A 56,306-nucleotide genomic window follows, 5' to 3' on the forward strand; every position below is an offset into this window, starting at 1 on the left:
AGACACCGGGGTTGCCGCGCAGCTGCCGCATGACCTGTCGCCCTGGGGCATGTTCATGGCGGCGGACTGGGTGGTGAAGGGGGTGATGATCGGCCTCGCCTTCGCCTCGGTCGTCACCTGGACGGTGTGGCTCGCCAAGTCGCTCGAACTTCTCGTCGCCAAGGGACGCCTCAAGCGTGCCCTGAAGGGCTATCTCGCCAGCGCCTCGCTGGACGAGGCCCGCCGTGTGGGCACCGCCGGTCCCGCCGGCGCCATGCTCAAGGCGACCGATCTCGAATTGCAGCGCTCCGGCGACCTGCCGGCCGAGGGCATCAAGGAGCGCGTATCGATCTCGCTCGGCCGCATCGAGGTGGCGGCGGGGCGTGCCATTACGCGCGGCACCGGCCTGCTCGCGACCATCGGCGCCACCGCGCCCTTCGTCGGCCTGTTCGGCACGGTGTGGGGCATCATGAACTCGTTCATCGGCATCTCGAAGGCGCAGACCACCAATCTCGCTGTCGTCGCGCCGGGCATCGCCGAGGCGCTGCTCGCCACCGCTATCGGCCTCGTCGCCGCCATTCCCGCCGTGGTCATCTACAACCACTTCACACGGCTGGTATCGGGCTATCGCGTGCTGATGGGCGATGCCTCCGCCGAAGTGCTGCGCCTGCTTTCGCGCGATCTCGACCGGCGTGATATGGCCGCCAAACGCGGTGTCCAGCTCGGCCATGGTGCGGCCGCGGCCGCTCGGCTGCGTGCGGCGGCGGAGTAGGCGCGATGGCGGCCAAGCTGCAGAGTTCGGACAGCGACGAACTCGCCGAGAACCACGAGATCAACGTCACCCCGTTCATCGACGTGATCCTGGTGCTCTTGATCATCTTCATGGTCGCGGCGCCGCTCTCGACGGTGGATGTCGCGGTGGACCTGCCGGCCTCCAACGCCGCCGTGCAGCCGCGCCCCGACAAGCCTGTCTATCTCACGGTAAAGGGCGATCTCGGCCTCGCGCTCGGCAATGACGACGTGCCGCGCGAGGCGCTGGGTTCCACGCTGGACCGCGCCACCGAGAATAAGAGGGAAACCCGCATCTTCCTGCGCGCCGACAAGACGGTCGCCTATGGCGAGCTGATGGAGGTGATGAACCTGCTGCGGGCAGCCGGATACCTCAAGATCGCGTTGGTCGGGCTCGAAATGGCCGGCCAGCCGGCGGCGCCCGGCACCGTTCCGCCGGGGACACAGCCAGGCGCATCTGGGGCATTGCCGGGAGCGCCGGCGGGGGCGGCGGGGACACCTGCCCCATGAGCCTGATGCTCCTGAAAGGGGGCCGTCGCCAGCGTGTGGTGGAGGCCGCCGGCTGGGTCGGCTGCGGCGTGCTGGTGCTGGCCGTCCACGGCGCGGCGTTGGGCTACATGCTGTCCGAGCCGCCCATCGTGGCGGCGGACGAGCCGGCCGCGATCATGATCGAGCTGGCCGAGCTGCCGGTCGCGCCCGAGGCCGAGCCGAGCGAGGCACCGCCCGGCCCGCAGATGATGGAGGCTCCCGAGGAGATCGAGCAGGAAGTGCCGCCCGATCCGCTCGCCGAGGCCGAGGACGTGCCGCCGCCCGAGCCGGAGCTCGAGCAGGAGCCGGTGCCGGACGTCGCCGAGAGCCCGGCGCCCGACATCGAGGTGCCGCTGCCCCCCCCGCCGCCGCTTGCGGCCGAGCTGACGCCGCCGGAGAAGAAGCCGGATCCGCCGAAGGAGCGCCCGAAGCCGAAGCCCAAGCCGAAGGAGCGCGAGAAGAGCGAGAAGCCGCCGGCGCCGCGGACCTCGGCCGCGCCTTCGCTTGACGCCGAACGTGCTGACCGCGTGGCGGCGCCGAGTGCCGGCGCGTCCTCGGCCAACAGCCGGGCGCCGGCGAACTGGCGCTCGCGGCTGATGGCCCATCTCAACCGCCACAAGCGCTTCCCCGCCAGCGAGACCGGCAGCGGCCGGGCGCGCGTGTCCTTCGTGATCGACCGTTCCGGCCGCGTGCTTGGCGCCAGCCTGGTGGGGAGTTCGGGCAATCCCACCTTCGACGGCGAGGCGGTGGCGATGGTGCGGCGCGCCTCGCCGGTGCCGCCGCCGCCGCCCGAGGTCGGCGGAGGAACCATCTCCTTCACCGTGCCGGTGGACTTCACCCGCCGGTGAAGGACGCCTTTGCGCGGCCTATTCGAAGCGGCCTGTGGAGTCGCGATCGCGCGCATAGCGGTGCGCGAGCGGGAAGGGCGGCAGCCAGGATTCGCGGCGGATGATCCAGCTCTCATACGTCGGCATCAGCTGGTCCGGGGTGTCCAGCGATCCGAGGTTCACCTCGATCTCGTCGCCGGTGCGCGCAAAGACCGAGGAGCCGCAGCGCGGGCAGAAGAACCGCCCGGCATAGTCGCGCGTCTCGCCCTCGATCGTCACCGCCGCCTCGGGGAAGATGGCCGAGGCGTGAAACAGCGCCCCGTGATGCTTGCGGCAGTCGAGGCAGTGGCAAAGGCCGACCCGGTAGGGACGACCGGACGCCACGATTCTCACATTGCCACACAGGCAGCCGCCGGTGAAACGGTCCATCCCGCGCCTCCTATGAAACCAAGCGGTCGGAATGGTTAGAACGAAGCCGTGCGGGCGTCCATGCCCGATGCGGCTGGCGCCGACGCCGTCGGCCTCGTGCTAGCCCAGATCGGCGAAAGCGGGGGCGTGACGGATCGCGCCCCGCAGCACCGGCAGATCGCCGCCGAGCGGCAGCGCCATGAAATGCGCGCCCGCATAGGGCGAGGCGAAGCCCGCCGCATGTTCGGCCGCGAAGCCGAAGCGTTGGTAGTAGGCGGGGTCGCCGAGCACGAAGATCGCCCGCCAGCCCATCGCCGCGGCGCGGGCGACGGCCGCGCGCACCAGTGCATCGCCGATGCCCTGCCGCCGGTAGCCTTCCGCCACGCCGAGCGGGGCGAGCGCCAGCGCGGGAAAGGGCGCGGCGAGCGGCGAGAGCAGCACATGACCGACGATCGCGTCGTCCTCTTCCGCAATAAGCGAGACCAGCGCGTCGCCGGCGGCGCGCAGATGGTCGACGAGATCGGCCTCATCGGGACCGCCGAAGCAGTCGCGCAACAGCGCGCGGATCGCGGCTTCGTCGCCGGGAGCTTCATCGCGGAGGAACATTCGGTTGCCTAGTCCGCCAGCCGCCGCAGCGCACCTGCGAGCTCGTCCCAAAGCTCGTCGGCGTCCTCCAAGCCCAGGCTCACCCGCAGCAGCGGCCCTTCATGGGGCCAGGGCGTACCGGTGCGGATCCCGGCGATTTCCATCGGTGCCAGCAGGCTGTGGGTGCCGCCCCATGACGCGCCGATGGAAAACAGCTTCAGGTCGCTGAGAGCCGTCGCCATACGTGCGCGGGCGGCGGGCGCCAGCACAAGGCTGAACACGCCGGACGAGCCCTTGAAGTCGCGCTTCCAGTTCTCGTGGCCGGGGCAGGAGGGCAGGGCGGGATGCAGCACCGTCTCGACGCCGGGAGTGCCCACCAGGCGGCGGGCGAAGTCTTCCGACAGCCGACCGACATGGGCGAGGCGCAGCGCCATGGTCTGCATGCCGCGCAGCGCGAGCGAGCACTCGTCCGGCGACACGCCGATGCCGAGTTCCGACAGCGTCTTGCGCAGCCGCTGGTGCAGCGCCGTGTCCGCCACGGTAATCGAGCCCAGCAGCAGGTCGGAATGGCCGCCGACATATTTCGTCAGCGCCTCGCAGGCGAAGTCGGCGCCATGGGCGAGCGGCTTGAACAGCAGCGGAGTCGCCCAGGTGTTGTCGCAGCCTACCAGCACGCCGCGCTGCCGGGCGGCGGCGATGATGGCCGGCACGTCCGGCGTCTCCATGGTGCCGGAACCGGGCGTTTCGATCCACACCAGCTTCGTGCGTTCGTCGATCAGCGCGGCGATGCCCGCCCCGATCATCGGGTCATAGACCGTGTGGTCGATGCCGCGCGCCGCAAGATGGTCCATGCACAGCGTGCGCACCGGCGGATAGGCGTTGTCGGGGATCAGCACGCGGTCGCCGGGAAGCAACACCGACAACATCACCATGGAGATCGCCGCCTGTCCCGAGGGGACGATGATCGTGCGCGCGCCGCCATGCAGATGCGTCAGCTGCGCTTCCAGCGTGCGCGTCGTCGGCGTGCCGTTGAGGCCGTAGGTATAGCCGTCGACGCCGCGCTCCGCCCGGTTCAGAAAGGCGTCCGCGTCGGGATAGACGATGGTCGAGGCGCGGTGCACCGGCACGCCGAGGCCGGCGTAACCTTCCTCGGAAACAACGGGATGATGCACGCACAGCGTCGCGTCGCGCATGGGGGCTCCTCGGCTCGGCGGGTGGAGGCTACTGCGCTACCCAGCATGCCACCAGTTGTTCGCCCTTGCGCTCGGCCGGCGGCATCTCCTGCCGGCAGCGCTCGATCGCCAGCGGGCAGCGCGGGTTGAACGGGCAGCCCCTGGGCGGGTTGAAGGGCGAGGGCAACTCGCCCTCCAGCACGATGCGCTCCTTCTTCGCCTCCGGGTCGGCGACCGGCGTCGCGGAGAGCAAGGCGCGCGTATAGGGGTGCTTGGGCGCATCGAAGATGGCGTCGCGCGGCCCATGCTCGACGGCGCGGCCGAGATACATCACCAGCACCTCGTCGGCCATGTGCCGCACCACACCGAGATCGTGGGAGACGAACACATAGGCGACGCCGAGCTGCTCCTGCAACTCCACCAGCAGGTTCAGCACCTGCGCACGCACCGACACGTCGAGCGCGGAGACCGGCTCGTCCAGCACAAGGATCTTCGGCCGCAGCACCAGCGCGCGGGCAATGGCGATGCGCTGGCGCTGGCCACCGGAGAACATGTGCGGGTAGCGCCCGTGATGCTCGGGCCGCAGGCCGACGCGCTTCATCATGTCGAGCGCCCGCTCGCGCCGCTCCGTGGCGGAGAGGCTGGTGTTGACGAGCAACGGCTCCTCGATCGCCTTGCCGACGGTCTGGCGCGGGTTGAGCGAGCCGTAGGGGTTCTGGAACACCATCTGCACCTCGCCGCGATAGCGGCGGAGCGTGGCCTTGTCGGCATCGGCGACATCGACATCGTCGAGCAGCAGCGAGCCGGTACCCGGCCGCTCGATCATGGTGAGCATGCGCGCCAGCGTCGACTTGCCCGAGCCGGATTCGCCGACGACGGCGAGGGTCGAGCGCGGCGCGAGGCGGAAGCTGATGCCGGACACTGCCTTGACGGTGGCCGGCTTGGCGAACATGCCGCGCGCCACGTCGTAGCTCTGCGCCAGGTTCACGGCTTCCATAACGGCGTCGGACGCCTTCGGTTCAAACGGGGCGATCTGGTTCATGCGGCGATTTCCCTACCCTGCGGCACGCCATTGACCAGCGGCGTGTGGCAGAGGGCGAGGCCAAGTTCCGCGCCGGCGCGGGGCGGCGGCACGTTGCGGCAAATGTCAGTGGCGAAGCGGCAGCGCGGCGAGAACAGGCAGCCTTTCGGCCGGTCCGCCAGCCCCGGCACCACGCCGGGAATGGAGGGCAGGATACGGCCATGCGCCCGCTCCGGCAGCGCCGCCAGCAGCGCGTGGGTGTAAGGGTGGTGCGGATCGCGGAACAGGCCGCGGGTCGACTGCATCTCGATCTGCTGGCCGGCATACTGCACGCAGACCCGCTGCGAAGTTTCCGCCACCACGCCCATGTCATGGGTGATGAGCACGAGGCCGACGCCGCTGTCCTTCTGCAGGCGGAGCAGAAGGTCGAGGATCTGCGCCTGTATGGTGACGTCGAGCGCGGTGGTGGGCTCATCGGCGATGATCAGCTTGGGCTTGCAGGCCAGCGCCATGGCGATCATCACGCGCTGGCTCATGCCGCCGGAGAGCTGGTGCGGGAAGGCCTTGAGCCGCCGCTCCGGCTCGGGGATGCCGACGAGCTCCAGCAGTTCCACCGCACGGGCCTGCCGACCGGCGCGGTCGAGGTCGAGATGGGTCTTCATCGCCTCGCGGATCTGGAAGCCGACGGTGAAGCACGGGTTCAGGCTCGACATCGGCTCCTGGAAGATCATGGCGAGATCGCGCCCGACGATCCTGCGCCGCTCGCGCGGGGAGAGCGTCAGCAGGTCCTGGCCGTCGAAGGTCAGGCGGTCGGCGGTCACCTTGGCGGTCCAGGGCAAGAGGCCCATGACCGCGAGCATGGCGACCGATTTGCCGGAGCCGGATTCGCCGACGATGGCGACCAGCTCGCCCGCATCCACGTCGAGATCGACGCCGTCGACCGCCCTGAACGGCCCTCGGCCGGTGGCGAAGGTGACGGAGAGATTGCGGATGGAGAGCAGGGGATTGGAGGCCATGGCTCAGCTCCTCCTCAGCTTGGGATCGAGCGCGTCGCGCAGGCCGTCGCCCATCAGGTTGATGGCGACGACGGTGACGAGGATGGCGAGGCCGGGCAGCGTCACGATCCACGGCGCCGAGCGGATGAACTCGCGCGAATCCGCCAGCATGGCGCCCCATTCCGGGGTCGGGGGCTGCGCGCCGAGGCCGAGGAAGCCGAGCGCCGCTGCCTCCAGGATGGCGTCGGAAATGCCGAGCGCGGCCTGCACGATGAGCGGGGCGAGGCAGTTCGGCAGCACGGTGACGAACATCAGCCGCAGCTTGCCGACGCCGGCGACCTGCGCGGCGATGACATATTCCTTCGACAGTTCGGCCATGGCGGCCGCGCGCACGAGGCGGACATAGCGCGGCAGATAGACCACGGTGACGGCGACGATGGTGTTGGTGAGGCTCGGGCCCAGCACCGCGACCACGAGAATGGCGAGCACCAGGCTCGGGATCGCCACCACGAGGTCCATGACGCGCATCACCGCCACCTCGACGATGCCGCGCATGAAGGCGCTGGCGAGGCCGAGCACGATGCCGACGGCGACCGAGACCAGCATCACCGACAGGCCGATGCCGAGCGAGATGCGTGCGCCATAGATGAGGCGCGAGAGCACGTCGCGGCCGACCGCATCGGTGCCGAACGGGAAGCTCCAGTTGCCGCCCGCCCAGACCGGCGGCAGCAGCACGCTCTGGCGGAACTGCTCGATCGGCGAATGCGGCGCGACGAACGGCGCGAAGATGGCGAGCAGGGCGATGAAGACCACCACGGCGAGGCCGGCCACCGCGCCGCGGTTCTCGCTGAAGGCGGACCAGAAGGCGGCCAGCGGCGAGACTTCCGGCGGCACCGTCTCGATCAGCGGATCGGCGGGCGTGGTGTCGAGGACCTGATTATCCGCCATTGCGAATCCTCGGATTGATCGCGACGTAGAGCAGGTCGACGATGAGATTGACGAGGATGACGATGCCCGAGATCAGCATGATGCCGCCCTGCAGCGCGGGATAATCGCGGCGCGAGATCGACTCGATCAGCCATTTGCCGACACCGGGCCAGGCGAAGATGGTCTCGGTCAGCACCGCGCCGGCGAGCAGCGTGCCGGTCTGCAGGCCGATGACGGTGACCACCGGGATCAGCGCGTTGCGTAGCGCATGCAGGCCGACCACGCGCAGCGGCGAGAGGCCCTTGGCGCGGGCGGTGCGCACATAATCCTCGCCAAGCACTTCCAGCATGGAGGAGCGCGTCATGCGCGCGATCACCGCAAGCGGGATGGTGCCGAGCACGATGGAAGGGAGGATGAGGTGGGACACCGCCGCGCCGAACGCGCCTTCCTGGTCCGACAGCAGGCTGTCGATCAGCATGAAGCCGGTGACGGGCTCGAAATAGTAGTTGATCAGGTCCATCCGGCCGGACACCGGGGTGAGCCCCAGATATTCCGACATGAACATGATCAGCAGCAGGCCCCACCAGAAGATCGGCATGGAATAGCCGGCCAGCGCGACGGTCATCACCGAATGATCGAAGAAGCTGCCGCGCTTGACCGCCGCGATGACACCGGCGGGAATGCCGAGCACGATGGCGAAGATCAGCCCGCAGAAGGCGAGCTCCAGCGTCGCCGGGAACAGGATGGCGAATTCCTGCAACACCGGTGTCTTGGTGACGATGGACACGCCGAAATCGCCATGCAGGACGCCGTTGGCGTAATGGAGGAACTGCTGCCACACCGGCTGGTCGAGGCCGAGCTCGTGGCGCAGCATGGCGAGGCGCTCGGGCGCGATGCCGCGCTCGCCGGTGCGGGCCTCGATCGGGTCGCCGGGGACGAGGCGCACGGCGACGAAGGTGACGAACATCAACGCCACGAAAGTCGGCAGCGTCAGCGCGACGCGGCGAAGGAAAAATCGGAACATTGATATCCCGGGCTCTGAATGCCCCGCGTCGGGCGTCGCAACGGACGACGGAACGCCTGCGCGCGTTCACGGCGGGGGGAAAATTGCGTCGCAAGGGACGCGGCACGTGCCGTGGCATTTCCTGCGGCACGAGCCGCCGCCCTTGTAAAGGCGGCGGCTCGCCGGCGGTTTCGAGAATGCACGGCGCAGGCGGGGCGCTCCTGCCCCCTGCGCCGGCATCAGGTCACTTCAGGTCGACGCCGTAGAACTCGTGGCGGCCAAGCGGGCTGACCTTGTAGCCTTCCACTTCCTTGCGGGTCGGCTCATAGACCACAGAGTGGGCGATGGTGAACCAGGGCGCCTCTTCCTTCACGATGACCTGCGCCTGCTCATAGAGCTTGGTGCGCTCGGCGACGTCCGAAATGGTCTTCGCCTTGTTGATCAGGTCGTCGAACTCCTTGTTGCACCACTTGGCGAGGTTCTGGCCGCCGGGACGGGCGGCAGCGCAGCCGAGCAGGAAGAAGAAGTTGTCCGGATCGCCATTGTCGCCGGTCCAGCCGAGCTGGCCGGTCATGTGCTCGCCCTGCTGCAGGCGCTTGCGGTACTCACCCCACTCATAGGAGACGAGCTTGGCGTTGACGCCGATCTTGGCGAGGTCCGACTGCATCATCTCGGCGATGCGCTTGGCGTTCGGGTTGTAGGGGCGCTGCACCGGCATCCACCACAGGTCGATGTCGAGCGGGGTCTTCACGCCCGCCGCCGCCAGCATCTCCTTGGCCTTGGCCGGATCGAACGGATAATCCTTGATCGTGGTGTTGTAGGACCAGATGGTCGGCGGGATCGGGTTGATCGCGCCCTGGCCGGCGCCCTGATAGACGTCCTTGATGATGGCGGCCTTGTCGATCGCCATGTTGAACGCCTGGCGGACTTCCTTCTTGTCGAAGGGCGGCTTCTGCGTGTTGAAGCTGAGATAGCCGATGTTCAGGCCCGGCTGCGAGATCAGGTTGACCACCGGGTCGGTCTTCAGGCCGGCGATGTCGGCCGGGTTCGGCGCGATCATCACGTGGCACTCGCCCTTCTTCAGCTTGGCGTAGCGCGCGGTCGCGTCGGGCGTGATGGCGTAGACGAGATTGTCGACCTTGGCCGGGCCGGCGAAATAGGCCGGGTTGGCCTTGTAGCGGATCACCGCGTCCTTCTGGTAGTTCACGAAGGAGAACGGGCCGGTGCCGACCGGAATCTGGTCGAACTGCTCGGGTGTGCCCTTCTTCAGCAGGAAGTCGGCATATTCCTTCGACTGGATGGTGGCGAAGTCCATGGCGAGGTTCGCCAGCATCGGCGCATTCGGCTCGGTGAGCGTGAACTTCACCGTGTAGTCGTCAACCTTGTCGATCGACTTGAGCAGCTCGGGCATGCTCATGTCGTTGAAGTAGTCGTAAGCACCACCGGTGACCTTGTGGTACGGATTTTCCGGCTTCCACATGCGGTCGAACGAGAAGATCACGTCATCGGCATTGAAGTCGCGCGTCGGCGTGAAGCCGTTGATACCCGAGTGGAATTTCACCCCCTTGCGGAGCTTGAAGGTGATTTCCTTGCCATCGGGGCTGATCGTCCAGCTCTCGGCGAGGCCGGGCACCACCTTGGTGGAGCCACGCTCAAACTCGACGAGCTGATTGTACACAGGGCGCGCCGCGTCGAAGCTGGTGCCGGTGGTATTGAGCGCCGGGGTGAAATTCTCCGGGCTGCCTTCCGAGCAGTAGACGAGCGTCTTGGCCGCGAAGGCCGGCGCGGAAAGCACGGTAAGCATCGCGGCCGCGATGACCGCTTTGGTCTTGATGGACGACATATGAGATCCCCTCTCGTGGACGTACGGCGCTGGCATGCCTAATACACCGGCGCGCCTATTGTTTCGTCACCGTCGTCCCTGCGCTACTCAAGCATGGGTCCGTACATTGCGCAATCTCGCCCTGTACTTAGACGAAAGGCTAATACTGTGATGTTGGTCTCGCGCCGACAGCATCTTTCCGGCGCGCGCCGCGTGCACGCGGCCGTGCGAAGTTGTAAGAGCATGCAGCCGGTCTGCTCGGGCCGGTGAAAGGCCAGGAGAAACGATGAAATGAGTGCCGCGCCGTCCTCCGCTCCCGCCGCCTCGATCCCCTCCGCCAAATCGTCGAAGCGGGTCGCCTTCGATTGGGCCGATCCCCTCGATCTCGATGGACAGCTGACGGAAGAGGAGCGGCTGGTACGCGACACCGCGCGCGATTATGCACAGGAAAAGCTGCTTCCGCGCATAAGCTCAGCCTATGTCGACGAGCGCTTCGACCGCGACATCATGAATGAAATGGGCGAGCTTGGACTGCTCGGTCCGACGATTCCGGAGGAATTCGGCGGCGCCGGCCTCGGCTATGTCTCCTACGGCCTGGTCGCGCGCGAGGTGGAGCGGGTCGACTCGGGTTACCGTTCGGCGATGAGCGTGCAGTCCTCGCTGGTCATGCACCCGATCAATGCCTATGGCAGCGAGGCGCAGAAGCGCAAATTCCTGCCGAAACTCGCCACTGGCGAATGGATCGGCTGCTTCGGCCTGACCGAGCCGGACGCGGGCTCGGATCCCGCCGGCATGCGCACCCGCGCCGAGAAGATCGATGGCGGCTACCGCCTCTCCGGCACCAAGATGTGGATCACCAACTCGCCCATCGCCGATGTCGCGGTGGTGTGGGGCAAGTCAGCGGCGCACGACAACGAGATCTGCGGCTTCCTGGTCGAGCGCGGCATGAAGGGCTTCTCGACGCCGAAGATCGAGGGAAAGCTCTCGCTTCGCGCCTCCATCACCGGCGAGATCGTGCTGGACGGCGTGGAGATCCCCGAGGAGAACCTGCTGAACGTGTCGGGCCTGAAGGGGCCGTTCGGCTGCCTCAACCGCGCGCGCTTCGGCATCGGCTGGGGAACAATGGGCGCGGCCGAGGCCTGCTTCGCGGCGGCGCGCAACTACACGCTGGAGCGCAAGCAGTTCGGCAAGCCGCTGGCGGCGACGCAGCTGATCCAGAAGAAGCTCGCCGACATGGAGACCGAGATTACGCTCGGGCTTCAGCTCGCGCTGCGCGTCGGGCGCCTGTTCGACGCGGGCGAACTGCCGGTCGAGGCGATCTCCATGCTCAAGCGCAACAATTGCGGCAAGGCGCTCGACATTGCCCGTCTCGCCCGCGACATGCATGGCGGCAACGGCATCTCGTCGGAATATCCGGTGATGCGCCACATGGTGAACCTCGAGACGGTGAACACCTACGAGGGCACGCACGACATCCACGCGCTGATCCTCGGCCGCGCGATCACCGGCCATCAGGCGTTTTTCTGAGCCGCGGGGAGTGATGGTTCGGCCGCCTTGCGCGGCCGGACCGGACCTCAGATGTTGTACATGAGGTCGGCGTTCGGGGCTTCGGCGAAGACGATCATGTCCTGCAGCGACATGCCGTCGAGAATGTCCGACATGGCGTCGCGCACCTTGCTCATGGTGATGCGCACCGCGCAGGTCTTCAGGTCCTCGCAGTCCTGGCACGGGACATAGGCGCTCTTGCTGGCGCAGTTGATCGGCGCGAGCGGGCCGTCCAGCGTGCGGATGATATGGCCGATGCGGATGTCGCGCGGCGACTTGGCCAGCGCATAGCCTCCGCCCGGCCCCTTCTTCGAGCGCAGCATGCCGGCGTTGCGCAGTTCCAGCAGGATGGCGTCGAGAAACTTCTTCGGGATATTGTTGGCCGAGGCGATCTCCTGGCCCATGGCGCTGGAGCCCGGTTCGAGCCTGGCTAGAAACAGCATGGCCTTGAGGCCGTACTTGCCCTTGTTCGTCAGCATGCCCGTCTCGAATCCCACGGATGGCCGCGGAGAATCCACGCCCGCAACACGCTATATAGATGATAGACGGGCCGGATTTTTACCAGTGCGAATTCACCGCACGGTTTCAGTGGCGTTGGCAACACTCTGCGCGGGCACATCCTGCTTGAACGGGTGCGCGAAGAGCACGGCACCGATCACCGCGCCATAGGCGAGCGCGAACAGGAACTTGTCGCGATAGCGGCGAAGGCTGGTCGGGCTCATGGGTTTCCTCTCACGGTCGCCCATAATCTATCAAGAATATCGATTAAGTAAAGCCGCTATGAAATATCCCGGAAGGGCAGGGCGGTATCGGCCTCGAAGGCGTTGTTGAACTCGGCCACCCGCCGACTGATCCGGATATCCGAGGTGCGCAGCGCGCGGACGAGCGACAGTCCCGCCAGCGAGCGCGCGCGCGACAGCGCGACATAGGCCTGGCCGGCGGCGAAGGTGCCGGTGTCGAAGTCGATGCGCACATCCTCCAGGGTCAGTCCCTGCGCCTTGTGCACCGTCACCGCCCAGGCGGGCACCAGCGGCAGCTGGTTGTAGGTGCCGACCACCTTGGCGGCGACCTGCCCTGTGGTCTCGTCCCAGTCGTAGCGGATGCGCTCCCAGCTGGTGCGCTCGATATCCACCACGCCGCCCGAATCGAGCCGGACGAAGGCACGATCATGCGCCAGCCCGATGATGGTACCGACCGAGCCGTTGACCCACTGCTTCTCGGGATCGTTGCGCACCATCATGACGCGGGCGCCGACCTTCAGCACCAGCGTCTCGGGCACCGGCAGGCGATCATTGGCGAGGTCGAACTCGCCCTCGCTCTTGCCCTCATAGGCGCGTCCGTTATCGGTGAGTGCCTCGAGCCCGCGTCGGTTATAGGCGTCGACACGGCTGTTGGTCGGGGCGAGCACCACCGGAATGCGGCCCTGCCGGTGCTCGCGGAACGAAGCCTCGTTGATGGCGGCGACGGCGTGCGGTACCTCCCGACCGGCGCGCAGATTGGCGAGATGGGTGACGAATTCCTCGTCGGTCTGGCGATAGACCTGCGTGAACGGCAGGCGCGCCACCTCCACCTCGCGCAGCACACGGGCATCGAAGGCGAACGGACCCTCATAGCCGAGATGACCGAGTATCTCGCGCTCGGCCTGCGGCACGACGGGCGGCAGCTGCAGGAAATCGCCGACCAGCACCACCTGCACGCCGCCGAACGGCTGCGGGTTGCCGCGCGCGATGCGCAGGCAGCGGTCCACGGAATCCAGCACGTCGGCGCGCACCATCGACACTTCGTCGATGACGAGGCGCTCCAGCTTCTTCATCAGCGTGCGCTTGGGGCTGCGCGGCTTGACCTGGTCGGGGTCGACGAGGCGCGGCGGCAGGCCGAAGAAGGAATGCACCGTCTGTCCGCCGAGCTGGAGCGCGGCGACGCCAGTCGGCGCGAGAAAGGCCTGCCGGCCGCCGCCGAGCCTTCGCAGGGCGTGCAGGAAGGTGGTCTTGCCGGTACCGGCGCCGCCGAGCACCATGATGACCGGCGCGCCCTCGCGCACCGTGGCGAGGGCGTCGGCGAAGGCTTCTTCCGGCAGGACCGGGCGAATCGTGAGGCTGGACGTCGCGTTCATCGGCGCAATGGAGCACAGCCGCTCGCCGAGGGCGAATTCAGTGCAGCTTGATCAGCGCGAGGCCGGCGACGATGAGCACGGCGGCGAAAAGGCGCTGGGGGCGCAGGGGCTCGCGCAGCACCACCACCGCGATGATCGTCGCGAACAGCACGCTGGATTCGCGCACCGCGGCGACGAGCCCGATGGGCGCCTTGGTCATCGCCCAGATGGTGATCCAGTAAGCCGAGAGCGACATTGCCCCGCCCGCGGCGCCAGGCCCGAGAAAGCCGAGCATCGGCCGCAGCCCCCGCGCGCCGAAGCGCAGTAGGGCAACGGCGAAGACGACAGGGCCTTCCAGCAGGAACAGCCACGCGGAATAAAGATGCGGGCTGCCCGCGCTGCGCGCTCCCAGACCATCGATCACCGAATAGACCGCGATGCTGGCGGCGCAGCCCAGAGCGAGCGCCAGAGCGCGGCCGTCGAAGCCGTTGCCGCGCGGGCGCCAGGCGATGGCCAGCACGCCCGCCGCCAGCACCATCACGCCGAGCACTCCCTGTGCGTCGATCGGCTCGCCAAGCAGCAGCAGCGAGAACAGCGTGGTGATGAGCGGTGAGCTGCCGCGCGCCACGGGATAGACGAACCCCATGTCGGCGCGGCGATAGGCGCCGGTCAGTGTGAGGTAGTAGACGAGGTGGACGGAAATCGAGCCGCCGATCCATGCCCAGATGTGGGGCGGCGGCAGGCCGTACCAGATGGCGGCGGGAAGCGCGATGACGCTGCAGGCGCCGGTGACGAGCGTCACCGCAATGAACGGGTCGAGCCGGATCTTGAGGATGGCGTTCCAGCCCGCGTGCATCGCGGCGGCGGCGATGACCGCCATGAACACGCTGGGTTCCATTGGTGCGAAGGCGCCTGAGCTGCGACCTGCAACCTGCTCATCGTCCTTCGGACTCGGTCCGGAAAACCGGTCTGGACGGTGCGGCAGGCGGAGGTATGGATGGCCGGGTCACGCCCGGCCATGAGGGGAGGTGCGGTCGTCCGGCGGAGGCGTTCAGAGCCCGAGCTGGGTGACGAACTTGGTGTTCACATAGGCCTCGATGGCCTCGATGCCGCCTTCCGAGCCATAGCCGGAATCCTTGATGCCGCCGAACGGCGTCTCCGGCAGGGCAAGGCCGTGATGGTTGATCGACACCATGCCGCTCTCCACCCGGCGGGCGAACTCGTCGGCGCGCTTGGCCGAGGTTGTGTAGGCATAGGCGGCGAGGCCGTAGGGCAGGCGGTTGGCTTCCGCGATCACCGCCTCGGTCGAGGTGAAGGGCTGGATCGGCACGACGGGGCCGAAGGGCTCCTCGTTGAGGATGCGGGCGTCCGGCGACAGGTCGGTCAGCACGGTCGGCTGGAAGAAGTAGCCCTTGTTGCCGAGCCGGGCGCCGCCGGTGCGCAGGGTCGCGCCCTTGGCGAGCGCGTCGGCGGTGAGCGCTTCCATCGCCTCGACGCGGCGGGAATTGGCGAGCGGCCCCATGCGCACGTCGGCGTCGAGGCCGTTGCCGACCTTCACGCCCTGCACCGCTTCGGTGAAGCCATCGACGAAGCGGGCATAGATGTCCTCATGCACGAGGAAGCGGGTCGGCGAGACGCAGACCTGGCCCGCATTGCGGAACTTGGCGCCGGACAGCAGCTTCACCGCGTGGTCGACATCGGCATCCTCGAACACCACAGCCGGGGCGTGGCCGCCCAGCTCCATGGTGACGCGCTTCATGTGCGCGCCGGCGAGCGCGGCCAGCTGCTTGCCGACCACGGTCGAGCCAGTGAAGGTGATCTTCCGCACGATGGGGTGCGGAATGAGGTAGGCGGAGATTTCCGAGGGCACGCCGAAGACGAGGTTGATCACGCCCTTGGGCAGGCCGGCATCCTCATACGCCTTGACCAGCGCGGCGCAGCTCGCCGGGGTCTCCTCCGGGCCCTTGAGGATGATCGAGCAGCCGGCGGCCAGCGCGGCGGAAATCTTGCGCACCGCCTGGTTGATCGGGAAGTTCCACGGCGTGAAGGCGGCAACGACGCCGACCGGCTCCTTGTGCACGACCTGCTCGACGCCGGCCGCACGCGGGGCGATGACGCGGCCATAGATGCGGCGGGCTTCCTCGGCGAACCAGTCGATGATGTCGGCGGCGGCCAGCGTCTCGACGCGCGCCTCGAACAGCGGCTTGCCCTGTTCCATCGTCATGATGGTGGAGATTTCCTCCGCGCGCTCGCGCAGGATCTCGGCCGCCTTGCGCATCAGCTTGTAGCGTTCATGCGGGGCGACGTGGCGCCAGGTGGCGAAACCTCCTTCGGCCGAGATCAGCGCGGCGTCGAGATCGGCGCGGCTCGCATGCGCCAGTGTGCCGATGACTTCTTCCGTTGCGGGATTGATGATGGGCTCGCTCACCGGCTTGCCGTCCTGTCCCGTGCCTTCGCGCCACTGACCGTCGATGAACAGGAGAACGTCGGGATAGCTGACAGTGGCGGTATTCACGGCGGACATGGCGAACCTCGGGAAAGGGGCGCGGGCAGGCGCCAGCGGGGGAGTGGCACACACCTAATCCTCCTCGCGTCGCGGCGAAAGAGGCGCGGCTGCATGATCGATGTGCATCAGAACGCAAGACGGGCGGGACCGATGGCCCCGCCCGCAAGGTAAGATGCTGCGAATGTACCGTCCGGCCGGCGGATCAGCGCGTGTCGCGCAAGATCTCGCGCTTGCCGGCATGGTTGGCCGGGCCGACGAAGCCCTCATTCTCCATGCGCTCCATGATGGAGGCGGCGCGGTTGTAGCCGATCTGCAGGCGGCGCTGGATGTAGGAGGTCGACGCCTTCTTGTCGCGCATGACGACGGAGACCGCCTGGTCGTAGAGATCGCCCGGCTCGGCACCCATCTCGCTCTTGTCGAAGACGGCGGTGTCGTCCGCGATCGTCTCTTCCTCTTCCTCGGCCGTGACCTCGTCGAGATATTCCGGCCGCGCCTGGCTCTTCAGGTGCTCGACGACGCGCTCGACCTCCTGGTCGGAGACGAAGGGGCCGTGCACGCGGGAGATGCGCCCGCCGCCGGCCATATAGAGCATGTCGCCCTGACCGAGCAGCTGCTCGGCGCCCATCTCGCCGAGGATGGTGCGGCTGTCGATCTTCGAAGTGACCTGGAAGGAGATGCGGGTGGGGAAGTTCGCCTTGATGGTGCCGGTGATGACGTCGACGCTCGGGCGCTGGGTGGCCATGATCAGGTGGATGCCGGCGGCGCGGGCCATCTGCGCGAGGCGCTGGATGGCGCCCTCGATGTCCTTGCCAGCGACCATCATCAGGTCCGCCATCTCATCCACCACGATGACGATGTAGGGCAGGGGAGCGAGATCCATGATCTCCTCCTCCTCGACGATCTCGCCGGTCTCCTTGTCGAAACCCTTCTGCACGCTGCGGGTGATGATCTCGCCCTTGGCAGCCGCTTCCGCCACGCGGGCGTTGAAGCCGTCAATGTTGCGTACGCCGAGGCGGCTCATCTTCTTGTAGCGGTCCTCCATCTCCCGCACCGCCCATTTCAGCGCGACGATCGCCTTCTTCGGGTCGGTGACGACGGGGGTGAGGAGGTGCGGGATGCCCTCATAGACCGAGAGTTCCAGCATCTTCGGGTCGATCATGATCAGCCGGCACTGGTCCGGGCGGTGCCGGTAGAGCAGGCTCAGGATCATGGTGTTGATGGCGACCGACTTGCCCGAGCCGGTGGTGCCGGCGACCAGCAGGTGCGGCATGCGGGCAAGGTCGACGATGACCGGCTCGCCGCCGATGGTCTTGCCCAGCCCGATGCCGAGCTTGGCCTTGGCCGCCTCGAATTCGTGGCTCGCCAGCATTTCGCGCAGCCACACCGTCTCGCGGCGCTGGTTGGGCAGCTCTATGCCGATGACGTTGCGCCCTTCCACCACGGCGACGCGGGCGGAGATGGCGCTCATCGAGCGGGCGATGTCGGCGGACAGGCCGATGACGCGGCTGGACTTGATGCCCGGTGCCGGCTCCAGCTCGTAGAGCGTGACGACCGGGCCGGGATTGGCGTCGATGATCTCGCCGCGCACGCCAAAATCATGCAGCACCTGCTGCAACTTGACCGAGTTGCGGTCGAGGAATTCCTCGGAGAGTTCGTAGTCCGGCTCGTTGGCCGGCGGCTCGGTGAGGAGGTCGAGCGGGGGCAGTTCGTAATCCTCGCCTTCGACGGCTGCCGGGCGCGGGGCCGGGCGAGCGGCCGCCACGGGGGCAATGACGGGGGCCGGCGTGGGCGTTGCCGGGCGGGCGGCGACCGGCGCCGTCGGCTCGGGCGCTGCGGCCGGGCTGGCGACCATGCCGAACACCGACCAGGAGAAGGATATCGCCGACGATGCGGTGCTGTAGCCGCCGAGTTCCGCCGCCGTGACCGCAGGCGCGGGCTCGCCCGTCACCGCCTCGGCGTCAAGGTGCGCGGCGCGGACGATCTCGTCTTCGGACGTGTCGACCTCGAATTCGTCGACCTCGTCGTCGGTGTCTTCCTCCGCAACCTCCTCCTCGAAGGCTTCCGCAACCAGCAGATCATCCTCGTAGCTGGCCCCGTCGAACGCCGCGCCGGTGTCGTTGGCGGCCTCGATGGTCTCGTCCAGCAGCCATTCGGCAGCGCCGTCCTGCGGTGCGGGGGCGACCGGGGGCACGTTCCAGCCGAGCTGGATCACGCCAGCGATCTGACGGATGGCGTTCGGCGGGTTGATCGAAGTCGCCTGCGGCGCCGGCTCCGGCTCGGGGGCGGACGGTGCGGACAGGGCAGGTGCCTCGGGCGGCACGGCGGCAGGTGCCGTCGCAACAGGCGTCGCCACGGTGGGCGCGGCGATCGCTTCCTTCAGCGCTTCGGACTGGGCGGCGAGGGCGCGGCGGGCATCGGCGGCGATGAAGGGGCCGGCGGCGCTGCCGAGCGGCGGCTTGCGCGGCGGCACGCGCAGCACCGGGGTCTGCGAGGGGCGCGGCGGCACCCGCGCGGTGGTGGACTGCACCGGCGCGGCATCGGGCGTCACCGGCGCCACTTCCTCGACCGGCGGCTTGCGCAGGAGGTAGTCCGGCGTGCGGGTGAAGCGCGTGTTCGACGGCATGGTGAAGGGCTGCAGCCAGCTCGGGATCAGCTCGCGGCCCGCTGGCGCACCACTCATCGGGACGCGGCCGGCCTTGTTGCCGAGCGAGCCGCCGACGGTCCGGGGCGCCGGCTCGTTTTTCGCCGGGAGTGCGGTCCTGCCGACCTGCGCAGGCTTGGCTACCTGCGCGGGCTTCGCCTTCGGCACCGGCGGCGCGAAGACGGGCTTGGGATTGGCGCGCGAGAACAGGCGCGGCGGGCTCTCCGGCACCGCATCTGAGGACTTCGCTTCACTCGGATCGGACGGACGCGCCGGAATACGCATGGGACGCTGGAACCTTTGCCGCTGCTACCGTTCAGGCATGGCGACCGGGAGCACGGAAGCGCCCCCGATCGACGGTTCCCATGGTTAGGAGCACAGCGTTAACGAACGGTGTGACGCGGCAGCTTTTCCCCGCACTGTGGCGCGCAGCACGCAGGATGAACCTCGTGCCAGAGGCGGCGCCGGGCACGAGAAGCCTGTGGACAGGTTCCGGTGTCAGACCGGCAGGCCGAGCGTGGCGCGGATCTCCGGCGCCATCAGCCCGTGGGTCTCCGGGTGCTTCATCATGTAGCGGCCGAACACCGAGCAGCGCGGTATGACGGACAGGCCGCGCTCTCGGGCGCTGGCGAGACCCGCTTCCACCAGCCGGGTGGCGAGGCCGCGGCCGCCGAGCTCGGGGGGAACCTCGGTGTGGGTGAAGATGATGTGATCGGGCGCGAGGATGTACTGCGCAACGGCGAGATGGCCGTCCTGCTCGATTTCGAAGCGGTCGGCCGCGCGATTGTCGCGGACCGGAACTTCGCCGTTGATGCTCATGTCTTGCTCCTTGGGGATCGCGCCCGTTTATAGCTGTCGTCGAGTCGATCGGGCGGCATGGGATATTGTCGACCAAAACGGTGGGTGTGTCGCCCTCCCGCCCGGTCGAAAGGTGGATTTCATGTCGGTGCGTCCTTCCATGTAGGGCCGCCCGGCGGTGGTGGAAGGTCTTCAATGCCGCAAAAGCCCGGTGACGCTTCGCAGGAAATCATGCGGGAAACCCTCATCGAGGCGCTGGAGGCTCGCCGCTCGGTGCCTGCCGCCGCCTTGAGCGAGCCGGGGCCGACGCCGTCCGAACTGGCGCGACTGCTCACCATCGCCGCGCGGGTGCCCGACCACGCCATGCTGGTGCCATGGCGCTTCATCGTCATCGAGGGTGCGGCGCGGCGCGCGCTCGGGGCGCTTCTCGCCGAGGCCTATCGCGCCGGCAACCCGCAGATGGCGCCGGAGAAGCGGGAGAAATTCGCCGGCATCATGTCGCGCCTGTTCCCGGCGCCGCTCGCCGTCGTGGTGGTGAGCCGGCCCAACCGCGAGACGATGATCCCGGTGGTCGAGCAGGAGCTTTCCGCCGGCGCGGTGTGCATGAATCTGCTGCACGGCGCGCGGGCGCTCGGTTTCAACGGCATATGGGTGACGGGTTGGGCGGCGAACGATGCGCAGGCGCTGGCCCATATCGGCCTTGCCGAGGGCGAGCGCGTCGCCGGCATTGTCCATATCGGCACGGCGTCGGAGGTGCCCGCCGAGCGGCCGCGCCCGGATGTGGCCGCGCTCACCACGCGCTGGTCGCCGCCGGGCTGAGGGGCGGGTCCCATCCGTCTCGGGGAGGTTGCTCAGCCCGTCGCGGATGCCTCGGCGGCGGCCTGTGCGGCGAGGTCGTTGGCGATCTTGTTGCGGGCGATCACGGCGGCCGCCTGCTCCGTGCCTCCACTGCCCGGCCCCGCCAGGGCTTGCACCGGCACGAGGTTGTTGGCGAACTCGATGCCCTGTTCGGGCAGGATGCGGATCATCCGTTTGACCGCCTCGCGCTGGATCACGGTCGGGCGCGCCGGCTTCACCGTGAACTTGAAGCGCACCACCAGGGCGTTGTCGGTGATGTCGGCGACGCCCTGCATCTTCAGCGGCATCAGGAAATCGTCCTTGAAGTCCGGATCTTCCAGCATTTCGAGGCCGATCTTCTTCACCGTCTTGCGCAGCTTCTCGATGTCGGTGTCGCGGGTGAAGCGCAGGTTGAACTTCATCGTCGACCAGTCGCGGCTGAAATTCGTCACCTGGCCGAGCTGGCCGAACGGAATGGTGTGGATCATGCCGTTCTGGTGGCGCAGCTTCAGCGAACGCAGGGTGAAGCCTTCCACCGTGCCCTTGGCCTTGCCGCAGTCGATGTACTCGCCGACGCGGAAGGCATCGTCCACAAGGTAGAACACGCCGGAGACGATGTCCTTCACCAGCGTCTGGCTGCCGAAGGAGATGGCGAGGCCGACGATGGAGGCGCCGGCGATCAGCGGCATGATGTCGACGCCGAGCTGCGACAGCACGGTGAGAACCGCCATGATGATGATGGCGAGGGTGAGCGTGACCCGCAGCAGCGGCATCAGCGTGCTCATGCGCGAGGCCGGCGCGCCGAGATTCTCGTCGCCCTCGATCTCCTGGCCGGGCATGGGGATGCCGCCCTTCGAGGCATGGACGCTGGTGAAGTACTCCACCGCCTGCCAGGCGCAATAGGCCCCGAGCAGGATGGCGCCGGCGGGAAATGCCGCGCTGGCCAGCGCGTTGTAGCGCTCCATGTCCATCATGCCGACGCCGCGTACCGCCCAGATTCGGAACAGTAGCGTGAGCGCGCCGAGCAGGATGGCGATGCGGATACAGCGCATCAGCGCCTCGATGGCCAACTCGCGGCGGGACGTGGCGTGCCCGCCCTCCTCGTGCATGAGGCGGCAGACCTTGTCCATGAAGGATTCGATGACGATGAGGCCGATGAGGACGTTCATCGATACCAGGATCGCCTGATGCACCTCCTCCGCAGAGGTGAGTGCACCGTAGACGCGCGCCATGCCCAGGGCCAGGAAGATCGGGATGGCAACGACGAGCCAGAACCGCGCCACGGTTGCCACGACGGGACCCGGCTTACCGCCCTGCGAGAGCCCGTGCAGCCATTTGGCGACCGGCTCGCGGATCGCCACCACCGTCACGATCAGCAGCGTGGTCAGGAGGAGCGTGTTGACCAGCATGGCGCAGGCCACCACCAGCGGCGAGGAATGCATCCCTTCGAGGATGCGGCGGATGTCGGCCAGCGTGATGGCGACGGCGATGACCAGCGAGGCCCAGCGGTAGATCTTCAGCGCACCGGCGTCGTCGACATCCGCAAGGCGGGCCTGCGGCAGGCGCGGGCGCAGGGCGATGCGGAAAATAAGCAGATAAAGCCGCCAGTAGAACACGCTGGTCAGCACGAGGAAGCCGAAGCGGGCCTGCGGCTCGGTGCCGCTGAACAGGCCGATGACGAAGCCGTGCGTCACCAGCCACAGTCCGAACAGCACCACGATGTCGAGGCTGATCAGCGCCGAGAGCGCCCAGATCGAGGCGGCGCCTTCCACGCGGCTCGCGAGATAGCGGCGGACCGGCCGCAGCGCGGCGCGCAGCGCCATCTCGGTGCCGAGGGCGGCGGCGACGCACAGCGCCAGCAGCAGCAGGAAGCGGTTCGGGTCGCGCCCGCCGTTCAGCTCCGGGCCGAGGATGGTGGGAATGCGCGCGCTCTGCTCGACGAGGGCGGGGAATTCGGCCAGCACGTCGTCGCTGCGGCCCAATACCTCGACGAACATCTCGCTCATCGGCTCTTCATTGGCGATGGCCATCATCGGCCGGTCGGCGGGCGGCTCCGCCGAGGAACTGCTCGCCGCGGGGGTAGGGGCGGGCTCAGCCTTGGCGGGGGCGGGTTTGGCGGCTGTCGCCTCCGGTGCCTTGAGCCGTTCCGCCACGGCTCTGGAGAGCTGATCCACCAACTGGTCGAACTGCTGCTGCGTCAACGGCAAGGGGGCGGTGGGGGCGGCGGGTGCCTGCGCGAGGGCGCAGCCGGCCGAAACCAGCAGCGCCAGAAGCCCGGCCAGCAGGCAGGAGCGGCAGCGGTCGATAGGGCGGAAAAGGCAAGTCATGACATCAGGCCGCGCGTGCGACCGCCACATAGCGGCCGCTGCGGTCGGAGTGCGGCCATGCCAGCCGCCACGGGCGAGCCCGCGCGCGATGGATCGCCGCGAGACGGTCGAAATCGGGCGACGGCGCAACTATCCGGCGAGCCGGGCGGGCTGTCCATCGGGAAATCTAGCGATGCTGTGCCACGGTAAATGAAAGGCCGCGCCGGTTTCCCGGCGCGGCCCCTTCCTTCGACGATGCGGCGCGGCAGAGCGTCGTCAGGCGGCCTTGGCCTGCTTGGCCTCGCGGCGGCGGCGGGTGAGGATGAACTCGGTGTAGCCGTTGGGCTGTGTGCGGCCCTCGAAGACGAGGTCGCGCGCGGCGCGGAAGGCGACGCCGTCATAGGTCGGCGCCATCGGCACATAGTCCGGGTCGCCGGCATTCTGCTGGTCGACGATCCCCGCCATGCGACGCAGCGTCTCTTCGACCTGCTCGCGCGTCACCACGCCATGCAGCAGCCAGTTGGCGACGTGCTGGGAGGAGATGCGCAACGTGGCGCGGTCTTCCATCAGTCCGACATCATGGATGTCCGGCACCTTGGAACAGCCGACGCCCTGGTCGATCCAACGCACGACATAGCCGAGGATGCCCTGGATGTTGTTGTCCAGCTCCTCCTGCACCGCCGCCGGCTCCCAGTTGCCGCGATCGACGACGGGGATGGTGAGCAGGTCGTGCTTGGAGGTCGGCGTGCGCGAACGCAGCTCGGCCTGGCGGGCGAACACGTCGACCTTGTGGTAGTGTAGCGCGTGCAGCGTCGCGGCGGTCGGCGAGGGCACCCAGGCGGTGTTGGCGCCGGCGAGCGGGTGGGCGATCTTCTGCACCAGCATGTCGGCCATGCGGTCGGGCATCGCCCACATGCCCTTGCCGATCTGGCCCTTGCCGTCGAGATGGGCTTTGAGCCCGGCATCGACATTGGCGTCCTCATAGGCCTTGATCCAAGGCTGGGCGCGCATCTCGTTCTTGCGCACCATCGGCCCGACCTCGATCGAGGTGTGGATTTCGTCGCCGGTGCGGTCGAGGAAGCCGGTGTTGATGAACACCACGCGCTCGCGGGCGGCGCGGATCGAGGCGGAGAGGTTGGCGCTGGTGCGGCGCTCCTCGTCCATGATGCCGATCTTCAACGTGTTGGCATCGAGATCCAGCAGCCGCTCGACCGCCGCGAACAGGTCGCAGGCGAACTCGACCTCCTCCGGCCCGTGCATCTTCGGTTTCACGATATAGACCGAGCCGGTGCGGCTGTTGCGCAGCGCGCTGGTGCCCTTGAGATCGTGCAGCGCGATCAGCGTGGTGACGGCGGCGTCCAGGATGGTCTCGGGAATTTCATTGCCCGAAGCGTCCAGCACCGCGTCGGTCATCATGTGCTGGCCGACATTGCGCACCAGCATGAGGCTGCGCCCGTGCAGCGTCAGCTCGCCGCCCTTGGCGGCGACATAGGTGCGGTCGCCGGCGAGGCGGCGCTCCACGGTCTGCTTGCCCTTGGCGAAGGCGGCGCTGAGCGTGCCCGTCATCAGGCCGAGCCAGTTGCGGTAGACGACGATCTTGTCCTGCGCATCCACCGCCGCGACGCTGTCCTCGGCGTCGACAATAGTGGTCACCGCCGCCTCGATGACGATGTCGGCGATGCCGGCCGGGTCGGTCTTGCCGATACGGTGCGCGCGGTCGATGACGATGTCGATGTGCAGGCCGTGATTGACCAGCAGCACGGAGGAGGGCGCTTCGGCCTCGCCGCGCGAGCCGGCGAACTGCTCGGGGTCCTTCAGGCCGACGACCTTGCCGTCCTTCAATTCGGCCTGCAGCACGCCGTCATCGATGCGGTAGGCGACGACATCGGCATGGCTGGCGCCGGACAGCGGCACGCTCTCGTCGAGGAAGGCGCGGGCGCGCTCGATCACGCGCTGTGCGCGCACCGGGTTGAAGCCGTTGGAGCGGCTGGCGCCGTCGTCCTCGGGCAGCGCGTCGGTGCCGTAGAGCGCGTCATACAGGCTGCCCCAGCGCGCATTGGCGGCGTTGAGGGCGTAGCGCGCATTGGTGACGGGCACCACGAGCTGCGGACCGGGAATGCGGGCCAGCTCGTCGTCGACCTTCGAGGTCACGACGTCGAACGGTTCGGGCTCCGGCAGGAGGTAGCCGATCTCGGCGAGGAACACCTCATAGGCGACCGGATTGACCGCCTTGTCGCGGTGCGCGCGGTGCCAGGCGTCGATCTGCGCCTGCAACTCGTCGCGGCGCGCGAGCAGCGCCTGATTGCGCGGGGCGAACTCCGCGACCACACCGGCGAAGCCTTTCCAGAAAGCGGCCGCGTCCACGCCCGTTCCCGGGATGGCTTCATTGTTGATGAAGTCGAGAAGAGCGGAGTCCACCTTAAGGCCGGCGACGTCGGTATAGCTCATGGCGTTTCCCTTTTTCGGCTGGGCGCCGGCTCCCCGAACGGAAGTCGGCCGATTGTGCTATGCGGCGTGTTAGGGTGCGGCGCAATATCGCAGATAGTCGGATAGGCGCCCATTGCAAGGGCGCCTATCCGCTCGGACGACATGGCTGGGTTGCGCCGCGACGAAAGTGTCATTCCGGGGCGCCGGACGATGCCGGACCTGCGAACGGGTTCTCCCCGAAACCGGCCGCAGGCTCGCTGGGCTTCCGCCCTGGAATGACAAGCTGTGAGAGGCCCGCTGTCAGAACTGCGCGGTCTCGGTCGATTCCTGCATCGCCGTGGTCGAGGAGCCGCCTTCGCTGAGCACGGTGGCGATGGCGTCGAAATAGCCGGTGCCGACTTCGCGCTGGTGGCGCATGCCGGTGAAGCCCAGCTTCTCCGCGGCGAATTCGGCTTCCTGCAGCTGCGAATAGGCAGCCATGCCGTCCTCGCGGTAGCGGCGGGCAAGCTCGAAGGTCGTGTAGTTGAGGTTGTGGAAGCCGGCCAGCGTGATGAACTGGTACTTGTAGCCCATCGCCCCCAATTCGCTCTGGAAGGTCTTCATCTGCGCCTTGTCCATGTGCTTGGCCCAGTTGAAGGAAGGCGAGCAGTTATAGGCCAGCATCTTGCCCGGATGCGCCTTGTGCACGCCTTCCGCGAAGCGGCGGGCGTCGTCGAGGCTCGGGGTCGAGGTCTCGCACCACAGGAGGTCGGCATAGGGCGCATAGGCGACGGCGCGGGCAATGCCGGCCTCGAAGCCGCCCTTGAGCCGGTAGAAGCCTTCCGCCGTGCGCTCGCCGGTGATGAAGGGCCGGTCCGCCTCGTCAATGTCCGAGGTGATGAGCCGGGCTGATTCCGCGTCCGTGCGGGCCATGATGACGGTGGGCACGCCCATGACGTCGGCGGCGAGGCGCGCGGCGTTCAGCGTGCGGATGAACTGGCGGGTGGGCACCAGCACCTTGCCGCCGAGATGGCCGCACTTCTTCTCCGAGGCCAGCTGGTCCTCGAAATGCACCGCCGCCGCGCCGGCCTCGATCAGCGCCTTGGTCAGCTCATAGGCGTTGAGCTGGCCGCCGAAGCCGGCCTCGGCATCGGCGATGATCGGCACGAAATAGTCGAGCTGCGGTGCCTCGATGCCGTCCGCCTTCTCCATGGTCTGGATCTGGTCGGCGCGGGTGAACGCCTTGTTGATGCGCCGGACCACCGCCGGGACGCTGTCGACGGGGTAGAGGCTCTGGTCGGGATACATCTCGCCGGAGGAGTTGGCATCCGCCGCGACCTGCCAGCCGGAGAGGTAGATCGCCTCCAGCCCGGCCTTCACCTGCTGGATCGCCTGCGCGCCGGTATAGGTGCCGAGCGTCGGCACGAAATCCTGCGTATGCAGCAGTTCCCACAGCCGGCGGGCGCCGTTCTGCGCCAGCGTGTGCTCGATGCGCAGCGAGCCGGAAAGGCGCGCGACGTCAGCGGGCGAGTAGCTGCGATGGATGCCGTTCCAGCGCTCCGGCGCCCAGTGCGGGGCGGGAAACGGGGTGGCGGTGTGGCGAAGCTGATCCAGCATGGTGGTTCTCTGCTGCTGAAGTGTCGGAAGAGGGTGAGGTGGGCGCGGGAGCCGTGGAGGGGGCGGCACCCGCGCCGGCCGATCCGCCGCGTGGACGCCAGGCATCCTCAAGGCGGACGGGTCGGAAGCGGGGCCTAGCGGCCACGGCGGGTATAGGTGGCGGCCACGAGCTGCCGGCCGTCGAGGAGGGACAGGAGATCCTGCCCGGTGGGCAGCGCGAGGCGGTGGCGGCCGATGCGGTGGACGATGGTGAAGTCCTGCTCGGCGAGACCCTGCTCGCGGAAGGTCTGGCTGATCTCCTCGGCGGTGCCGCCGACGATGGTCACGAATTCCTCGTTGCCGCTGGGCTGGCCGTCGTTCCGATGGTGTCTCATGTCAATTCCTCCCTGAGGGGTGTGATGTAAAGATTTCACACTCGACACAGAGGAGCAATAAATATAGCAATATGAGTGTGTTAAGCTGATAAGGCTTGTAAAGTTTACAAGCCTGTTTTGTAAACTGAGCAAAGGAGCGGGCCATGCTCGCCACCGAACCGCGCATCGGCAGCCGGGTGCAGAGGCTGCGCCGGGGCAAGCGCATCTCGCAGGCCGACCTTGCGAGCGCGCTGGGCATTTCCGCGAGCTATCTCAACCTCATCGAGCATAATCGCCGGCGCATCACCGTGCCGCTCTTGATGAAGCTGGCCGGCTATTTCGGCATCGAGCCGGGCGAACTGGTGGAGAGTGACGAGTCGCGTCTTGTCGGCGATCTGATGGAGTTGTTCAGCGACGACGTGTTCGCCGAGAACGCGCTGACCAACCAGGACATACGCGACCTCGCGGCTTCCAACCCGACGGTGGGACGGGCGGTGGTGCGGCTGTTCGACCAGTTCAAGACGCTGCGCGAGGCCCGCCGCAGCGGGGCGCCCGGCGCACCGGACGAGGACGAGGTCGGCTACCACCCCGCGACCGACGCGGTGTCCGACTTCATCCAGGAGAACGCCAACTATTTTCCGACGCTGGAGGCGGCGGCCGAGCGGGTACGCCGCGACATCGACTTCGCCTCGGATTCCTTCGAATACGGGCTGAAGACCTATCTCTCCAACGTGTTCGGGCTGAACTGGCACTCCGCCTCGCTGCCCGGCGGCATCGCCCGGCGCTATGACGCCAATGCGCGCGAACTGATCACTGCCGAAGTGCTACCGCCGGAATCCGCATTGTTCGTGGTGGCGCATCAACTCGGCCTGCTCGCCGCCTCGCGCGAGATCGACCAGTTGCTGGAGAGCGGCAACCTCGCCGCCGACGCGGCGATCGTCACGCGCAACGCGCTGGCGAGCTATTTCGGCGCCGCGCTGATCATGCCCTATGAGCCGTTCCTGTCCGCCTGCCAGGAGACGCGCTACGACATCGAGCGCATCCAGCGCCGCTTCCGCACCAGCTTCGAGCAGGTGTGCCACCGCATGACCACGCTGCAACGCCCGAACCGCAGCGGTATCCCGCTGCATCTGGTGCGCACCGACATCGCCGGCAACATCTCCAAGCGCTTCTCGCTGTCGGGCATCCACATCTCCCGGCATTCCGGCGCCTGCCCGCGCTGGAACGTCTATGCCGCCTTCTTCCATCCCGAGCGCATCAATGTGCAGCTCAGCCAGATGCCGGAGGGCCAGCGCTATTTCTGCATCGCCAAGTCGATCACCAAGGGCGGCTACCGGCACAACGCGCCGCGCCGGCATCTGTCCATCGGCCTTGGCTGCCACATCAGCCACGCGCAGCAGATGGTCTATTCCGACGGGATGAACCTGTCGGATGCCTCGCAGACCGTGCCGATCGGCGTCGGCTGCCGCATCTGCCCGCGGCTCGACTGCGAGCAGCGCGCGCAGCCCCCGGTCGACCACCGCTTCACGCTGAACGAGACCGACCGGGCGGAGAGCTTCTACGCCACCGCGCGGCGCAGTGTGTGAAGGATTTACAGGAGGCTCGTTCCACGCTCACCGTCATCCCGGCCGCAGCGAAGCGGAGAGCCGGGATCGCTCTCCAGCTGCTCTCTACCTTCTCGCGATCCCGGATCGGCCTTCCGGCCGTCCGGGATGACGCATGGGGGTGGACCTCAATGGCAGCACGACCCGCCGCTGTGCCTCTTCTCGCCGTCCTCCGCCTCGCGGTTTTCGCGTGAATGGGCGTTCTTTTCCGGCGGCAGGTCCATGGCGATGTTGGCAGAGAAGAAGCCGTTCGGCTTCAAGAGGAAGCCGGCATATTCCACCGGCATGATCGGGAAGTCCTCCGGCTTGCACACATGGGTGTGGCCGAAGGAGTGCCACAGCACGACATCGGCATTCTCGATCGGCCGGTTCTGCTGCACATAGGCGGGCAGACCGCCGCCGCCGGCATTCACATTGGGATAGTCGCCGGAGGCGTATTTCTCGCCCTTGTCGAAGGCGGTAACCCAGATGTGCTTCTTGGCGAAGCCGCCGCGCTGGGCGACGGTGGAGCCCTCCTGCGCCAGCATCACCGGCGTCGGCATGACCACGACCTTGTAGCCCGGCGCCTTGCCGACGCTGTTGGCGACGTTCTGGTTCGAGACCTTCCAGAAGCGCCCGGTCTCGCCATTGGCCAGCGCCGGGCTGTCCAGTTCGCGCTTGAGCACGCGGCTGCGGGAATCGAACACGTTGCCATAGGGGTTGTCGTCGCCCCACGGACGCGGCACGAATTCGTGCTCGGTCACGGTATTGCCGCCGCCATCGACATCCATGTGCAGGCGGGCATTGAAGAAGTGCTGGTGGGTCGGCCCGCCCAGCCCCTCATCCACCATGCCGCCCCAGGGGTAGGTCTCGCCCGGCGTCACCGCCGCGGTCTGGATGATGCCGGTGAGCTTGGCCTCTAGCTGGATGGTGCCGTCCTGGTAGAGATACCAGTAGAAGCCGTAGTCGTAATTGCCGACGGTGGCGAAGAACGAGATCACCAGCCGGCGCGAGCGGCGGGTCTCATAGATGCCGTTGCGGAATTCATAGTGCTTCCACAGCGTGCCGTAGTCCTCCTCGTGCATGCAGATGGCGTTCTTCATCACGAAGGGCTGGCCGAGATCGTCCGCCGCCGGCACGTCGAAATAATGGATCAGGCCGAGGCAGTCGCAGCCCAGCTCCAGCTGGTTGGCGAGCCGGCCGAGGCCGTATTCGCCGGCGTCGAAGGCGCTTTTCCAATAGTGATTGGCGGTGGGGTCGGCATAGGGCACCACCATTTCGGTGACGCTGGCGCGGAAGATGACGGGACGCAGCCGCCCGCCGTCGGTGATGCCGAGTTCGTGCAGCACCAGCCCCTCGCGCGGGGTGAAGCCGATGCGGAAGCTCCAGTTCTGCCACTCGACCTTCCAGCCATCGACGGTGAAGCTCGGCCCCTTGGGCTGCACGATGTTGAGCGGCTTCACGTCCTCGCGCGTGTCGGGGAAGGCCTCGCGGCCGTAATTGCGCTTCTTGCGCGGAACCGGGACGATCTTCTCCTCGTCGACGAGGTGAACCACCTTGTTGGCGATGAGGTCGACCACGGCGACCACGCCTTCGATCGGGTGGGCGTAGCCATTGTCGCGGATATCCTCGCGCCAGTAGGACACCGCGCGGACGATGCGCCGTCCCTTCTCGAAGTCGCGGCCGAAATAGCCTGATGAGAACGGGTCGATCTGCACGAGGGGGATATCGGCCTCGGTGATGCCGCGCTTCAGCACCGCCGCGCGCCAGCCGGGATCGGCCTTGACGATCTCCTCGGCGCGGATGAACTCCTCGATCATGATCGGTGGCTGGCCATACGGCAGCTGGTCGTTCGGCAACACCTTGAAGTCCGCCACGCGGCCGGCCGAGAGGTCGACGACGGCTTCCGACGCGACGCCGGTGGCGGCATCCAGCGTCAGCACGAAGGCGAGGCGGGGGAGGGCGGCGCCGGCGCGCCACGCCTTGAGCTCGGCCTTGGCCGGCTCCTCCAGCCGTACCATCGGGAAGCGGTGGGTCTCACTGAGCGCCTTCCCGGCCTTGAGCAGGGCGACCGCGCGGGCGATCTCGGCGAGCGTGAGCGGATCGAGCGGATGGGTGGCGTCGAGGCTGACCTCGGTATGGGCGTCCATGCGGAAGCTCCCGTGCGAATTGGAAAGAATGGGGTGGCGCGGCGGTTCTCGCCGCGCCGGGGCCGATCTTGGCGTGTTCAGCGCACGGAGGAGCAGATCTCGAACGGCAGGGGCGCGGCGGTCATCGCCTGGCCGACCGCCATCTCATGCAGGCAGAACAGCGAGCAGGTGAGATGCGCGAGCGAGCCGAGGATCAGCAGCGCGGCGCCGAAGACCATGCCGCCGATAAGGGCGCCGGCAAGGCTCGGGAGCGGGCGTGCGGGGTGCAGGGCGAGCGTGCTCATCCGAACACCTCGCCGAGCGAGGCATAGAGGTCCGGCCGACGGCGGCGGATGAACAGGGCGAAGCCGACGCCGAAGAGGAACACCAGCGCGATGCCATAGGGGAAGGCGGCGACAACCGGCCCCTCGCTTCCCGTGAGCAGCGACAGGTTGGACACCACCAGCGCCAGCGCGCCGACGAGGCCGATGAAGCTGAGCACGGGAGCGAGCAGAGTGGTCCACACGCCGTGGCCGCTCCGCGTCCTGCGGAAGAAACGGATCACCGCCACCGAGACCAGCGCCTGCACCGCCAATATGCCGATCACCGCCAGCGCCGACATGAAGGAGAACACCACCGTATAGGGCTCGGCCTCCGCCACGATGAAGACCGCGAGGATCGCGGCTGCCACCGCGCTCTGCACATAGCCGGCGACATGCGGCGAGCCGTGCACCTCGTGCACCTTGCCCAGCGATTTCAGCGCCAGACCCTCGCGGCCCAGCGCGAAGAAGTAGCGGTTCAGGGTGTTGTGGAAGGACAGCACGCAGGCGAACAGCGAGGTGATGAGCAGCACGTTCATCACCTCGACCGACCAGGCGCCGAGCACCGCGCCGGCGGCGGTGAAATAGAAGCTCTCCAGCCCCTTCTCGGCGACCGCCTGCACCTGCGAGGGCCCGTAGAACTGCACCGCCGCCCAGGTGGAGAAGGCGTAGAACACGGTGATCAGCAGCACGGCGACGTAAGTGGCGCGGGGGATCGTCTTCTCCGGCGTGTGCGCTTCCTCGGCGAAGATGGCGGTGGCCTCAAAGCCGATGAAGGAGCCGATGACGAAGACCAGCGCCACGCCGAGGCCGGGCGCGAACACCGTCGCGGGGGCGAAGGAGGCGAGGCTGAAGCCCTCCGGCCCGCCGCCCTTCAGCACGATGCCGACATCGAGCAGCAGCAGGATGGCGATCTCCGCCAGCATGCACACGCCGAGGATGGTGCCGGAAAAGGCGATGTTGCGCTGGCCGCAGAACATCACCGCGACCAGTGCGACGAGGGCCCACACCCACCATGGCGCATCGAGCCCGAGGGGTGCCAGCGCGCCGGCGACGAACACGCCGAACAGCGCGTAGATGGCGATCTGCACCGCGCTGTAGGTGACCAGCGCCATGAAGGCGCCGCCCACCCCGGCCGGGCGGCCGAGCCCTTGCGCGATATAGGTGTAGAACGCGCCGGCGCCGCCGATGTGCCGGCTCATGGCGGCGAAGCCGACCGAGAAGACGAGGTAGAGCAACCCCACCAGCACGAAGGCGCCGGGCACGCCGGGACCGTTGCCGAAGGCGAAGGCGGCCGGCGAGGCGCCGACCACGGCGGTGAGCGGGGCCGCGGCGGCGACCACGAAGAACACGATATGGGCGAGCCCGACCGAGTTCTTCGCCAGCGACATTCGGGCGAGGCCCTCCGGCGCTGCGAGCGGCACCGTGTTACCTGGCACTGCGTCGTTCAAGGACATGGCAGACCCCTCTGCTGCGGGCGAATTATTTCCTGACAGGAATATCGACGCCCGTCTGGCCCTTGAATTGCTCTGTATGCCGACAATTCGATAAGTCGCGCCAGCGATGCCACCGGAGCCGTCGAAGATGGCAAATGCATCGAATTTGAACGGCCGCGTGCCCGAAATCGCTTCAATCCGCGCCTCGGTTCTGCTGAGCGTGGTGACCCAGCTCGACCGCCAGACCGGCAAGACCGACATGATCCTCGCCGGGCACGGGCTGCTGCGCTCGCAGCTGGAGGATCCCTACGGTCTCATTCCCATGGCGCGCTACATCGCCGTGTTCGAGGATGCGGCGGTGCATACGGGCGACGCCGCCTTCGGGGCAAGGCTCGGCTCGACCTTCAAGCCGGCCGACATCGGCCCGATCGGTATGCTGTTACAGCTCTCGGGCACCATCCGCGCCGCGCTGAGACGCATGGCCCGCCATGTCGGCGTGGTGCAGGGAGCGACCGGCATCGGCGTGGTGGAGGAGGACGACCGGCTGATCTGGAGCTACCATCTGCAGGACCCGCGCCTGTGGCCGCGCCGGCAGGACGCCGAATATTCGGTGGCGGCGACCTGCCAGCTGGTGCGCAGCGGCTTCAGCGCGGGGTGGAATCCGGTCGAGGTGCATTTCGAGCACGCCGCGCCGCAGGACACGCTGGCGCTGCAACGGCTGTTGCGCTGCCCGCTGCTGTTCGGCCAGTCGGCCAACCGTATCGTCGTCGACAACAGGGATGCCGACCGGGTCTATCGCTCGGAAGATCGCGACCTGATCGCCATCCTCGAACGCCACGTCGCCGACATCAGCGCCAAGGAGGCGATCGCGCCCGGCATCGCCGACCAGGTGAAGGCGCTGATCGGCATCTATCTCGGCCACAAGCCGATCACCCTGCCAACGATTGCCGCTGAGCTCGGCCTGTCGGTGCGCACGCTGCAAAGGCGGCTGGCCGAGGAGGGCGCCTCGCTGCGCGAACTCGTGCGCGTGCAACGCCAGGCCATCATCGCGCACCATCAGGGCGCGGCGGCCAGCAAGGCGCGCATCGCCGAGACGCTCGGCTATGCCGACAGCACCGTGTTCTGGCGCGCCCGCAGGGCGTGGGAGCGTCGCGAGGCGGAGTGAGCTACCGCGGCAGCGTGCTTGCCAGCAAGTGGCGGACCATCGGCCCCTCCTCGAGCAGATGGAACTTGCGCACCTCCCGCTGCACGTCGGCATCGGCCAGCGAAACACGGCGGTGCTGGCGCAGATGTTCGGCCCAGCTCTCCACCATGAACCATTCGGTGACGAGTTCCGGCTCGGCCGCATCCTCCATGACGCCCCAGGAATAGGCCCCGTCACGTCGGCGCGAATCCGACAGCCGCTTGAGCGCCTTGAGGAAGGCATCGCGCTCGGCCTTGGCCACGCGATATTCGATGAGGATCAGCACCGGGCCGCGATCGCCCTCGATGGGCTCGGCGAGTATCGGCTCGGGCCAGTGATGCGAGGGCGTGAGGTCGGTGTCGCCTTTGGGGAGGGCGATACGGTGGACGATGAGGCCGGTGAGGAGCAGCCCGGCGCCGGAGGCGATGAGCGTCCAGGACAGGCCGATCTCCTGCGCGATGAAGCCCCAGCCGAGGCTGCCGCCGGCCATTGCCCCATTGAAAACAGTGAGATAGACGGCGAGCGCGCGCCCGCGTACCCAGTTCGGCAGGATCGCCTGCGCGGTGGCGTTGAGCGTGGTCAGCGCGGTGATCCAGGCGCCGCCCATCAGGAGCAGAATCACAAGCGCTGCCCAGCGTGGCGGGCCGAGGGCGAGGGCGGCGGCGGCTAGGCCGGTGAGGAGCGCGCTCGCCAGCATCAGCCCGTCGGCATCGAGAATGGCGCGCAGGCGCGGCATCGCCAGCGCGCCGAGAATGGCGCCGACGCCGACCGAGCCGAGCAGGATGCCGTAGAACGCCGCATTGCCGCCAAGCAGTTCGCGGGTGACCAGCGGCAGCAGCGCCCACACCGCGCTGGCGAAGGCGAAGAACACCACGGCGCGCAGCAGCACGATATGCAGCTCGCGGCTGGAGCGGGCATAGCGCAGCCCGGCGCGGAACGCGCCGCCGAAGCTCTCGCTGAGCCCGTCGTCGCCGGCCGCCGGCCGCTTCCACCACAGCAGCGCCGAGATGACGATGACGTAGCTCGCCACGTCCGCGCCATAGGTGAGCGCCGCGCCGAAGCTCGCGAGCAGCAGGCCGCCGACCGCCGGGCCGATGGAGCGGGCGATGTTGATGCCGAGCGAGTTCAGCGCCACCGCGCTCTTCAGCTCGCCACGCGGCACCAGCTCGGGCACGATGGACTGCCAGGTCGGCCCCATCAGCGCCGCGCCGATGCCGCCGATGAAGGTGAGCATGATCAGCGCCGAGACGGTGATCAGCCCCAGGGCGGAGAGCATCAGCAGGGTGAGGCTGACGCAGCCCAGCATGAGCTGGATGAAGATGAGGAATTTGCGCCGGTCGAGAATGTCGGACAGCACGCCGGCGGGAATCGCCAGCAGGAAGATCGGCAGCATGCCCGCCGCCTGTACCGCTGCCACGGCGGCCGGCGAGGCGGAGAGGTCCGTCACCAGCCAGGCGCTGGCGACGTCGCGCATGAAGGTGCCGGTATTGCCGAGCACGGTGGCCGCCCACAGCACGGCGAAGACCGGCCGGCGCAGCGGCGCGAAACCGTCGGTGGGAGCAGCGATCTTGGTATCTGTCATGACCTATACTGCCCAGCAGGCGCAGCCGAGCGCTCCCCAGAACGAACGCTCATCGGAGACGGGCATGCTGGCGCCCCACGCGCCGGCATGGGCGTGGCCGTGCACGTTGCAGCTCTTGGCGCAGCCGCACAGATTGGCGAAGGCGTGCTTCGTCGCCTTGCTCGCCTCCGCCCGCTGCTGGTAGCCGCCGAAGGTCCGCACCGGTGACCAGTCCGGCATGGCCGGGGGCAGATCGGGGGCGAGATCGGCAAAGTCGCCGGCGCCATGCACCGGCCGGCCGCCGAGCAGTGTCAGCACCGCGGTGATGTCCTGGATGGAATCCTCCGGGACCGCGAAATAGTCGTCGGACAGCACGGCGATGTCGGCGAGCTGGCCGGGGGCGATCTGCCCCTTCTTGCCGGTCTCGTTGGAGAACCAGGTGTTCGCCTCGGTCCACAAGCGCAGCGCCTGCTCGCGGTCGAGCCGGTTGGCGGCGGGATAGAGCGCGAGCCCTCCGAGCGTCTTGCCGCTCACCAGCCAGCCGAGCGACACCCAGGGATTATAGGAGGCGACGCGGGTGGCGTCGGTGCCCGCGCCCACGGGCACGCCCATGTCGAGCATGCGGCGGATCGGCGGGGAGCGCTCGGCGGCGCGGTGGCCGTAGCGCTCCGTGAAATATTCGCCCTGGAACGCCATGCGGTGCTGCACGGCGATGCCGCCGCCCAGTTTGGCGATGCGCTCGATGTTGCGGTCGGTGATGGTCTCGGCGTGATCGAAGAACCAGTTGAGCCCTTCGAGCGGCACGTCCCGGTTCACCTTCTCGAACACGTCGAGCGCGCGCGAGATGGTCTCGTCATAGGTGGCGTGCAGCCGCCACGGCCAGCGGTTCTCCGCCAGCAGGCGGATGACCGGTTCGAGGTCGGTCTCCATGCTCGGCGGCATGTCTGGACGCGCGACCTGAAAGTCCTCGAAGTCGGCGGCGGAATAGACCAGCATCTCGCCGGCGCCATTGGCGCGGTAGAGATCGTCGCCCTGACCGGGTTTCACCTGCTTTGCCCAGCCGGCGAAGTCCGCCAGCTCCTCCTTCGGCTTCTGGGTGAACAGGTTGTAGGCGATGCGCACGGTCATCTCGCCGTCGCGATGCAGCTCCTCGATGATCGCGTAGTCGTCCGGATAGTTCTGGAAGCCGCCGCCGGCATCGATGACGCCGGTGACGCCGAGCCGGTTCACCTCGCGCATGAAGTGGCGGGTGGAGTTCTTCTGGTACTCCACCGGCAGCTTCGGCCCCTTGGCCAGCGTCGCGTAGAGGATGGTGGCGTTGGGCTGGGCGATGAGCAGCCCCGTGGGGTTGCCGTTGGCGTCGCGCACGATCTCCCCGCCCGGCGGATTGGGCGTGTCCCTGGTGTAGCCGACCACCCGCAGCGCCGCGCCGTTCAGCAAGGCGCGGTCATAGAGGTGGAGGATGAACACCGGCGTATCCGGGGCGACGGCGTTGATCTCCTCGATCGTCGGCAGGCGCTTTTCCGCGAACTGGTGCTCGGTGAAGCCGCCGACCACCCGCACCCATTGCGGGGCGGGCGTGTTGTCCACCTGGCGTTTCAGCATTTCCATGGCGTGGGCGAGCGAGCGCACGCCGTCCCAACGCAGCTCCATATTGTAGTTCAGTCCGCCGCGGATGATGTGCATGTGGCTGTCGATCAGGCCGGGGATGACCCGGCGCCCGGCGACGTCGATCACCTGCGTCTGCGGGCCGGCATGGGCCATGACATCGGCGGCCCGGCCGGCGAGCAGGATGCGCCCGTCCTTCACCGCGACCGCCTCGGCCGCCGGATTCGAGCGGTCGAGCGTCGTCACCTTGCCGTTGAGCAGGATAAGGTCGGCGGTGGCGGGCTGAGCCATGGTCTGGGCCTCCAGCTGGTAAGGGGCGAGGCCGGCGGCGGCGAAGCCCGCGGCGCCGGCGGCAATAATGATCTCGCGGCGGCTCGGCATGCGGCGTTCCTCCATGCGGCTTCAGGATTTCGGCGGCGGCTCGGGCGGTGTGGCGGCGCTGCGGCCGGGCAGCTGGCCCAGCACATGGCTGGAACAGTCGGCGAGGCCGATGGCGGCAAACAGGCCGTCGCCCTTGATCAGATGACGCGCCACCGGCACGACCTGCTCGCCGAGGAGCATGCCGAACAGCCCGATCAGCGCCACCACGGGCGGTGCCGGCGAACGGACATTGATCAGGCTGTAGACGATGCCGACGAGAAGGCCGCCGGCGAGCGAGGCGAGATAGAGCTTCACCGGCGGATCCTCCCTGCGGGCGCGGCGATAGGCCGGCGCCGCTAGTTCGCGGCGACCTCGTCGACCGCCTCGCGGATGATGTCGGCCACCGCGCGCGGCAGCGAGAGCAGCGACATGTGGCTCGCCGTCAGCTCGGTGGTGCGCGCATTCAGCCGGTTCGCCAGCGCGCGTTGCAGCTCGACGCTGACCGCGCGGTCGTCGCGCGAGACCACGTACCAGCACGGGCGATCGGCCCAGGCGGCCCTGCTGACCTTGTCGTTGAAGGTCGCCAGCCCCAGCGGCGTCTGGACGGCGGCCAGCACGCGGGCGTCTTCCTCGGCGAGGTCCTGCGCGACGTTGTGAATCCAGCTGTCGACGCTCATTTTCAGGGCGCCGTCGCCGAACGGCACGACGCCGCCAAGGCCGGGCGGGGCCGGGTGAGCGCCGACCTGGTCGCCGGTGGACTGGCCGACATCGGGGGCGAAGGCGGCGACATAGACCAGCGCCTTCACCTTCGGGTCGTTGCCGGCCTCGGTGATGACCGTGCCGCCCCAGCTATGGCCGACCAGCACCACCGGGCCGTCAATGGCGTCCAGCGTCTGGCGGGTGGCGGCGACGTCGTCCGCGAGCGAGGTGGTGGGGTTCTGCACCGCGACCACCTCGATGCCGGCCCCCTGGAGATGGGGGATGACGGCATGCCAGCTGGAAGCGTCGGCCCACGCGCCGTGCACCAGCACGACGGTGGCGCGGTTCGCAGAAATGGAGGTCATGACGGGCGTCCTTCTCGGATTCAGTGGCCCTCGGCGGCGCCGAACATGGTCTTGGCGTAGATGATGCCGAGGCCGTAGGCGCCGCCGAACTTCTTGGCGATGCCGGTGGTCAGCTCGTAGGTGTCGGTGCGCGCCCAGTCGCGCTGGAGCTCGAGCAGATATTGCAGCGAGGTCATCGGCCGCACGCCGGCATGGATCATGCGCTGCATGGCGCGCTCATGCGCCTCGTCGGAGACGTCGCCGCAGGCATCGGCGATGACATAGACCTCGAAGCCCTGATGCAGCGCGGAGAGCGCCGGGCCGACGATGCACACGCTGGTCCACAGCCCGGCGAGCACGATGCGCCCTTTGCCGAGGCGGTTGACCTCGTCGATGACGGCGGCGTCTTCCCAGGTGTTCATCGAGGTGCGGTCGAGCAGCTTCTGGCCCGGAAACGCCTCGGTGATCTCGGCGAACATCGGGCCGGAAAAGCTCTTCTCCGCCACCGTGGTGAGAATGGTCGGCACCTTGAAGCCGGCGGCGGCGTTGGAGATGAGCGCGGCGTTGTTGCGCAGCGTGACCGCGTCGATGGACTTGGTCGCGAACGACATCTGCGACTGGAAGTCGATCAGGATCAGCGCGTGGTTGCTCGGATCGATCAGGGCCTTGCCCGGTGTGGCGCTCGCGGTCGGCATCGGTTCGTCCCCCATGGGCTGGATTGCATGGCGCCGAGTTCTAGGAAGCCGGGACGGTTCGGGACAATTGTCCGCCGGTGGGGGGCTTATTGGGCTCGGGGATAGGTGCGCTCAGCCGATGGCGCGATCGAGCCAGGCGAGCAGTTCGTCGGGCGCGACCGGCTTGGCGAGACAGGCCAGCGCGCCGCAGCGCAGCGCCAGCTGGCGCGTCGCCTCGTCGGGATAGGCGGTGATGGCGATGACGGGCATCCGGTTACCGACGCTGCGCAGCCGGTGCAGCAGCGTCACCCCGCTCATGCCCGGCAGGCGGATATCGGTGACGAGCGCATCGAAGACGCGCAAATCCGGCGAGGCGAGGAAGTCGAGCGGGTGACGAAAGCAATATGTGGCGAAGCCGAGCGCGTCGATGAGACCGGACACCGCCGCCAGAGACGCCGCGTCGTCGTCGACGATGGCGACCACCTTCTGCGCCACCGCCTCGTGCATCGGCATTCCGTCTCCGCGGCCGGGGTTGTCGAGAAGCCGCCGGCCAGACGCACAGCTTCGCCGCGGGGCGGGAAGGCGGCAATTATCCGTGAGGTCTGCCGGCCTACGCCTTGGCGCCATCCCCGGCGAGCCGATCGGCGATGCGCACGAGGTCGGCGAGCGTGCGTGCGCGCAATTTCTGCATGATCTGCGCGCGGTGGACCTTCACCGTCACCTCGCTGAGCCGCAGGTTGACCGCGATCTGCTTGTTCATCAGCCCGCTCGCCACCAGCGGCAGGATCTCGCGCTCGCGCGGGGTCATGGCGGCGTAGCGCGTGCGCAGCTCCGCCATCTGCGATTCGCGGGCGCGGCGGGCGCGGTCGAGGTCGATGCCGTTATGCACGGCGTCGAGCAGGTCCTGGTCGCGGAACGGCTTCATCAGGAATTCGATGGCGCCCGCCTTCATCGCCGCGACCGACATCGGCACGTCGCCATGGCCGGTGATGAAGACGATGGGCGTCGGCACGCCACTGCGGCGCAGCTCGCGCTGGAATTCGAGCCCGCTCACCCCGCGCAGCCGCACGTCCAGCACCAGGCAGCCCGGCAGTTCGGGACGGGACGCGGCGAGGAAGGCCTGCGTCGTCTCGAAGGTCAGCACCCGGTAGCCCTCCGACGACAGCAGGCTGTCGAGCGAGGCGAGCACCGACCTGTCGTCGTCGACGACATAGACAACGGATTCCGTCATCGCGCGCTCTCCTTCTCTTCACCGGCCGGCAAGATGGCGGCAGGCAGCGAGAAATGGAAGACGGCCCCATGGGGATGGTTGGGGCCGGCCCAGATGCGCCCGCCATGCGCCTCGACGACGGCGCGGCAGAACATCAGCCCCATGCCCATGCCGCCGGGCTTGGTGGAGATGAACGGGTCGAACAGCCGCTCGGTCACCTCGTCGGAAATGCCCGAGCCGTTGTCCTCGACGCTGACATGCACCTCGCCAAAGGCGCCCCTGCACGCGCGCACCACGACGCGGCGCGGCCATCTCCCGCCCGCGCGTATGGAATCGATGGCGTTTTCAATCAGGTTGCGCAGCACATGGTGGAGCTGGACCGCATTGCCGATGACCGCCGGCAGCGCGGCATCGAGATCGATGTCGACGTCGATGAACTCGTGGATGGCTTCCGCCTGGGCCGCGCGCACCGCGCCGGTCGCCAGCACACCGATATCGAGCTCGGCGCGCTCCTGCGTTCCCCTGGTGAACATGGTGCGAATGCCGGCGACGATGGTGCTGGCGCGGTGGCCGTCGGCGACGATGCGTCCGAGCGCGTCATTGGCCTTGTCGAGCCGGGGCTCGGGCTTGCCCAGCCAGCGCAGCGCGGCGTCGGCATTGGTGATCATGCTGGCGAGCGGCTGGTTAATCTCGTGTGCGATGGAAGCCGAAAGCGCCTCCATCGCGGTGAGCCGGTTCTGCCGCGTGCGCCGCTCGATGGCGATGGTGCGGGCGAGGCGCGCATAGACCAGCGTGCTTTCCGACAGCAGGACCAGCAGCACGATGCTCGCGGCGACCAGCCCGTAGAGCCGCCCCGCCCACCAGCCGACGCTCAGCCTCGTAGCGCCGCCGAGATAGGAGATCAGCAGCAATTCGATGATCAGCGAGAACAGCACCAGGCAGACCCAGATGTCGAACTGGCTGCGGTGGCGCGTCAGCAGGATGGCGATGTTGACGAGGTAGAGTCCGATCGCCAGAAGCGGCACATAACCCCAGAGCGCATTGACGCGCCGCTCGTCCAGCATCAGCGGCGGCAGGGCGTTGCGGTTGGCGAGGATCAGCAGGACGCTCAGGCCGGCCAAGGCGGAAACCGCCAGCAGTGCGGTGGCGATGCCGCGCTTCGCCGAAGCCCGTGCCGGCGCGCGGCGCGGCGTCAACGCATAGGCGAGCACGAAAAGGGGAAATCCCAGCCGCCGCGCCGTGGCGATGGCGGCGGTGGTCTGCAAGCCGAGATCGATGCCGTAGGCGGCGAACACGCCGGGGAAGGACAGCACCCAGACCGGCGTCAGCAGCGCGGAGAACAGGTAGCCCGACCCGAGGAACAGCAGCGCCCACGAGCGCTGCACGCTGTAGAGCGAGAACAGCAGCGCCGCGGTGATCAGCTCCAGCAGGAAGATCGCGGCGGCATAGGCCGGAAGCAGCAGCTCGGTATGGGCGGTGGCATTGCGGGCAAAAGGCATGGTCGCGGCGAAAAGCGCGACGAGGAGGAGCGACAGCACGACGGCCAGCGTGGCGCGGCCGCGCGTCGCCGGCACATTCGCCAGCGGATAGGGAGCCGGCGCGGCCGTGATGTGATCGTCCCTGTCCGACACCGTCCGATGGTCCTCGCCCGTTGCCCGCTGCATCCGTCCGGACTCCGGACTGCCGGCCGACTGTTGCACATGTGCCCGCCCGCCGGGAACGAGGAGCGTGCGCACGGGCAAGGGCATCCGGGCCGCCGGCTTGAAACCTGCCCTTGCCATCTCGATCTTTGCAGCCAGCAAGGCTGGGAACCGCGAGCCATCCGGCAGCGTTCCGCCCCGAGGAGGACAGCGCTATGAGCCACATACGTTACGAGGTCGTGCCGCACAATGACGGCTGGGCCTATCGCTTGGGCGACGTCTATTCCGAGACCTTTCCCACCCATGTGGCGGCGCTCAAGGCGGCGCGCGACGTGGCGGCACGCCAGGCCGTGCCGGGCGAGACGCGCCCCATCCGCTACCAGGACAAGGCCGGCAACTGGCACGAGGAAACTGCGGAAGGGATCGACCGGCCCGACGCCGAAGTGGACGATACGCCCGGCTGAATGCCGGCCGGGACGGTGGGCGCCGCGCGGGCGGCCACATGTGTCGTCATCGCCATTCATAAAGACAGCGCGGCCGGGCGGCAGGAAATTCCCCGCCACGCCGACCGCGCCAGTTGCCCACCGGCCGGGCTGTCGCCCGGAGGATCGTTGGATGACAGCGAGGAGGCCGTTCACCCACAGTGGGATCTCGCGAAACCGCGTAATAAAATCGATTGGCTGGCGCGACCTTCGGAGAATGCCGGGTCTGAGTGATGCGCTCGCCTTTTCTGCTTATATTCTGGAAATGACTCGAAGATCGGGAATATTGTTTGCGCAATTGGCGTGGCGCTGTCTCCGGATAGGTTAGAAAAACAGGACGGGAACTTTTCCCGATTTAAAAGGTAGTTTCGCGTCCTCCTTTGCGGAAAGCTTGCCCGCACCTCCATAAAGTGCTGTCATGACAGTGCCTTGCCGCGAACGTGGGTGAGGGCGGAGCTGGCGGCGTGCACGCGCCGACTGGAACAGGCGCCCGGTGTTCATTCCATGACGTGGCAGGGCCGGGAGTCGATCATAAGAATATTATAAGTATAGATGAGCGCCATGGAGCCGAATTTCCCGTTTCGCGAGCTACGTGCGCCCGCGCCGACGCTCCCGTCTGCGGTCCGTCCTGCAGGAGAAGCGGCATGAGCGCTTTCGTCCCCGAGGCCGAGCCTGAGCCCGAGCCCGTTCGCGGCTTCTGGCAGCGCCGGTCGCTGCGCTGGCAGGTGATGGTCGCGGTGATCGCGATCAATCTCTGCGCCGCGCTCGCCGCGCTGCTCGTGGTCATTGCCAATGCCCGCCGCGCCACCGAGGCGGAGATGACCGCCTCGCTCGTGGTGGCCGAGCGTCTTGTCGAGGAGACCGTGCAGCGGCTCGCCGGCAGTCACGGCGGCGAGGCCTCGCTCGCCCAGCTGCCGCTCCACATCAGCGGGCTGCGTCACGTGCGCATTGCCGTCGAGGACATGCAGGGGCGCATCGTCGACATCGCGCCGGAGGCCGGCGACGGCGGCGGCGACCGGGATGAAGAGGTGCCCGGCTGGTTCGCCGCGCTGGTGACGGTCGATGCCGGTATACGCGACGTGCCCGTGGTCGAGGGGGGCCGGGTCGTCGGCCATGTCCGCGTCTCCGGCGAGGCCTCCGACGAGGTTGCCGAGGTCTGGAGCGACACGTCGGACCTCGCGGTGCTGGCGCTGGGGGTGAACATCGCCATACTCGGCGCGCTCTATCTGGTGCTCGGGCGGCTTCTGCGCCCGCTCAGGACGCTCTCGGTGGGGCTTTCCGAACTGGAGGTCGGGCATTTCGAGCATCGGCTGCCGCGCCCGCATGTGCGCGAGCTCGCCGCCATCGCCGACCGCTTCAACGCGCTGGGCACGGCGCTGAACGCGGCGCGCGCCGACAATGCGCGGCTGAATGAGCGCGTCATCCATGTGCAGGACGACGAGCGCCGGCAGATCGCCTCGGATCTGCACGACGAACTCGGGCCCTGCCTGTTCGGCCTCAGGGCGAACCTCGAATCGGTCGAGCGGCTGGCGGGCCGTGTCGAGCCGGATCTCGGACGGCGCATCGGCGAGCGTACCGGCACCATGGCGGAGATTCTCGACCGCGTTCAGGGGCTGAACCGGCGCCTGCTGCGCCAGTTGCGGCCGATGGCGCTCGGCCATGTGCCGCTGGCGGCGGTGATTGGCGATCTGGTCGCCGATTTCGAAGGCCATTCGCCCGAGCACCGCTTCCATCTCGCGGTGGAGGATGTGGCGGAGCGCTATCCCGACAGCGTCGAGCTCACCGTCTATCGCTGCATCCAGGAGGCGGCGACCAATGCGCTGCGCCATGGCGATGCACGCAACATCGCCATCGGCCTGCGGGCCGCCGACGGCGAACTGCGGCTCACCGTCGAGGATGACGGCGTCGGCATGGCGCCGCGTGCCGCGCCGGGCCTTGGCCTCACCGGTATCGGCGAGCGGCTGAGCGCGCTGGGCGGCAGCTGGCGCATCGTCGCGGCAGAGCCTACCGGCACGCGAGTCGAGATGAGCGTGCCGATCGGAGGCGACCAGGCAATGGACAAGGTGGCGGCGCAATGACCACCGTGCTGGTGATCGACGATCATCCCATCGTGCTGCAGGGGTGCCGGCGGCTGCTGGAGGATGCCGGGGTGGGGCGCGTGCTGGAGGCGAGCACGCTGCTCGGCGGCTACCGGCTTTTTCGCCGCGAGAAGCCGGACGTGGTCATCGCCGACCTGTCGCTGCAGAGCAGCGGGCTGAGCGGGCTTCTGCTGGTGCGGCGCATGCGTGGCCACAGCCCGCGCATGCCGATCCTGGTGTTCTCCATGCATGGCGATCCGGTGATCGTCAGCCGGGCGCTCGAGGCGGGCGCCACCGGCTATGTGCTGAAGGATACCGCCTCGGGCACGCTGATGGAGGCGTTCGAGCGGGTGCGGCGCGGCCAGCCCTATATGAGCCACGACCTCGCCATGCAGGTGGCGCTGCTCGGCACCCGCAAGGAAGCGCCGCTGGCCGACGTCACGCCGCGCGAATTGCAGATGCTGTCGCTGCTCGCCGAGGGCAAGGACTACACGCGCATCGCCGATGAACTCGGCATCAGCTACAAGACGGTCGCCAACACCTCGTCGATGCTGAAGGCCAAGCTCGGCGCGACCAGCCTGCCGGAACTGGTGCGCGCGTCCATCCAGTATCTGTCGTCCTCGCCGGTCGGGCGCCGGGCTTAGCCGCGCCCGTCAGATGCCGAGCGCGCAGCCATCCTTGCGCGGGTCGGAGGCGCCGGTGAGCGTGCCGCGGGCGCGGTCGAGCCTGATCGCCTGCGCGCCGCCGATCGGCCGGCCGGACGGCACGATGTCGAAGCCGCGCCGCCTGAGTTCGGCGATGGTCTCCGGCGGGAAGCCGTCCTCCGCCTCGACCTGTCCGGTGCCGGGAATGGGGAACAGGCGCGGCAGGTCGATCGCCTCCTGAAGCCCGAGGCCGAAATCCAGCACCTTCGAGATGAAATGCGCGTGGCCCATGGCCTGGTACTGCCCGCCCATGACGCCGAACGGCATGAACGGCTTGCCATCCTTCAGCACCATGCCGGGGATGATGGTGTGCAGCGGCCGCTTGCGCGGGGCGAGTTCGTTGGGGTGCCCGTCGGTGAGCACGAAGCTCTGGCCGCGATTGTGCAGCAGCACGCCCGAGCGCGGGGCGACGAGGCCGGCGCCGAACGGATTGAACACCGAGTTGATGAAGCTGGCGCAGTTCCGCTCGCGGTCGACCACGCAGATATACACCGTGTCGCGGTGCTCGCTGCCGGCGAAGGCCGGCATGTCGGTGAGCACCCGGTCGAACGTGATGCGGCCGGCGAGATCGTCCGCCAGCGCGTCGGAGAGCAGGTAGTCCACCGGCACGCCCGCCTGCGCCGGGTCGGCGAGGAAGCGGTCGCGCGCGGCATAGGCGAGCCGGGTCGCCTCGATCTCGACATGCAGCCGGTCCGCCGAGAGCGGGTCGCCCTTGGCTTCGAAGCGCGAGAGGATGTTGAGGATCATCAACGCGATGATGCCCTGACCATTGGGCGGGCACTCATAGACCTCATGGCCCCGGAACGCCGCGTGGATCGGTTCGACATATTCGCCGGCGGCATGGACGAAGTCCGCCAGCGTGTGCAGGCCGCCGAGCCCGTTGAGATAGGCGACGATGTCCTGCGCCACGGTGCCGCGATAGAAGCCGTCGCGGCCCTCGCGGGCGATGATCTCGAGGGTGTCGGCGAGCTCGGGCTGGCGATGTACCTCGCCGACCTCGGGCGCCCGCCCGCCGGGCAGGAAGACGCGCGCGGCATTGGCGTCGCCGGCCAGCACCGGGACCTCCTTCGCCCAGTCGTACTGCACGCGCTCGGACACGGCATAGCCGTGCCGGGCGAGGCGGATGGCGGGGGCGAGCAGTTCGGCGAAGGGAATGCGCCCATGGTCGGCATGCAGTCGCGTCCAGGCATCGACCGCGCCGGGAATAGTCACGGCATGCGGCGACTGGCGGGGAATCTGCGTCAGCCCGGCACGCCGGAGGTGCCCGGCGGTAAGCGCGGCGGGCGCGCGGCCGGAGCCGTTGAAGGCGTGCACCTTGCCGTCCTCGCCGGCCAGCAGGGCGAAGCAGTCGCCGCCGATGCCGGTCGAGCCCGGCTCGACCACGCATTGCACCGCGCAGGCGGCAATCGCCGCATCGAGCGCGTTGCCGCCGGCTTCGAGCACGCGAATCGCGGCAAGCGTCGAGGAGGGATGGGACGTCGCGGCCATGCCCTCGCGGGTCACGACGGCGGAACGGCCCGGCTTCTGGAAATCACGCATGGCGGCGGATCCTGCACGCGACAATAAAGACCTGTGCCAGAGCCCCTTCCGATCGGGTGATGACCCGATCGATAAGAAAGTGCTCTAGTTTTAAAGTGTTAGAGCATGTTCTCGTCGCGGAAGTCTGCAACTTTCGCGCAACATGCTCTACCGCGCCCGGCGCCGGTTGGCCAGCACGTTGCGGATCGAGAAGCTGGAATGGATGCGCAGCACGCCGGGCATGGTCGAGAGAATCTCGGTGTGGATGCGCTCGAACTCGGCGGGCGTCTCCACCTCCACGCGCAGCAGATAGTCCGCGCCGCCGGTCATCAGGTAGCACTCCTGGATTTCCGGGTGCTTGCGAACGGCCGCTTCGAAGCGGTTGAGATAATCCTCGGTCTGCCGCTCCAGCGTGATGTTGATGATCACCGCCATGGCGGCATCGCGCGCGGAGTGGTCGACGAGAGCGGTATAGCCGCGAATGACGCCGCTGTGTTCCATCAGTTTTATGCGGCGCTGGCAGGTCGAGGGCGAGAGGCCGACCTCCTCGGCGATCTTCACCGTGCTCATGCGCGCGTCGAGGCGCAGCAGGCGCAATATGTTGCGGTCGATCGGGTCCAACGCACTCATGACGATTTCCGCGAAAATGTCGTCGATATCCGCATGAAAGAGTATTGCGTGAAGTAAGCATGCGCAAATCGACCGGCTTTTGCGCGATCTCTGCGCTATGATTCCTCTCCGTTCGGCAAGCGCGAGGCGAGGACGGGCGATGTTCGGCGAGATTTCAAACGACCAGCTGGCGCTCGATACCGCGCCGGGCATACTGACCATCGATCTCGGCGCGCTCGCCGCCAATTACCGGCTGCTGCGCCAGCGGGTGGGTGCCGCGCGGGTGGCCGGCGTGGTCAAGGCGGACGCCTATGGCCTCGGTGCGCTGCGCGTCGCCCCCACGCTCTATGCCGCCGGCTGCCGCGACTTCTTCGTCGCCCAGTTCGCCGAGGCGCAGGCGATCCGCGGCGCCCTCGGCCCGGATGCCCGGCTCTATGTGCTGAACGGGTTGCAGCCCGGCGCCGAATGGGCCTGCGCCGAGGCCGGCATCATCCCCGTGCTGAACAGCCTCGATCAGGTCGAGAACTGGTCGCGCCACGCCCGTGCGCGCGGTGGCGAGCTGCCGGCGCTGCTGCAGTTCGACACCGGCATGTCGCGCCTCGGCCTGCCGCCGGAGGAGGTCGAGACCCTGCTCGCCGAGCCGTCGCGGCTCGCGGGGGTGCGGGTGCTGCATGTGATGAGCCACCTTGCCAGCGCCGACGACCCGGAAAGCGGGCAGAATGGCGCGCAGCTGGCGCAGATGCGCCGCTTTGCCGGGGCATTTCCGGGGGTGGAGATGTGTTTCGCCAATTCCGGCGGCATCTTCCTCGGCGCGGAATATCACGGCGCCTTGGTGCGCCCCGGCATCGCGCTCTATGGCGGCGCACCGACCGCCGGTGTGGCGAACCCGATGGCGCCGGTGGTGCGGCTCGACGTGCGGGTGGTGCAGACCCGCACCGTGCCGGCCGGGGCGAGGATCGGCTATGGCGGCGCGCATGTCGCGGCGCGCGAGATGCGCCTCGCCACCATCGCCGCCGGCTATGCCGACGGCCTGCGGCGCTCGCTGAGCGACCGTGGCGCGGCCTATGTCGGCGCGACGCGGCTTCCCATCGTCGGCCGCGTGTCGATGGACAGCCTGACGCTCGATGTCAGCGCACTGCCCCCCGGCGCGCTGAAGCTGGGCGGCCTGGTCGAGATCATCGGCGCGCACCAGACGCTGGAAGACGTCGCGCGCGACGCCGGCACCATTTCCTACGAGATATTGACCTCGCTCGGCAGCCGCTATCACCGCGTCTACCGCTGAGCGTGATCGCAATAGAATACCGCAAGAAAAACCAGAGGCCTTCCGATGAAGATCGTCATACTCGGCGCCGGCGTGATCGGCGTCACCTCCGCCTATTACCTCGCCAAGGCCGGTCATGAGGTGACGGTGCTCGACCGCCAGCCCGGCCCGGCGCTGGAGACCAGCTACGCCAATGCCGGCGAGGTCTCGCCCGGCTATGCCTCGCCCTGGGCGGCGCCCGGCATTCCGCAGAAGGCGGTGAAATGGCTGTTCGTGAAGCACGCGCCGCTGATCATCCGGCCGCGCGTGGATCTCGCCACCTGTCGCTGGATGGTGGCGATGCTCGCCAACTGCACCTCGGCCCGCTACGCCGTGAACAAGGGCCGCATGGTGCGCCTCGCCGAATACAGCCGCGACTGCCTGATGGAGCTCAGGGCGCAGACCGGCATCGCCTATGACGAGCGCATGCAGGGCACGTTGCAGGTGTTCCGCACCCAGAAGCAGCTCGACGGCATCGGCAAGGACATCGAGGTGCTGCGCGCCGATGGCGTGCCGTTCGAGGTGCTCGACCGCGCCGGCTGCGTCGCCGCCGAGCCGGGCCTCGCGCCGTCGGCGGAGAAGATCGTCGGTGGCCTGCGCCTGCCGGGCGACGAGACCGGCGACTGCTTCAAGTTCACCAACGCGCTGGCGACGCTGGCCGAGGGCCTGGGCGTGACCTTCCGCTATGGCGTCGACATCCGCCGGGTGAAGGCCGCGGGCGGTCGCGTCACTGCCATCGAGACGGCGACCGGCGATGTGAGCGCCGACCTGTTCGTCGCCGCGCTCGGCAGCTATACGCCGCAGCTGCTGGCACCGCTGGGGCTCACTTTGCCGATCTACCCGGTGAAGGGCTATTCCATCACCGTGCCGATCGTGAAGGAGGCGCTGGCGCCGGTCTCCACCGTGATGGACGAGACCTACAAGGTCGCCATCACCCGGCTGGGCGACCGCATCCGCGTCGGCGGCATGGCGGAGATCGCCGGCTTCTCCACCGACCTGCCGCCCTCGCGCCGGGCGACGCTGGAGCATTCGGTAGAGGATCTGTTCGGCGGTGCGGGCGACCAAAGCCAGGCGCTGTTCTGGTCGGGCCTGCGGCCGATGACACCGGACGGCACGCCGATCATCGGTTCGACCCGCTACCCCAATTTGTTCCTCAATGCCGGCCACGGCACGCTGGGCTGGACCATGTCCTGCGGCTCCGCGCGGGTGCTGGCCGACCTCGTCAGCGGCGTGAAGCCGGAGATCGAGGCGGGCGACCTCAACCTCGCGCGCTATACGTGAGACTCATTCGTTCGATATAATCGAACGGAATGTGCTATATAATGCGTTGGATCGATTGATCGTCATTTGCGAACGTTCCCCTCGTTCACAGGAGGGACGGCAATGGTCGCGCATACAGATGTGGTGCCGGACGGGCATGTCGAGCGGCGGACGGACGGCATCTGGCCCGGCCTGCTGCTGACGGCGGTCATCGTCGCCGCGGCCTTCGGCGTACGCGGCTTGCCGATGGTCGGCGTGCTGAGCCCGATGATCCTGTCCATCGTGCTGGGCATCGCCTTCCGCAACCTCGTCGGCACGCCCGCGCGCACCAAGCCGGGCCTCACCTTCGCCCTGCGCCGCATCTTGCGCCTCGCCATCGCGCTGCTGGGATTGCAGATCACCGCGGCGCAGCTCGCCGAGGTCGGCTTCGCCGGCTTCGCGGTGGTGGCGCTGACGCTGGTCGGGACCTTCCTGTTCACCATTGGCCTCGGCCGGCTGCTCGGGGTGGAGCGCAAGCTCGCCGAATTGATCGCCGCCGGCACCTCGATCTGCGGCGCCTCCGCCGTCATCGCCACCAACACCGTCACCCGCGCGCCGGACGAGGACGTCGCCTATGCGGTGGCCTGCGTCACCGTGTTCGGTTCGCTGGCGATGTTCCTCTATCCGCTGCTGCCCGGCCTGCTGGCGCTCAATGCCCACGCCTATGGCCTGTGGACCGGCGCCTCGATCCACGAGATCGCCCAGGTGGTGGCCGCCGCCTATCAGCAGGGGCAGGCGGCCGGCGAGTTCGGTACCGTCGCCAAGCTGTCGCGGGTGATGCTGCTGGCGCCGATGGTGATCGGCCTCGGCCTTCTCGCCACGCGGCGGATGCGGCGCGGCGGCCACGATCACGGCCATGCGCCGGCTCGCCCGCCCATGCCGTGGTTCGTGCTCGGCTTCCTCGCGCTGGTGGTGGTGAACAGCCTCATCGTCATCCCGCCCGAGGCGAAGGCGCTGCTGATCCTGTCGACGACGGTGATGCTGTCCATCTCGCTCGCCGCCATGGGGCTGGAGACCGACATCGGCAAGCTGCGCGCCAAGGGGCTGCGCCCCTTCTTCCTCGGCCTCGCCGCGTCGATCTTCATCGCCCTGTTCAGCCTGATGCTGGTAAAGCTCGTCGCTTGAGGAGCCCCGCGTGAGTAACCCATGACGCTCGAACAGCTGCGCATCTTCGTCGCCGTCGCCGAGCGCGAGCACCTCACGCGGGGAGCTCAGGCGGTCAACCTCACCCAGTCGGCGGTGAGCGCGGCCATTTCCGCGCTGGAGGGCCGCTATGCCACGAAGCTGTTCGACCGGGTGGGCCGGCGCATCGTGCTGACCGATGCCGGCCGGCTGTTCCTCGCCGAGGCGCGGGCCGTGCTGGCGCAGGCCAGCGCGGCGGAGAAGGTGCTGACCGACCTCGCCGACCTCTCGCGCGGCTCGCTGGCGCTGGCCGGCAGCCAGACGGTGGCGAATTACTGGCTGCCACCGCTGATCCAGCGCTACCGCGAGCGCCATCCCGGCATCAGCATCAGCCTGGTCATCGGCAATACCGACTTCGTCGCCGCCCGCGTGCGGGAAGGCACTGCGGATCTCGGCTTCGTCGAGGGCGACGTCGAGGATGCGGCGCTGGCGATCAGCCCGGTGGCGGAGGACGAGATGGTGCTGGTCGCGCCCGTCACCCATCCCTGGACCTGGCGGGCGCCGCGCGAGCCGGGCCAGCTCAAGGCCGGCCCGTGGGTGTTGCGCGAGGAAGGCTCAGGCACCCGCGCCATCTTCGAGAGCTATCTCGCCGGCCTCGGCCTCTCCTTCGCCGATCTCGATGTCGCCTTCGAATTCCCCTCCAACGAAGCGGTGCGTGCGGCGGTGGAAGCGGGCAGCGGGGCGGCGGTGATTTCCCGCCGGGTGGTCGGCGAGGGGATCGGCCTCGGCAGGCTGGCGTTGATCGACCTGCCCATCCCCTCGCGGCATTTCCTCGCGCTGCGCCACAAGGAGCGCTACGCGGCGCGGGCGACGCAGGCCTTTCTCGCTCTTATCGCGCGCGCATGAGCCGCCCGACCGCGACGGCCGAGGCGAGGGCGATGGCGCCGGCAGCGAACAGGGCGACCGCGAATCCGCCGGAATAGGCCGCATGGGCGTGGGTTATGGCGAGATCGCGCGGGCCGCCGGCAAGGCCCGCCACTGCCAGCGGCAGGTCGCCGGCGATCACCGCCTCGGCGAACGCCGCATCATGCGTGCGCTCCAGCCCCGCCCGCACCACGGTGGCCAGCACGCCGCTCAGCAATGCGAAGCCGATGAGGATGCCGGAAAAGCGCGCCGTGGTGCTGATGCCGGACGCCATGCCGGCGCGCTCGCGCGGCACCACGCTCATGATCGCCTTCTGCGTCTCGCCATTGAGCAGCCCGCCGCCCGCGCCCAGCACCAGCATGCCGGTCATCACGACCGGCCACTCCCCGAGATGCGCTCCCCAGCCGGTGAGGCCGTTGCCCAGCCCCACCGTGGCGAGGCCGAGCGTGAGGATGCGCGGCGAGGTAAGCCGTCCGCCGAGCAGCCGGCCGATCTGCGGGAAGATCAGCATGGTCAGCGCGAAGGGCAGCATGGACAGGCCCGCCTCCAGCGGCGAGCGGCCGAGCCCGTTCTGCAGGAACAGCGGCAACAGCGAGGCCATCACCTGCGCGCAGGCGGCATAGGCGAACATCGCCCACACCCCGCCGACAAGGCGCGGCAGGCGGAACAGCCCGAGGTCCAGCATCGGCCGCGCCTGCGCGCGCTCGACGACGATGAACCCCGCGAAGGCGCAGAGGCCGGCGGCAAAGCCGGCAAGCGCACTCGGTGAGGTCCAGCCCTGCGCCTGCCCGTTGATCAGCCCCCAGGTGACGGCGAACATCGTGCCGGCGAACAGCGCGATGCCGGCGGGATCGAGCCGTCGCGCCGCGCCGTCGCGCGATTCCCCGGTGAAGGCGAGGGCGGCGACGCCGAGCGCGAGGCCGATCGGGATGTTGACGAGGAACGCCCAGCGCCAGCCGAGGAAATGCGCGATGAGCCCGCCCAGCACCGGGGCCAGCACCATGGTGAGTCCCATGATGCCGCCCCAGATCGCCCAGGCGCGGTTGCGCTCGGCCTCGCCATGGAAGCCGTGGCCGATGATGGCGAGCGCCGGCGCCAGCTGGAAGGCGGCGCCCACGCCCTGCAAGGCGCGGGCGAGATAGAGCAGCCGCGCGGAGGGGGCGAGGCCGCACAGTAGCGAGGCAAGCGCGAACAGGGCGATGCCGGCGAGGAAGACCCGCCGCCGGCCGAAGCGGTCGGCAATGGCGCCGGCCGGCAGCAGCAGCGCGGCGAAGCAGAGCACATAGGTGCTCACCACCCATTCGATCTCGGCGAAGCTGGCGCCGAAATCCCGCGCGATGGTCGGCAGCACGATGGCGACGATGTTGGTGTCCAGCACCGTCATCGCGCAGCCGGTCGAGGCCGTCAGCAGCAGTGCCAGCGATCCGCCAGCGCGGGGAAGGGGGCGGGACGGCACGGCAACGCTCCTTGCACGGGAAGCAGGCATTCAAGCAGCGGATCGAATTAGCTTCATTCACGGTAGTATGCCATTTTATTAGTCTGTAGCTAATAATCGGATCGCCGATGGAACTGAGGCACCTCCGCTATTTCGTCGCCCTCGCCGAGGAGCTGCATTTCGCCCGCGCGGCGCAGCGGCTGAACATCGCCCCACCCACGCTCACCGTGCAGATTCAGGAGATCGAGCGCACGCTGGCGGCCCGCCTGTTCGCGCGCACCAGGCGCTCGGTGGCGCTCACCCCGGCGGGCGAGGTGTTTCTCGCCGAGGCCCGCGCGGTGCTGGAGCGGTTCGCCCGCGCGGAAAGCGCCGGCCGGCGGGCGGGGCGCGGCGAGATCGGCCGGATCGCCATCGGCTATGTCGGCTCGGCCGCCTATGCCGGCGTGTTGCAGGACCAGACCCGTCGTTTCCGCGCCGGCTTTCCCGCTGTCGAGGTCGGCGCGCGCGAATGGCCGATGGAGTCGCTGCCCGGCCTCGTCGCCGATGGCGAGGTGGATGTCGGCTTCGTGCGTCTGCCCATGGCGCTGCCGCGGAGCCTCAGGACGCATGTGCTGCTGCGCGACTATTTCTGCCTTGCCCTGCCTGTCGGCCATCCCGCGGCCGGGGAGGCGGCGGTGGCGCCGGAGCGGTTGGCGGGGGAGGGCTTCGTGGCGCCGGAGCAGGGCGCCGGCACCTATGAGGTTGCCCGGCGCGGCGGCTTCGCGCCACGGATCGTCTCCGCGCCCGGCAGCCTGCTGGCGGTGCTGACGCAGGTATCGCTCGGCATGGGCGTCGCGGTGGTACCCAGCGTGGTGCGCGAGGTCGTGAACCTGCCGAATGTCGTGTTCGCGCCGCTCGCCGGGGAGACGATCGCCTCCGAGGTCGCGGCCCTGTTCCGTACCGGCGAGGCAGGGCCGATGGCACGGAACTTCATCCGGCAGGTCATCGACACGCCGGAGCTTCGGCTGTCGCCGGACGACTGGGCGCGGGCACGCTCCGTGGGGTGAGCCGCGTGGGGCCGGTGCCGACGCATATGGCCGGCGCGTGTCCGCTCTGGTATCGATCCCGCCCCTGCCAGCAGGAGACACCGGCCTTGAGCGCGGACAGGACTTCATTGCCGAGCTATCGCCTGCCGGCACTCGATCAGGATTTCATTTTGGGCGATTCCATGCGCGGCCTGCGCTTCATGCTGGAATATGAGAAGGCGGAGGAAGCGCTGCGTGCCTGGCACATCCGCTCGACCATCGTGGCATTCGGTTCGGCGCGCCTGCGCATGGACGGCCCCGGCCGGCAGCCGTTTCTCTATGAACAGGCCCGCGCCTTCGGCCGCATCGCCTCGGAGCGCGGCGGCGCGCTCAGCGTCGATGGCGACGGCTTCCGCGACAATGTGATCGCCACCGGTGGCGGGCCGGGCATCATGGAGGCGGCCAATCGCGGCGCCTATGATGCCGGTGCGCCCAGCATCGGCTTCAACATCAGCCTGCCGCACGAACAGGGGCCCAACCCCTATTCCACGCCCGACCTCACCTTCCGCTTCCATTATTTCGCGATGCGCAAGATGCACCTCGCGATGCGCGCCAATGGGCTGGTGGTGTTTCCCGGCGGGTTCGGCACGCTCGACGAGCTGTTCGAGATCCTGAACCTGCGCGCCACCGACAAGGCGCCGCCGCTCGCCATCGTGCTGTTCGACGAGGCCTATTGGCGCTCGGTGATCAACTTCGACGCGCTGGTCGAGCACGGCATGATCAGTGCCGAGGAATGCCGGCTGTTCCGCTTCGCCGAAACCGCCGAGGACACCTGGGCCGCGCTCGTCGCCTCGGGGCTGAAGGCGCACCGCTAGCTCGCCGCTCGGTGCGGCTGGCTGCGGGCGTGGCTGTCGATCCAGCCGGCGATGGCCGGCCAGGTCTGCGCATGCGCGCGACGCCCGGCGAGGATGGCGAGATGCTGTAGCCCGACGCCGACCTCGGCGGGATGCTCGATGATCGTGGTCTCGCTCGCCTTCATGCGCGCGAAGAACGGTTCGACCGAGGCGCGCGGGCCGATCTCGTCCCCGTCGCCGACAATGGCGAGCACCGGAACGCGCAGCGTCTCCGGCCCGAGCGTTCGTCCGCCAAGCACGAGACGCGAACGGTGGAAGCGATCCTCGCGATAGAGCCACTCGACGATCTCGTGCACGAGGCGGCCGGGCAGCGGCACCTCGTCCAGCGCCCAGCGCACGACATGGACATGCAGGTCGAACGCCGCGCGGTCGGTGAGGCAGGCGAGGCCGTCCATCCAGCGCGACCAGACGAAGGTGCCCGGCGACAGCAGCGCACAGGCCTGCGACAGCTGCGAGCCCGGCACCGTCCCATCCGCCGCCGGCGGCGGCTGCGCCGCCACGAGGTCGCGGAACGGGCTCGATCCGGCCTCGAAGCTGAGCGGCGAGCCCAGCAGCACAAGGCCGCTGGCGCGCGAGGGATCGAGCGCGCAGGCGATGGCGGCCAGCGTGCCACCGAGCGAATGGCCGATGACGAAGGGGCGCGCGCCGCCGCGCTTTCCGGCGATGATATTGGCGGCCTCGACGATGGCGCCGGCATAGGCTTCGATACCCGTGCGGCCGTCCTCGGACGGCGGCAGCCATTCGAGCAGGTGCACGGCGAGCTTGCGGTCGAGGCAGAAGCGCACCGCGCTGACCGCGGGCGTGAGGTCCCAGATATAAGGCCGCTTGATCGGGGCGGGCACCAGCAGGAGCGGCGCCCCCTCGGCCGCGCCCTCGTAGCGCCGCAGCCGCCAGTGCGGGCCAGTGGCGATGACCTCGTACGGGCATTCATGCGGGCTGAAGCCGAACAGGTCGAGCGTGCGCGCCTGCGCGCCGCGCATCTGGTCCATGAAGGCGAGCTGGGCGGCATGCAT

The 56,306-nt window shown here is 68.3% G+C and carries 50 protein-coding genes (2 of these 50 cut by a window edge); 16 read left to right on the forward strand and 34 right to left on the reverse strand.

Features of this window, described 5'->3' with window-relative positions; translation table 11 throughout:
• The 3 genes in view from exbB to ACO2RV_RS02375 are tightly spaced (at most 5 nt apart) and all read left to right on the forward strand, a layout consistent with a single transcriptional unit that may run on beyond the window.
• Positions 1-751, forward strand: partial view of a tonB-system energizer ExbB gene (gene exbB / locus ACO2RV_RS02365; RefSeq protein WP_423289397.1) — the 3' portion only. Its footprint begins 344 nt before the window's first position; 751 of the gene's 1,095 nt are visible here — the last part of the coding sequence; its start codon lies beyond the left edge, outside the window; the stop codon is at positions 749-751.
• 5 nt (positions 752-756) lie between these two features.
• A complete protein-coding gene (exbD, locus tag ACO2RV_RS02370) occupies positions 757-1,278 on the forward strand; it encodes a TonB system transport protein ExbD (RefSeq protein ID WP_423289399.1) in 522 nt (173 codons plus the stop codon).
• On the forward strand, positions 1,275-2,144 hold the full coding sequence (locus ACO2RV_RS02375; RefSeq protein ID WP_423289401.1) for a TonB family protein: 870 nt from the start codon (positions 1,275-1,277) through the stop codon (positions 2,142-2,144). Before exbD ends, ACO2RV_RS02375 begins: the two co-directional genes overlap by 4 nt.
• An 18-nt stretch (positions 2,145-2,162) precedes the next feature.
• On the opposite strand, the gene ACO2RV_RS02380 is transcribed toward ACO2RV_RS02375, so the two are convergent.
• The 8 genes from ACO2RV_RS02380 to ACO2RV_RS02415 form a co-directional block, all read right to left on the reverse strand.
• On the reverse strand, positions 2,163-2,552 hold the full coding sequence (locus ACO2RV_RS02380; protein ID WP_423289403.1) for a GFA family protein: 390 nt from the start codon (positions 2,550-2,552) through the stop codon (positions 2,163-2,165).
• 99 nt (positions 2,553-2,651) lie between these two features.
• Entirely contained in the window at positions 2,652-3,137 is a 486-nt protein-coding gene (locus tag ACO2RV_RS02385) for a GNAT family N-acetyltransferase (protein WP_423289405.1), read from the reverse strand.
• Between the two features lie 8 nt (positions 3,138-3,145).
• Positions 3,146-4,309, reverse strand: a complete 1,164-nt coding sequence (metC, locus tag ACO2RV_RS02390) for a cystathionine beta-lyase (protein ID WP_423289407.1) — start codon at positions 4,307-4,309, stop codon at positions 3,146-3,148.
• Between the two features lie 28 nt (positions 4,310-4,337).
• On the reverse strand, positions 4,338-5,330 hold the full coding sequence (locus ACO2RV_RS02395) for a dipeptide ABC transporter ATP-binding protein (protein ID WP_423289409.1): 993 nt from the start codon (positions 5,328-5,330) through the stop codon (positions 4,338-4,340).
• Positions 5,327-6,325 carry an ABC transporter ATP-binding protein gene (locus ACO2RV_RS02400; RefSeq protein ID WP_423289411.1) on the reverse strand — a complete coding sequence of 333 codons (999 nt, stop codon included), beginning with the start codon at positions 6,323-6,325 and terminating at the stop codon, positions 5,327-5,329. Before ACO2RV_RS02400 ends, ACO2RV_RS02395 begins: the two co-directional genes overlap by 4 nt.
• A gap of 3 nt (positions 6,326-6,328) precedes the next feature.
• Positions 6,329-7,252: an ABC transporter permease subunit gene (locus tag ACO2RV_RS02405; RefSeq protein ID WP_423289413.1), complete on the reverse strand. Its 924-nt coding sequence runs from the start codon at positions 7,250-7,252 to the stop codon at positions 6,329-6,331.
• Entirely contained in the window at positions 7,242-8,255 is a 1,014-nt protein-coding gene (locus tag ACO2RV_RS02410; protein WP_423289415.1) for an ABC transporter permease subunit, read from the reverse strand. The genes ACO2RV_RS02405 and ACO2RV_RS02410 overlap by 11 nt, the downstream gene beginning before the upstream one ends.
• Before the next feature lie 223 nt (positions 8,256-8,478).
• Positions 8,479-10,077: an ABC transporter substrate-binding protein gene (locus ACO2RV_RS02415; protein ID WP_423289417.1), complete on the reverse strand. Its 1,599-nt coding sequence runs from the start codon at positions 10,075-10,077 to the stop codon at positions 8,479-8,481.
• 270 nt (positions 10,078-10,347) lie between these two features.
• Between ACO2RV_RS02415 and ACO2RV_RS02420 the strand changes: the two genes are divergently transcribed.
• On the forward strand, positions 10,348-11,583 hold the full coding sequence (locus ACO2RV_RS02420) for an acyl-CoA dehydrogenase (RefSeq protein ID WP_423289419.1): 1,236 nt from the start codon (positions 10,348-10,350) through the stop codon (positions 11,581-11,583).
• A gap of 47 nt (positions 11,584-11,630) precedes the next feature.
• Here ACO2RV_RS02420 and ACO2RV_RS02425 read toward each other — a convergent pair whose 3' ends face one another.
• The 7 genes from ACO2RV_RS02425 to ACO2RV_RS02455 all read right to left on the reverse strand — a co-directional run bounded on the left by ACO2RV_RS02425 (position 11,631) and on the right by ACO2RV_RS02455 (position 19,659).
• Positions 11,631-12,080 carry an RrF2 family transcriptional regulator gene (locus ACO2RV_RS02425; protein ID WP_423289421.1) on the reverse strand — a complete coding sequence of 150 codons (450 nt, stop codon included), beginning with the start codon at positions 12,078-12,080 and terminating at the stop codon, positions 11,631-11,633.
• A gap of 93 nt (positions 12,081-12,173) precedes the next feature.
• Positions 12,174-12,323 (reverse strand): hypothetical protein, encoded by a 150-nt coding sequence (locus tag ACO2RV_RS02430; protein ID WP_423289423.1) that lies wholly within the window; start codon positions 12,321-12,323, stop codon positions 12,174-12,176.
• A 56-nt stretch (positions 12,324-12,379) separates the two neighbouring features.
• A complete protein-coding gene (locus ACO2RV_RS02435; RefSeq protein ID WP_423289425.1) occupies positions 12,380-13,714 on the reverse strand; it encodes an ATP-dependent DNA helicase in 1,335 nt (444 codons plus the stop codon).
• Positions 13,715-13,751: 37 nt separating this feature from the next.
• Positions 13,752-14,591, reverse strand: a complete 840-nt coding sequence (locus tag ACO2RV_RS02440) for an EamA family transporter (RefSeq protein ID WP_423289428.1) — start codon at positions 14,589-14,591, stop codon at positions 13,752-13,754.
• A gap of 153 nt (positions 14,592-14,744) precedes the next feature.
• Positions 14,745-16,217: an NAD-dependent succinate-semialdehyde dehydrogenase gene (locus tag ACO2RV_RS02445; RefSeq protein WP_423289431.1), complete on the reverse strand. Its 1,473-nt coding sequence runs from the start codon at positions 16,215-16,217 to the stop codon at positions 14,745-14,747.
• A 184-nt stretch (positions 16,218-16,401) separates the two neighbouring features.
• The gene (locus ACO2RV_RS02450; RefSeq protein ID WP_423289434.1) at positions 16,402-19,125 is read right to left on the reverse strand and encodes a DNA translocase FtsK; all 2,724 of its coding nucleotides are present in this window, start codon (positions 19,123-19,125) and stop codon (positions 16,402-16,404) included.
• Positions 19,126-19,338: 213 nt separating this feature from the next.
• Positions 19,339-19,659 carry a GNAT family N-acetyltransferase gene (locus ACO2RV_RS02455; protein ID WP_423289437.1) on the reverse strand — a complete coding sequence of 107 codons (321 nt, stop codon included), beginning with the start codon at positions 19,657-19,659 and terminating at the stop codon, positions 19,339-19,341.
• Between the two features lie 210 nt (positions 19,660-19,869).
• Between ACO2RV_RS02455 and ACO2RV_RS02460 the strand changes: the two genes are divergently transcribed.
• Entirely contained in the window at positions 19,870-20,457 is a 588-nt protein-coding gene (locus ACO2RV_RS02460) for a nitroreductase family protein (RefSeq protein WP_423289439.1), read from the forward strand.
• Positions 20,458-20,489: 32 nt separating this feature from the next.
• On the opposite strand, the gene ACO2RV_RS02465 is transcribed toward ACO2RV_RS02460, so the two are convergent.
• From ACO2RV_RS02465 to ACO2RV_RS02480, 4 genes are all read right to left on the reverse strand, one after another.
• Positions 20,490-22,802 (reverse strand): mechanosensitive ion channel family protein, encoded by a 2,313-nt coding sequence (locus ACO2RV_RS02465; protein ID WP_423289441.1) that lies wholly within the window; start codon positions 22,800-22,802, stop codon positions 20,490-20,492.
• Positions 22,803-23,057: 255 nt separating this feature from the next.
• Positions 23,058-25,229, reverse strand: coding sequence for a malate synthase G (locus ACO2RV_RS02470; protein ID WP_423289443.1), 2,172 nt, complete (start codon positions 25,227-25,229; stop codon positions 23,058-23,060).
• A 279-nt stretch (positions 25,230-25,508) separates the two neighbouring features.
• Complete coding sequence (aceA, locus tag ACO2RV_RS02475) at positions 25,509-26,804, reverse strand: isocitrate lyase (protein ID WP_423289445.1); 1,296 nt, start codon at positions 26,802-26,804, stop codon at positions 25,509-25,511.
• A gap of 134 nt (positions 26,805-26,938) precedes the next feature.
• Entirely contained in the window at positions 26,939-27,178 is a 240-nt protein-coding gene (locus tag ACO2RV_RS02480; protein WP_423289447.1) for a hypothetical protein, read from the reverse strand.
• Between the two features lie 143 nt (positions 27,179-27,321).
• Between ACO2RV_RS02480 and ACO2RV_RS02485 the strand changes: the two genes are divergently transcribed.
• Positions 27,322-28,743 (forward strand): helix-turn-helix domain-containing protein, encoded by a 1,422-nt coding sequence (locus tag ACO2RV_RS02485; RefSeq protein WP_423289449.1) that lies wholly within the window; start codon positions 27,322-27,324, stop codon positions 28,741-28,743.
• Between the two features lie 146 nt (positions 28,744-28,889).
• On the opposite strand, the gene ACO2RV_RS02490 is transcribed toward ACO2RV_RS02485, so the two are convergent.
• From ACO2RV_RS02490 to ACO2RV_RS02500, 3 genes are all read right to left on the reverse strand, one after another.
• Positions 28,890-30,890 carry a primary-amine oxidase gene (locus ACO2RV_RS02490; RefSeq protein ID WP_423289451.1) on the reverse strand — a complete coding sequence of 667 codons (2,001 nt, stop codon included), beginning with the start codon at positions 30,888-30,890 and terminating at the stop codon, positions 28,890-28,892.
• Between the two features lie 77 nt (positions 30,891-30,967).
• Entirely contained in the window at positions 30,968-31,174 is a 207-nt protein-coding gene (locus ACO2RV_RS02495) for a hypothetical protein (RefSeq protein ID WP_423289453.1), read from the reverse strand.
• Positions 31,171-32,580 carry an APC family permease gene (locus ACO2RV_RS02500; protein WP_423289871.1) on the reverse strand — a complete coding sequence of 470 codons (1,410 nt, stop codon included), beginning with the start codon at positions 32,578-32,580 and terminating at the stop codon, positions 31,171-31,173. Before ACO2RV_RS02500 ends, ACO2RV_RS02495 begins: the two co-directional genes overlap by 4 nt.
• A gap of 193 nt (positions 32,581-32,773) precedes the next feature.
• Here ACO2RV_RS02500 and ACO2RV_RS02505 point away from each other — a divergent pair, with 193 nt between their 5' ends.
• Positions 32,774-33,790, forward strand: coding sequence for an AraC family transcriptional regulator ligand-binding domain-containing protein (locus tag ACO2RV_RS02505; RefSeq protein ID WP_423289455.1), 1,017 nt, complete (start codon positions 32,774-32,776; stop codon positions 33,788-33,790).
• Between the two features lies 1 nt (position 33,791).
• Here the strand turns inward: ACO2RV_RS02505 and ACO2RV_RS02510 are convergent, their stop codons facing one another.
• The 8 genes from ACO2RV_RS02510 to ACO2RV_RS02545 all read right to left on the reverse strand — a co-directional run bounded on the left by ACO2RV_RS02510 (position 33,792) and on the right by ACO2RV_RS02545 (position 41,928).
• Positions 33,792-35,390, reverse strand: a complete 1,599-nt coding sequence (locus tag ACO2RV_RS02510; protein WP_423289457.1) for an MFS transporter — start codon at positions 35,388-35,390, stop codon at positions 33,792-33,794.
• A gap of 3 nt (positions 35,391-35,393) precedes the next feature.
• Positions 35,394-37,358, reverse strand: coding sequence for an amidohydrolase (locus tag ACO2RV_RS02515; RefSeq protein WP_423289459.1), 1,965 nt, complete (start codon positions 37,356-37,358; stop codon positions 35,394-35,396).
• A 21-nt stretch (positions 37,359-37,379) separates the two neighbouring features.
• Positions 37,380-37,652 carry a XapX domain-containing protein gene (locus ACO2RV_RS02520; protein ID WP_423289461.1) on the reverse strand — a complete coding sequence of 91 codons (273 nt, stop codon included), beginning with the start codon at positions 37,650-37,652 and terminating at the stop codon, positions 37,380-37,382.
• Positions 37,653-37,693: 41 nt separating this feature from the next.
• A complete protein-coding gene (locus ACO2RV_RS02525) occupies positions 37,694-38,401 on the reverse strand; it encodes an alpha/beta fold hydrolase (RefSeq protein WP_423289463.1) in 708 nt (235 codons plus the stop codon).
• A gap of 20 nt (positions 38,402-38,421) precedes the next feature.
• Positions 38,422-39,075: a hydrolase gene (locus ACO2RV_RS02530; protein ID WP_423289465.1), complete on the reverse strand. Its 654-nt coding sequence runs from the start codon at positions 39,073-39,075 to the stop codon at positions 38,422-38,424.
• Positions 39,076-39,186: 111 nt separating this feature from the next.
• Positions 39,187-39,567 (reverse strand): response regulator transcription factor, encoded by a 381-nt coding sequence (locus ACO2RV_RS02535; protein WP_423289467.1) that lies wholly within the window; start codon positions 39,565-39,567, stop codon positions 39,187-39,189.
• 97 nt (positions 39,568-39,664) lie between these two features.
• Positions 39,665-40,285: a response regulator transcription factor gene (locus ACO2RV_RS02540; protein WP_423289469.1), complete on the reverse strand. Its 621-nt coding sequence runs from the start codon at positions 40,283-40,285 to the stop codon at positions 39,665-39,667.
• Positions 40,282-41,928 (reverse strand): MASE4 domain-containing protein, encoded by a 1,647-nt coding sequence (locus ACO2RV_RS02545; RefSeq protein ID WP_423289471.1) that lies wholly within the window; start codon positions 41,926-41,928, stop codon positions 40,282-40,284. Before ACO2RV_RS02545 ends, ACO2RV_RS02540 begins: the two co-directional genes overlap by 4 nt.
• A 191-nt stretch (positions 41,929-42,119) precedes the next feature.
• Between ACO2RV_RS02545 and ACO2RV_RS02550 the strand changes: the two genes are divergently transcribed.
• The 3 genes from ACO2RV_RS02550 (at position 42,120) to ACO2RV_RS02560 (ending at position 45,108) form a co-directional block, all read left to right on the forward strand.
• A complete protein-coding gene (locus tag ACO2RV_RS02550) occupies positions 42,120-42,368 on the forward strand; it encodes a DUF2188 domain-containing protein (RefSeq protein ID WP_423289473.1) in 249 nt (82 codons plus the stop codon).
• Between the two features lie 662 nt (positions 42,369-43,030).
• Complete coding sequence (locus ACO2RV_RS02555) at positions 43,031-44,464, forward strand: ATP-binding protein (protein WP_423289475.1); 1,434 nt, start codon at positions 43,031-43,033, stop codon at positions 44,462-44,464.
• Entirely contained in the window at positions 44,461-45,108 is a 648-nt protein-coding gene (locus ACO2RV_RS02560) for a response regulator transcription factor (protein WP_423289477.1), read from the forward strand. The genes ACO2RV_RS02555 and ACO2RV_RS02560 overlap by 4 nt, the downstream gene beginning before the upstream one ends.
• A 9-nt stretch (positions 45,109-45,117) precedes the next feature.
• Here ACO2RV_RS02560 and ggt read toward each other — a convergent pair whose 3' ends face one another.
• Together ggt and ACO2RV_RS02570 are read right to left on the reverse strand one after the other, a co-directional pair.
• Positions 45,118-46,707, reverse strand: a complete 1,590-nt coding sequence (ggt, locus tag ACO2RV_RS02565) for a gamma-glutamyltransferase (RefSeq protein ID WP_423289479.1) — start codon at positions 46,705-46,707, stop codon at positions 45,118-45,120.
• A gap of 147 nt (positions 46,708-46,854) precedes the next feature.
• On the reverse strand, positions 46,855-47,316 hold the full coding sequence (locus ACO2RV_RS02570) for an Lrp/AsnC family transcriptional regulator (RefSeq protein ID WP_423289481.1): 462 nt from the start codon (positions 47,314-47,316) through the stop codon (positions 46,855-46,857).
• A 139-nt stretch (positions 47,317-47,455) separates the two neighbouring features.
• Between ACO2RV_RS02570 and alr the strand changes: the two genes are divergently transcribed.
• From alr to ACO2RV_RS02590, 4 genes are all read left to right on the forward strand, one after another.
• A complete protein-coding gene (gene alr / locus ACO2RV_RS02575) occupies positions 47,456-48,577 on the forward strand; it encodes an alanine racemase (RefSeq protein ID WP_423289483.1) in 1,122 nt (373 codons plus the stop codon).
• Between the two features lie 45 nt (positions 48,578-48,622).
• Positions 48,623-49,876: a D-amino acid dehydrogenase gene (locus ACO2RV_RS02580; RefSeq protein ID WP_423289485.1), complete on the forward strand. Its 1,254-nt coding sequence runs from the start codon at positions 48,623-48,625 to the stop codon at positions 49,874-49,876.
• A 102-nt stretch (positions 49,877-49,978) separates the two neighbouring features.
• Positions 49,979-51,019, forward strand: a complete 1,041-nt coding sequence (locus ACO2RV_RS02585; protein WP_423289487.1) for a YeiH family protein — start codon at positions 49,979-49,981, stop codon at positions 51,017-51,019.
• Between the two features lie 21 nt (positions 51,020-51,040).
• Entirely contained in the window at positions 51,041-51,922 is an 882-nt protein-coding gene (locus tag ACO2RV_RS02590; RefSeq protein ID WP_423289489.1) for a LysR substrate-binding domain-containing protein, read from the forward strand.
• Here the strand turns inward: ACO2RV_RS02590 and ACO2RV_RS02595 are convergent.
• Complete coding sequence (locus tag ACO2RV_RS02595; RefSeq protein ID WP_423289491.1) at positions 51,906-53,396, reverse strand: MFS transporter; 1,491 nt, start codon at positions 53,394-53,396, stop codon at positions 51,906-51,908. The genes ACO2RV_RS02590 and ACO2RV_RS02595 overlap by 17 nt on opposite strands.
• Positions 53,397-53,503: 107 nt before the next feature.
• On the opposite strand from ACO2RV_RS02595, the gene ACO2RV_RS02600 reads away from it, so the two are divergent.
• Together ACO2RV_RS02600 and ACO2RV_RS02605 are read left to right on the forward strand one after the other, a co-directional pair.
• Entirely contained in the window at positions 53,504-54,421 is a 918-nt protein-coding gene (locus ACO2RV_RS02600; RefSeq protein ID WP_423289493.1) for a LysR substrate-binding domain-containing protein, read from the forward strand.
• A gap of 161 nt (positions 54,422-54,582) precedes the next feature.
• Positions 54,583-55,254 carry an LOG family protein gene (locus ACO2RV_RS02605; RefSeq protein WP_423289873.1) on the forward strand — a complete coding sequence of 224 codons (672 nt, stop codon included), beginning with the start codon at positions 54,583-54,585 and terminating at the stop codon, positions 55,252-55,254.
• Here ACO2RV_RS02605 and ACO2RV_RS02610 read toward each other — a convergent pair.
• Positions 55,251-56,306: the 3' portion of an alpha/beta fold hydrolase gene (locus tag ACO2RV_RS02610; protein ID WP_423289495.1), read on the reverse strand. Its footprint extends 42 nt past the window's final position; the window shows 1,056 of its 1,098 coding nt (coding positions 43-1,098); its start codon lies off the right edge, out of view; its stop codon occupies positions 55,251-55,253. The genes ACO2RV_RS02605 and ACO2RV_RS02610 overlap by 4 nt on opposite strands.

It is taken from the genome of Ancylobacter sp. VNQ12 (assembly GCF_049445835.1).
In the GTDB taxonomy this organism is placed as follows: Bacteria; Pseudomonadota; Alphaproteobacteria; order Rhizobiales; family Xanthobacteraceae; genus Ancylobacter.

Coding starts and splice junctions, on each gene's coding strand:
- ACO2RV_RS02605 (WP_423289873.1), top strand. CDS start 54,583: ATGCGCGGCCTGCGCTTCATGCTGGAATATGAGAAGGCGGAGGAAGCG.
- ACO2RV_RS02505 (WP_423289455.1), top strand. CDS start 32,774: ATGGCAAATGCATCGAATTTGAACGGCCGCGTGCCCGAAATCGCTTCA.
- ACO2RV_RS02550 (WP_423289473.1), top strand. CDS start 42,120: ATGAGCCACATACGTTACGAGGTCGTGCCGCACAATGACGGCTGGGCC.
- ACO2RV_RS02580 (WP_423289485.1), top strand. CDS start 48,623: ATGAAGATCGTCATACTCGGCGCCGGCGTGATCGGCGTCACCTCCGCC.
- ACO2RV_RS02375 (WP_423289401.1), top strand. CDS start 1,275: ATGAGCCTGATGCTCCTGAAAGGGGGCCGTCGCCAGCGTGTGGTGGAG.
- ACO2RV_RS02400 (WP_423289411.1), bottom strand. CDS start 6,325: ATGGCCTCCAATCCCCTGCTCTCCATCCGCAATCTCTCCGTCACCTTC.
- ACO2RV_RS02435 (WP_423289425.1), bottom strand. CDS start 13,714: ATGAACGCGACGTCCAGCCTCACGATTCGCCCGGTCCTGCCGGAAGAA.
- aceA (WP_423289445.1), bottom strand. CDS start 26,804: ATGCTGGATCAGCTTCGCCACACCGCCACCCCGTTTCCCGCCCCGCAC.
- ACO2RV_RS02425 (WP_423289421.1), bottom strand. CDS start 12,080: ATGCTGACGAACAAGGGCAAGTACGGCCTCAAGGCCATGCTGTTTCTA.
- ACO2RV_RS02535 (WP_423289467.1), bottom strand. CDS start 39,567: ATGCCGATGCACGAGGCGGTGGCGCAGAAGGTGGTCGCCATCGTCGAC.
- ACO2RV_RS02410 (WP_423289415.1), bottom strand. CDS start 8,255: ATGTTCCGATTTTTCCTTCGCCGCGTCGCGCTGACGCTGCCGACTTTC.
- ACO2RV_RS02500 (WP_423289871.1), bottom strand. CDS start 32,580: ATGTCGCTGGCGAAGAACTCGGTCGGGCTCGCCCATATCGTGTTCTTC.
- ACO2RV_RS02440 (WP_423289428.1), bottom strand. CDS start 14,591: ATGGAACCCAGCGTGTTCATGGCGGTCATCGCCGCCGCCGCGATGCAC.
- ACO2RV_RS02420 (WP_423289419.1), top strand. CDS start 10,348: ATGAGTGCCGCGCCGTCCTCCGCTCCCGCCGCCTCGATCCCCTCCGCC.
- alr (WP_423289483.1), top strand. CDS start 47,456: ATGTTCGGCGAGATTTCAAACGACCAGCTGGCGCTCGATACCGCGCCG.
- ACO2RV_RS02470 (WP_423289443.1), bottom strand. CDS start 25,229: ATGAGCTATACCGACGTCGCCGGCCTTAAGGTGGACTCCGCTCTTCTC.
- ACO2RV_RS02485 (WP_423289449.1), top strand. CDS start 27,322: ATGCTCGCCACCGAACCGCGCATCGGCAGCCGGGTGCAGAGGCTGCGC.
- ACO2RV_RS02515 (WP_423289459.1), bottom strand. CDS start 37,358: ATGCCGAGCCGCCGCGAGATCATTATTGCCGCCGGCGCCGCGGGCTTC.
- ACO2RV_RS02540 (WP_423289469.1), bottom strand. CDS start 40,285: ATGACGGAATCCGTTGTCTATGTCGTCGACGACGACAGGTCGGTGCTC.
- ACO2RV_RS02480 (WP_423289447.1), bottom strand. CDS start 27,178: ATGAGACACCATCGGAACGACGGCCAGCCCAGCGGCAACGAGGAATTC.
- ACO2RV_RS02570 (WP_423289481.1), bottom strand. CDS start 47,316: ATGAGTGCGTTGGACCCGATCGACCGCAACATATTGCGCCTGCTGCGC.
- ACO2RV_RS02560 (WP_423289477.1), top strand. CDS start 44,461: ATGACCACCGTGCTGGTGATCGACGATCATCCCATCGTGCTGCAGGGG.
- ACO2RV_RS02385 (WP_423289405.1), bottom strand. CDS start 3,137: ATGTTCCTCCGCGATGAAGCTCCCGGCGACGAAGCCGCGATCCGCGCG.
- ACO2RV_RS02600 (WP_423289493.1), top strand. CDS start 53,504: ATGGAACTGAGGCACCTCCGCTATTTCGTCGCCCTCGCCGAGGAGCTG.
- ACO2RV_RS02585 (WP_423289487.1), top strand. CDS start 49,979: ATGGTCGCGCATACAGATGTGGTGCCGGACGGGCATGTCGAGCGGCGG.
- ACO2RV_RS02525 (WP_423289463.1), bottom strand. CDS start 38,401: ATGACCTCCATTTCTGCGAACCGCGCCACCGTCGTGCTGGTGCACGGC.
- ACO2RV_RS02495 (WP_423289453.1), bottom strand. CDS start 31,174: ATGAGCACGCTCGCCCTGCACCCCGCACGCCCGCTCCCGAGCCTTGCC.
- ggt (WP_423289479.1), bottom strand. CDS start 46,707: ATGCGTGATTTCCAGAAGCCGGGCCGTTCCGCCGTCGTGACCCGCGAG.
- ACO2RV_RS02445 (WP_423289431.1), bottom strand. CDS start 16,217: ATGTCCGCCGTGAATACCGCCACTGTCAGCTATCCCGACGTTCTCCTG.
- ACO2RV_RS02510 (WP_423289457.1), bottom strand. CDS start 35,390: ATGACAGATACCAAGATCGCTGCTCCCACCGACGGTTTCGCGCCGCTG.
- ACO2RV_RS02405 (WP_423289413.1), bottom strand. CDS start 7,252: ATGGCGGATAATCAGGTCCTCGACACCACGCCCGCCGATCCGCTGATC.
- ACO2RV_RS02545 (WP_423289471.1), bottom strand. CDS start 41,928: ATGCAGCGGGCAACGGGCGAGGACCATCGGACGGTGTCGGACAGGGAC.
- metC (WP_423289407.1), bottom strand. CDS start 4,309: ATGCGCGACGCGACGCTGTGCGTGCATCATCCCGTTGTTTCCGAGGAA.
- ACO2RV_RS02455 (WP_423289437.1), bottom strand. CDS start 19,659: ATGAGCATCAACGGCGAAGTTCCGGTCCGCGACAATCGCGCGGCCGAC.
- exbD (WP_423289399.1), top strand. CDS start 757: ATGGCGGCCAAGCTGCAGAGTTCGGACAGCGACGAACTCGCCGAGAAC.
- ACO2RV_RS02380 (WP_423289403.1), bottom strand. CDS start 2,552: ATGGACCGTTTCACCGGCGGCTGCCTGTGTGGCAATGTGAGAATCGTG.
- ACO2RV_RS02395 (WP_423289409.1), bottom strand. CDS start 5,330: ATGAACCAGATCGCCCCGTTTGAACCGAAGGCGTCCGACGCCGTTATG.
- ACO2RV_RS02555 (WP_423289475.1), top strand. CDS start 43,031: ATGAGCGCTTTCGTCCCCGAGGCCGAGCCTGAGCCCGAGCCCGTTCGC.
- ACO2RV_RS02460 (WP_423289439.1), top strand. CDS start 19,870: ATGCGGGAAACCCTCATCGAGGCGCTGGAGGCTCGCCGCTCGGTGCCT.
- ACO2RV_RS02415 (WP_423289417.1), bottom strand. CDS start 10,077: ATGTCGTCCATCAAGACCAAAGCGGTCATCGCGGCCGCGATGCTTACC.
- ACO2RV_RS02590 (WP_423289489.1), top strand. CDS start 51,041: ATGACGCTCGAACAGCTGCGCATCTTCGTCGCCGTCGCCGAGCGCGAG.
- ACO2RV_RS02490 (WP_423289451.1), bottom strand. CDS start 30,890: ATGGACGCCCATACCGAGGTCAGCCTCGACGCCACCCATCCGCTCGAT.
- ACO2RV_RS02430 (WP_423289423.1), bottom strand. CDS start 12,323: ATGAGCCCGACCAGCCTTCGCCGCTATCGCGACAAGTTCCTGTTCGCG.
- ACO2RV_RS02465 (WP_423289441.1), bottom strand. CDS start 22,802: ATGACTTGCCTTTTCCGCCCTATCGACCGCTGCCGCTCCTGCCTGCTG.
- ACO2RV_RS02450 (WP_423289434.1), bottom strand. CDS start 19,125: ATGCGTATTCCGGCGCGTCCGTCCGATCCGAGTGAAGCGAAGTCCTCA.
- ACO2RV_RS02530 (WP_423289465.1), bottom strand. CDS start 39,075: ATGCCGACCGCGAGCGCCACACCGGGCAAGGCCCTGATCGATCCGAGC.